Genomic DNA, 55,356 nt, shown 5'->3' with positions numbered 1-55,356 from the left:
CGCCGGCTTGCGTCGCCGCCGGTCGCGGCTTGCGCCGCTCCTACCCGGGGGTGGGCGTGGGCCACGCCTTTCCCCTGTGTCGCCGTTCATGCGGTCCGGGTATCGTGCGCGCATCGCCCACGGAACTTGTCGATGTCCGCCCGAGCCCGCCTCCGCCCCACTCTAGTGCGCTCCCTGCTGCTGGCCGCCGCGCTGCTGACGTTGGCGGCCTGCTCCACGCTCAATGCGGTCAGCGCCTACCTCGGCAACGAGGTCGCGTTCACCGCGCCGCAACTGCAGCAGTCCCTGAACCGCAATTTCCCCAAGCGCTACGAGAAGCTGGGCGGCCTGGTGGCGGTGACCCTGATGAATCCGCGCCTGTCGATTCCCGACGACGGCGACCGCCTGCGCCTGGACTTCGACATCGGCCTGGCCGCGCTCGGCAGCGGCTCCTCGCAGCGCCCGTCCGGGCGTTTCACCCTGACCAGCGCCCTGCGCTACGACGCCGCCACCCAGGGCCTGCACCTGCGCGACCCGCGCATCGACTACGTCGACGTGCCGCAGCTGGGCGGCGTGATGACCGGCGCCTCGCGCGAACTGCTCAACGCCTGGCTCGGCGACTACGCGCGCCAGGAACCCGTCTACCGCTTCGACAACAGCCTGCTCGACAAGCTGGGTTCGCGCCGCATCGGCAGCACCCAGATCGAACACGGCCGCGTCGTCGTCCACCTCGATCGCTGACATGCGCGCATCCCGCCACCACCGCCTGCTCGCCGCCTGCCTGCTCGTATTCGCGCTAGGCGCCTGCGGCAAGCACGACGATCCCCAGGCCGGCACCGCCAACGGCGAGGCCGGCGAGCTGTTGCCGGCGCCGCAGGGCGCCAGCGGCGGCGTCACCGGCATGCCCTCGCAGCCGGGACCGGGCCAGGTCGGCCCGCCCAGCGCCGCCATCGTCGAGGAGCCGGTGCTGGACGAGAACGGCAACCCGATCCTGCCGGCCACGCCCGAAGACGGCAGCCTGCCGATCGCCGACGACGGCACGCCGCTGGTCGAGGACGGCACCGCCGTGCCCGGCGAACCCACACCGCAGGACGCGGTCGCCGTGGTGCGCGACTACTACGCCGCGATCAACGCACGCAGTTACGCCCGCGCCTATGCGCTGTGGTCCGATGGCGGCCGCGCCAGCGGCCAGTCGCCGCAGCAGTTCGCCGACGGTTTCGCCGACACCACCGGCGTATCGGTCGAGATCCTGCCGCCGGGCCGTGTCGATGCCGCCGCCGGCTCGCGGTATCTGGAAGTGCCGGTGGCGCTGACCGCGAGCCAGCGCGACGGCAGCCAGCGCAAGTATGTCGGCGCCTATGTACTGCGCCGCGCCGTGGTCGACGGCGCGGGCCCGGAGCAACGCGCCTGGCGCATCGGCAGCGCCGATCTGAGGGAAGTGAAGCCATGAAGCTGCGCACCTTGCTGGTCCCGTCCTTGCTGCTGGTGGCGCTGAGCGCTTGCGAGCGTGCCGCGCCGACCGCGAACGCGCCCGCGGCGCAGGCCGACGCGAAGCTCGCGCCGGCCGCGGCCGCGCCCGCGAGCGGACAAGCCGCGAGCGCAGCGGCCGACAGCGCCACCGCCGCCGACTTCGTGCTGCCCGGCGATTTCGCGCCCGACACCGGCCCCGACGAACTGCGCAAGCGCTATGGCGCCGCCAATGTGCGCCTGGGCAAGGTGCCCGGCGCCGAGGGCGAGGAATTCTCCGGCGTGATCCTGTTCCCCGACGATCCGACCCGTCGCGCCTATCTGTACTTCCAGAACGAGCAGAGCCTGCAGGGCCTGTCGCTGGTGCGTGTGTTCGGTCCGCAATCGAAGTGGACGCTGGACAACGGCCTGCGCGTGGGCATGCCGCTGCCCGAGATGGTCGCCCTCAACGGCAAACCGATTTCGTTCTACGGGCTGGAGTGGGACTACGGCGGCACCATCGTCGATTACCACGGCGGCAAGCTCGATGCGCGCAAGGACGAACAGGTCGGGCGCAGCGCCAGCCTGGGCTTGCGCGACAACGGCGATCAGGGTGTGCCGCAGGGCAAGACGCCGGTCGGCGAAGGCACGTATTCCAGCGACGATCCCAAGTACCCCGAGCAGGGCCAGTGGATCGTGATCTCGGAACTGTCGGTCTCGTTCCCGGGCGAAGACGATCTGTAAGCGGTGGCGCTCGCGATGACGACGCCGCGACCGCGGCTGGTGTTGGACACCAACGTCTGCCTCGATCTGTTCGTGTTCCGCGACCCGCACGCGGCCGCGCTCGCCGACGCGCTCGCCAGCGGCCGCGTCGAGGCGGTCAGCGACGCCGACTGCCGCGACGAATGGCAGCGCGTGCTCGCCTATCCGCAGCTCGGCCTGGAAGCGCAAACGCAGGCGCAGGCCTTGCGCGCCTACGACGCCGTGGTGCGCGTTCTGGCCGACAGCGAGCGACGCCCTCCGCCCGAGCGCGCGCTGCCGCGCTGCGCCGACCCCGACGATCAGAAATTCCTCGAACTGGCCCACGCCGCCGATGCCAGCTGCCTGCTCAGCCGCGACCATGCGCTGACCGTGCTCGGCCGCCGCAACGCGCGCGCCGGCCTGTTCGAGATCATGACGCCGCAGGCTTGGGCCGGGGTGGACGCGTTCCGCAGCGCACGCGCCTAGCTGGGCGGCGCCGCCGCGACGGCGCATGCGATACTCGCCCCATGCAAGGCGTACCCGAGCAATTCGTCCACGCCCACGACGCCGCCGAATTCCGGCAGCCCGCGCATCGCCGCGGCATCGAGCTGTACCGCGCCCACATCGTCCGTCACGCCTTCGAGCCGCATACCCACGAAGCCTACGGCCTGGGCGCGATCGAGTCGGGCGTGGAGCGTTTCCGCTACCGCGGCAGCGATCACCTGGCGCCGCCGGATTCGCTGGTGCTGATGAACCCCGACGTGCTGCACACCGGCCGCGCCGAAACCGAAGGCGGCTGGCGCTACCGCATGGCCTACATCGACCCCGACCTGGCCGCGGAGGTCACCGGCGAGAGCGGCTGGTGGTTCGACGAGGCGGTGCGCCACGACCCCGCCCGCGCGCGCCGCATCGGCGCGCGCCTGGACGCGTTATGGCAGGCGCGCGAGCCGCTGGCCTTCGACAGCCAGCTGGCGGCCCTGCTGGACGAGTTCCGCGTGCACGCGCGGGTGCCGCAACGCGAGCGCGCCGAGGCCGCGCCGCGTTTCGCGCCGGTGCTGGATTACCTGCGCTGCCATCTGGCCGAACGCCTGAGCCTGGAACAACTGGCCGCCGTCGCCGGCCTCAGCCCCTTCCACTTCCTGCGCCGCTTCCGCGACCACTACCACGTCACCCCGCAGCAGATGCTGATGGCGCTGCGCCTGCACCAGGCCAAGCGCCGGCTCGCCGACAATATCGCGCCGGCCCAGGTCGCCGCCGAAACCGGTCTGGCCGACCAGGCCCATCTGACCCGCGCCTTCGTGCGCCGCTACGGCATCACTCCGGCGCGCTATCGCAGGCAACTGCGCGGCTGAGCGCGGCCGCAATCTCGTACAAGAATCGCCGGCCCGCTCGCGCCATGCTGCGGCCATGCTGATCGGAACCCTCTACGCGCTGTTGGCCGGCCTGATCTGGGGCCTGGTCTTCGTCGGCCCGCTGCTGCTGCCGGAGTATCCGGCCGCCCTGCAGTCGGTCGGCCGCTATCTGGCCTTCGGCCTGATCGCCCTGCCGCTGGCCTGGTTCGACCGCGCCGCCCTGCGTCAGCTCGGCCGCGCCGACTGGATCGAGGCGCTCAAGCTGTGCGCGGTCGGCAACCTGCTCTACTACCTGTGCCTGGCCAGCGCGATCCAGCGCGCGGGCGGCCCCTTGCCGACCATGATCATCGGCACCTTGCCGGTGGTGATCGCGATCGCCGCCAATCGCCGCAACGCGCAACGCGACGGCCGCCTGCCGTGGGCGCGGCTGGCGCCTTCGCTGCTGCTGATCGGCGCCGGCATCGCCTGCGTCAACCAGGTCGAACTCGACGCACTGCTCAACGATGCGGACGCCGATCTCACGCGCTATCTCAGCGGCGGCCTGCTCGCGATCGGCGCGCTGATCTGCTGGACCTGGTACCCGCTGCGCAACGCCGACTGGCTGCGCGCGCATCCGGGCCGCAACCCTCGCACCTGGGCGACCGCGCAGGGCCTGGCGACCCTGCCCCTGGCCTTGCTGGGGTACGCCGCGCTGTGGGGCGGCAGCGCGGCGCTCGGCAGCGACTTCGCGATGCCGTTCGGCCCGCGGCCGGCGTTCTTCATCGGCCTGATGATCGCGATCGGTTTGCTCGCGTCCTGGGTCGGCACCTTGTGCTGGAACGAAGCCAGCCAACGCCTGCCGACCGCGCTGGCCGGGCAGCTGATCGTGTTCGAAACCCTGTTCGCGCTGGCCTACGCCTTCATCCTGCGCGGCGCGATGCCGCGCCCGCTGACCCTGGCGGGCATCGGCCTGTTGATCGCCGGCGTGCTGTGGGCTTTGCGGGTGAAGCCCGTGCCGGCCGCACCCGCGCCCTGAGGACGGGGCCTCAGATCTCGAAGCGGTACGACAGCTTGATCAGCAACTGCTCGCTGTCGCGCAGGTCGAAGGCGTCGCCGAACTCGCTGCCGGCGCTGCCCTGCAGATTCAGGCCTTCCTCGAACAGATCGCCGCCGCGCACGTAGGCGATGTACAGGTGCGACAGCGGCGCCAGCTCGTAGCGGTAGCGGATCTGGAAGCCCAGATTGCGCAGGTTGAAGTTCGGAATCGACTCGTTGACCTTGAGCGGGCGCCCGTCGGCGGCGACGCGATAGGCCTGGCGGCTGTGCGCGTCCAGGCCGATCGCCTCCAGGCGCACGCGCAGTTCCTGCTTGTCGTCGATCAGCCACACCGAACCGGCGTTCAGCGAAATCATGTCGGAGCGGAAGCTGCCGAGCAGATTGCCGCCGCGCCACAGCAGCCAGTCCGGGTTGTGCGAGATCTCCATGCCGCTGAAGAAGCTCAGGCGATCGTTGACGTGATAGCGCGGCTCGAAGTACAGCCGCGACTTGCCCTCGTCCATGCCGCCCAGGCCCTCGGCCGCGTATTGGGCTTCGCCGTAGAAGGCCCAGCGCCCGTCGTTCTGACGCGGGCGGAAGCGTTCGAAGTACAGGTACAGCTTGGAGGGCACGTCGACCACGCCGTTGCCGCGCGTGATCAGGTCGTCGTGACCGGCGCTCCAGGCCGCGATCTCGACGAACTGGTTGCCGCCGTCGCGCAGATCGCTGCGGCGGTTGATCGCGCCGGCGTCGGCGATGTGCACGCCCTGGTCGTTGTAGCGGCGCGAGACCGCGTAGTGCCAGTCGTGGCCGGCGTACGGCGACGAGGCCGGCAGGTCGGTCACGCGCCGGCCGAGGTCGTAGCGCAGGTAGTTGAAGTTGTTGCGCTCGAGATAGCCGAAGTCGTTGAGCTGCAGGTCGCGCCCCAGGTGCACCATGTACAGCTGGTGGCGCCAGCTATTGCCCATGTCGTAATCCATGCGCAACTGGGCGCCGCTGTCGCGCACGCCGACGCCGCCCTGATCGACGTTGGAACCGACCAGGGTGCTGCGGATCGACCACTGCGAATTCGGGGTCCAGCGGTGGTCGAACTCGTACACCGTCGCTTCGCGGTCCAGGAAGGGCCGGTTCACGCGCGTGACCATCGCGCCCACGCCTTGTTCGGCGAAGTCGCGGGTGGCGCGCACCGCATAGAAGTCGCGTCCGACCTCGTCGGCCTCGTTGGCCGCGAACACGCCGTAGTTGAAGCCGCCGGCGCTGCCGTTGACCTTGATCGCGGCGGTAACGTCGCCGGAACCGACGCCGTCGTCGTTGCGGCCGCCGACGCGACGGGTGTAGATCAGACGGCTGTTGTTGTTGAGCGAACCGAAGGGCACGTCGAAGAAGCCCTGGTTCTCGGTGAAGAACGGGCGCTTGTCGCTGAAGAAGGTCTCGGTGGCGCTGAAGTTGACCGTAAGCTCGTCGCTCTCGACCTGGCCGAAGTCGGGATTGAGCGTGGCGCTGAGCTGGAAGCGGCCGTTGGGCTTCCAGAACAGGTCGACACCGCCGTCGAAGTCGTTGTCCTTGCCGACCGCGTCGTAGACGCCGGACACGTAGGGCGTGATCGCGAGCAGGGACTGGCTGTAGGCCGGCACCTCGACGCGCTCGAACGCGCTCAGGAAGCGGCTTTCGGTGTAGCCCACCGCCGGCCACGAGGCGCGCTCGCCGGTGGCGCCGATCACGCGGTCCAGCGACACGCCGATCGTGCGCTTGCCGTCGCTGGCCGCACGCATCGGCGCGATATGCCAGGGGATCAGCATCTCGGCGTACCAGCCCTGTTCGTCCTCGCTGGTGGCGTGGCGCCAGTCGCCGTCCCAGTCGTCGTTGAACTGGTTCTCGTTGGTGAGGGTGGTGTCGATGATGCTGTTGGACAGCAGCACGGTGAAGTTGTAGCCGTTGCGGCCGTCGCCGTCGAAATCGACGTACAGGTTGACCCGGTCCATCGGCCCGCCCTGGTCGCGCTGGGCGAACTGGCGCCGGCGCGGAATGCTGCTGGGCTGGGTGTTGCGGAAGCCGATCGCCAGGCCCTCGGGCGTGGCCAGCAGCAGCGCTTCGGTCGGCTGCGGCGCGGGCGCGCGCGACAAGGGCTGGGTCAGGCGGAAGTCGGTGATGCGCTGCGCGCCCTCCCACTCGGCGGGATCGAGGCGGCCGTCGATTTCGACCGCCTGCGCCAGCGGCGCGGCGCCGGCGAGCGCGGCGAGGATGGCCAGGGTCAGGGGTGCGCGCATGGCGGATGCCTCGATACTGATGGGGTTGGCCGCCGCAAACCGCAGCGCGGGCGTCGGGCATCGATGGGATGCGAACGCCTGCCGAAAGGTTGCGTGTGGTGCTGGCCCTGGCGGTTGCGCAGCCCGAGCGTGGCGAAGCCTAGACGGCGTGCGCCGGGTTACCGCATGGCAAAAGTCATGGCAACCATCGGCAGGGTTTGCGCATCCGTGGTTGGCACGGATCCTGCCTCGTCGCGGTGCGCGCGAGCGCGGGCGCTTGTTTCAAGGCGCGGTGGCGTCGTGGGATACGAACGCGACCTCGCCGGTCGGCAGTTCCAGCCATTCCGGATGCGCCAAGGCACGCGCGATGTCGGCTTGACCAGACAGCCAGTGTTCACGCATCGCGACCCGGCCGAACTGATAGTCCTTGAAGTGGCCGATGCGCGCGCGTTCGCGATAGATCAGATGGATCACGCTGTAGCGGCGGTCGCAGGCCAGTTCGGCCGCGTACAGCGCCCAAGGGTTGCGGCGGCGCACGTCCTCGGGGATCTCCTCCAGCAGCTCGCGCAATAGCCGGCGGTAATGCTGCTGCACGCGTTGGATGTCGGTGATCAGGCGGGTACGGCTGGAGTACTGGATCTCCTTCTGCCGCTCGGCCACGTCCAGCAGGGTCTGCGGCAGCTCGCCCTGCGCGCTCCACAGGTCGACCTGGAACACCAGGGTGTCGCGGCGCGGCTCGCTGGCCAGCACCTGCGACAGCGGCGTGTTCGAGACCAGGCCGCCGTCCCAGTAGTACTCGCCGTCGATCTCCACCGCCGGAAACGCCGGCGGCAGCGCGCCTGAGGCCAGGATGTGCCGCGCGTCCAGGCGCATCTGGGTGTTGTCGAAGTACTCCAGGTTGCCGGTGCGCACGTTGACCGCGCCCACCGACACCCGGATGCCGCCGTCGTTGAGACGGTCGAAATCGACCATGCGCTCCAGCGTCGCGATCATCGGCGCGGTGTCGTACCAACTGGCCGTGGCCGGACCCGACGCCGCCAGCGGATCCCAGCCGCGCGGCCGGTAGAAGCCGCGCTGGCCTTCGACCAGCGCGCGCCAGGCTTCCCAGGTGTCCAGCCAAGCGCGCAGGTCGTCGCCGAGACCGGCGTAACGCGCTTCCTGCCCTAGCGTGGTCGCCGGCAGCAGGGTCGGCTGCGAGATCGTGTCCCAGAACTCGCGCAGCGCCTGGACCCGGCGCCCGGGCGGATTGCCGGCCACGATCGCGGTGTTGAAGGCGCCGATCGAGATGCCGGCCAGCCAGTCCGGCGCGATGCCGGCCTCGTCCAGGCCCTGATAGACCCCGGCCTGGTAGGCGCCCAAGGCGCCGCCGCCCTGCAGCACCAGAGCGGTGCGTTCGGGGCGGCGTTGCGGCGGCGGCAGCCCGGCCGGCTTTGCCGCGCGCTTGCGCGACGCCGGCTTGCGCGACGCCGAAGAGGAACGCTTGCCCGGGGTGCTCGCCATCGGGCGACCTTACTGCATGTACCAGCCGTGGCTGACCACGATGCTCTGCCCGGTCAGGGCCGCGCTCGGGAACTCGGACAGGAAGCGCACGGTCTTGGCCACGTCCTCGACGGTGGTGAACACGCCGTCGACGGTGTTGCCCAGCATCACCTTGCGGATCACCTCGTCCTCGCTGATGCCCAGCTCCTTGGCCTGCTCCGGGATCTGCTTGTCGACCAGCGGAGTGCGCACGAAGCCGGGGCAGACCACGTGGCTGCGCACGCCGTGCTTGGCGCCTTCCTTGGCCAGCACCCGCGCCAGCCCCAGCAGGCCGTGCTTGGCGGTGACGTAGGCAGACTTCAGCGGCGAGGCCTCGTGCGAATGCACCGAACCCATGTAGATCACAGTGCCGCCTTTATTGCCCTGATACATGTGCGGCAGCACCGCCTTGGTGGTCAGGAAGGCGCCGTCCAGGTGGATCGCCAGCATCTTCTTCCAGTCGCCGAAGGCGTAGTTCTCGATCGGATTGACGATCTGGATGCCGGCGTTGGAAATCAGGATATCGACGCCGCCCAGTCCGGCGACCACGCGCGCGATGCCGGCGTCGACCGCGGCCTCGTCGGTGACGTCCATGGCCACGCCGATCGCGCGGCCGCCGGCGGCGACGATCTCGTCGGCCACGGCCTGGGCGCCGGCCTGGTTGAGGTCGGCGATCGCGATCGCGGCGCCGGCGCGGGCCAGCTCATGGGCGATTTCCTTGCCGATGCCGCTGGCGGCTCCGGTGACGACGGCGACCTGGCCTTGGATCGAACTCATGACGACTCCTGGGAATGCGGATGGGGCGCGCCGGCGGCGGACGCGAAAGCGGCCATTGTCGCCGCCCTGCGTTATCGCGGCGTTGCGGCGCGGGACCGCAGTGTCCCGCGAGCGCGGCGCGGGCGGCCATCGGCCATTGGTACCAGCCGGCCGGCCCCGCGCCGCGGACGTGTCCGGCGCAGGAACGAGGCCCGCTTTCTACAGGAGCGGCGCCAGGCGAACGCGCTTCCTGTGGGAGCGGCGCCAGGCGAGCGCGCTTCCTGTGGGAGCGGCGTGAGCCGCGATCGCGACACCGCGAACGCGTCACAGGCATGGGTGCCGGCGCGACATCGCGCCTTCGTCGCTGGTCAGGAGGCGCGGTCGCGGCTCATGACCGAAGGAAATCCCTGTGGGACGCCGCTCCTACCCCAAAGCAGGCAAGACCGGCTGACGCGCGCGCCACTCAATCCTTCTTGGACTTCTTCTTGTCCTTCTTTTTCTTCTTGTCCTTGTCCTTCTTCTTTTTCTTCTTGTCTTTCTTGTCCTTCTTCGGCTGCAGCATCGTGCCGGTGCAGTTCTCCGAGCCGCAGCGGCACTCCCAGATCTGCTTCAGGCGCTTGGTGTGCTTCTCGGCCAGGGTGATGCCGTAGTTGTAGGACAGCTCCTCGCCCGGCGCGATCGCGCGGATGGCCTCGATGAAGACCCGGTCCTGGCGGCGGTCGTCGCCCTCGTCCTCGTCCAGCACGGCTTCGCAGTTGGGCGCGCAGCTGTGGTTGATCCAGCGCGCGCTGTTGCCTTCGAAGTTGGCGTCGATCACGTACTCGTCGTTGAGCGTGAACAGAAAGGTGTGGCCGGAGTCGGTGTCGCCGGAATCGCCCGCGTCGACCTCCTCGTGGGTGCGGCGGCGGCCTTTGTATTCGATTACGCGTTCGCCCTTGGCGATCGGGGTGACGGCGAATACGCCGTTGCCGTGGATGGCGGAACGACGGGCGGCGATCTTGCGCGGCATGCGGTAATCCAGAAGAGACGTCCGCGCATTTTGACCGCAAACGCGCGTCCGCGGCCATCGTGGTCGCGGACGCGTGCGCGAACGCGACGCGAGCCGCATTGCGCGGCCCCGTGGAGTCGCCTCCCGCGCGGGACGCCGCGTCGCATCGACCAGGTCGATATCCCCAAGGCCGCCGCAAGCCCCGGCTGCGCCGCCTCGACGCGCGCTTGCCGCCCTACCTGGCGCGAACGGATCTCCGTCCCAGCGCCGCTCCATCGCCCCTCGCCCCGCCACGTCCCGCCCCGCTGCAACCCGCCCAAACCGGTCTGCCCGCCCGGAGCGCCCCAACGCCCCGTCCGGCAAGGGGCGCGCCCCCGCCCCTGAACCGCCTGAATGCGGGCGCTGGCCCCGTCGGGCCGGAAACCGTACAATTCCGGTACGGATTAAACCGACACCCACGCCGATGCTCCGCGTCACCAAGCTCACCGACTACGCGACGGTCGTTCTGACCGTGCTCGCCGCCCAATTGGACGGCGTGCCCGATGCCGTGCTCAGCGCTTCCGAGCTGGCCGAGCGCGCCGGCCTGGAGACGCCGACGGTGAGCAAGCTGCTCAAGCCGCTGGCCCAGGCCGGCCTGGTCGAAGGCTTCCGCGGCGCCAACGGCGGCTACCGCCTGGCCCGCCCGGCCGAGCAGATCGGCCTGATCGAAATCGTCGAGGCCATGGAAGGTCCGCTCGGCATGACCGAGTGCAGTGTCCACGCCGGCAATTGCGGCATCGAACAGCAGTGCGGCGTGCGCGCCAACTGGCGCCGCATCAACGACGTCGTGGTCGAGGCCCTGCGCAGCGTGACCCTGGCGCAGATGCTGGCCCCGCCCGTGCCCCCGCCCGAACCCGACACCAGGCGCATCGCTTTGCGCCTGGCCAACGCATAGACAGTAGGCAGCCCCCATGGCCACCGACATCATCGAAACCACCTCCGTCGCGCCCGCCGCAGCGGATCTCGCCAACCGCGAGATCCACGAGCAGCTGGGCCGCCGCTACGAGGCCGGTTTCGTCACCGACATCGAGTCCGACAGCCTGCCGCCGGGCCTGAACGAGGACATCATCCGCGCGCTTTCGGCCAAGAAGGACGAACCGGAGTGGATGACCGAATGGCGCCTGGCCGCGTACCGGCATTGGCTGACCATGCCGATGCCGCACTGGGCCAAGCTCAACATCGCCCCGATCGACTTCCAGGGCGTGAGCTACTACTCCGCGCCCAAGGCCAAGTACGCCTCGCTGGACGAGGTGCCGCAGGAGCTGATCGACACCTACGACAAGCTCGGCGTGCCGCTGCACGAGCGCGCCAAGCTGGCCGGCGTCGCGGTGGACGCGGTGTTCGACTCGGTCTCGGTCGGCACCACCTACCGCAAGGAACTGGCCGACAAGGGCATCGTGTTCTGCTCGATGTCCGAAGCCATCCGCGAGTACCCGGACCTGGTCCGCAAGTACCTGGGCAGCGTGGTCCCCACCCACGACAACTATTTCGCCGCGCTCAACTCGGCGGTGTTCTCCGACGGCAGCTTCGTGTTCATCCCCAAGGGCGTGCGCTGCCCGATGGAACTGAGCACCTACTTCCGCATCAACGCCATGGGCACCGGCCAGTTCGAGCGCACCCTGATCGTGGCCGAGGACAAGAGCTACGTCAGCTACCTGGAAGGCTGCACCGCGCCGATGCGCGACGAGAACCAGCTGCACGCGGCGGTGGTCGAGCTGGTCGCGCTGGAAGACGCCGAGATCAAGTATTCCACGGTGCAGAACTGGTACCCGGGCGACGAGAACGGCGTCGGCGGCATCTACAACTTCGTCACCAAGCGCGGCGAATGCCGCGGCGCGCGCAGCAAGATCAGCTGGACCCAGGTCGAGACCGGTTCGGCGATTACCTGGAAGTACCCCTCCTGCGTGCTGCTGGGCGACGACTCCAGCGGCGAGTTCTATTCGGTCGCGCTGACCCACCACCGCCAGCAGGCCGACACCGGCACCAAGATGATCCACGTCGGCAAGCGCACCAAGTCCAAGATCGTCAGCAAGGGCATCAGCGCCGGCCGCGGCCAGAACACCTACCGCGGCCTGGTCAAGGTAGAGCGCAGCGCCGAGGGCGCGCGCAACCACACCCAATGCGACAGCCTGCTGATCGGCAAGAAGTGCGGCGCGCACACCTTCCCCTACATCGAGGTGCGCCACCCCAACGCCACCGTCGAGCATGAGGCCACCACCTCCAAGATCAGCGACGACCAGTTGTTCTATTGCCGCAGCCGCGGCATCGGCGAGGAAGACGCTGTCTCGATGATCGTCGACGGCTTCTGCAAGTCGGTGTTCAAGGAACTGCCGATGGAGTTCGCGGTGGAGGCCAAGAAGTTGTTGGAAGTGTCGCTGGAAGGGTCCGTGGGATGAAATCGTCGATGCTGGCGATCGCACTGCTCGTCTGGCCCGCTATTTCAACGGCGACGATTCCCGTTGCCCGATACCAGGAATGCCGAATCCAGGACCTCGTCGGAATCCAGCCAATACGTTTTCCTGCCGAGATAGCGGCAAAGGACGTCAAACCCAGCAAGGCGCTTCCCGCCACCTTCGGAATCAAATTCGATGGCGATGGAAACTTGTTGGAGCTGACCGTGCTGCAGTCATCGTCAGACCGATCTCTGGACAGAGCAGCGATGCACGCCATCCGATTCTCTCGTCTGACCGGCGACTGCCTAACGAAATCCCGAGGCTTGATCATCGCCAAGTACGAGTTCAACGCAAGACCGCTCCCCTCATATCCGCGTATCTTGCGGCGCCTTTGAATAGCTGCCACGCACCAATCACGAGTTCTACTATGCTGAAGATCGAAAACCTCCACGTCCGCGTCGCCGGCAAGGACATCCTCAAGGGCCTCTCGCTGGAATTGCAGCCGGGCCAGGTGCATGCGGTCATGGGGCCCAACGGCGCCGGCAAGTCGACCCTGGGCAACGTCATCGCCGGGCGCGAGGGCTACGAGGTGGTCGAGGGCTCGGTCACCTTCCAGGGCCGCGACCTGCTGGCGCTGGAGCCGGAGGAGCGCGCCGCCGCAGGCGTGTTCCTGGCGTTCCAGTACCCGGTCGAGATCGCCGGCGTCAACAACACCTATTTCCTGCGCGCCGCGCTCAACGCCCAGCGCAAGGCGCGCGGCGAGACCGAGCTGGACTCGATCCAGTTCCTCAAGCTGGTGCGCCAGAAGCTGGCCGTGCTGCACCTGAAGGACGAACTGCTCAACCGCGGCGTCAACGAAGGCTTCAGCGGCGGCGAGAAGAAGCGCAACGAGATCTTCCAGATGGCGGTGCTGGAGCCCAAGCTGGCGATCCTGGACGAAACCGACTCCGGCCTGGACATCGACGCCCTCAAGAACGTGGCCGAGGGCGTCAACGCCCTGCGCGCGCCCGACCGCGCCTTCCTGGTGATCACCCACTACCAGCGCCTGTTGGACTACATCAAGCCCGACGTGGTGCATGTGCTCGCCGACGGCCGCATCGTCGAGAGCGGCGGGCCGGAGCTGGCGCTGGAGCTGGAGGCGCACGGCTACGCCTGGCTCAAGGACCGCATCGCGCCGACCGCGGTGGCCTGACATGAGCGCCCTGCTCGACTCCTTCTCCGACGCTCTGACGCCGCTGCTGGCGCGCCAGCAGTACCACGGCCTGCGCCGCGTGCAGGCGATGGAAGCCGCGCTCCAGGCCGGCCTGCCGCATGCGCGCAGCGAAGCCTGGAAGTACACCCCGCTGCGCAACCTGGAGCGCCGTCGCTATGCCGCACCGCAGCCCGGCGTCTTCGATGCCGCCCTGCTGGCGACGATTCCGGCGCCGCGCCTGGTGTTCAACAACGGCCGCTACGACGCCGCGCTGTCCGACCTGAGCGGTCTGGCCGCCGGGGTCTCGCTGCAGCCGCTGTCGCAATTGCTCGCGGACGAGGACGCGCGCGCTTCCAACATTCTTGAACGCCGCTACGAACGTCCGGAAGAAGTCTTCGCCCGCGTGAATGCCGCACTGGCCGAAGACGGCGCCGTGCTCAAGGTCGCTAGCGGTGCGCAAGGCGGCACGGTACGGCTGGTCTTCGTGGGCGCGCCGGCGCAAGGCGGCGACGCGGCCTGGCATCTGCGCAACTTGATCGAACTGCAGGAAGGCGCTTCGCTGAGCGTGATCGAGCATCAGCTCGGCGGCGGCGAGCATAGCCACCTGGGCAACAGCCTCAGTCACGTGCATCTGTCGCCGCGCGCGACGCTCGCGCATGCGCGGGTGCAGGACGAAGCCATTGGCGCCGTGTCGATCGCGCGCACCGACGCCGTGCTCTCGCGCGAGTCGGTCTATCGCCGCCTCGATCTGGAGCTGGGCGCGGCGCTGTCGCGTCACGAACTCAACGTCGCCCTGCACGGCGAAGCCGCGCAGCTGCATGCCAACGGCGTGCTGCTGGCGACCGGCAAGCGTCACCTCGATACCCGCCTGGGCATCGATCACGTCGGCCGCGACAGCCGCTGCGACCTGGTCTGGCGCGGCATGGCCGCCGGCCGTTCGCGCGCCGCCTTCCACGGCGGCATCCTGATCCGCGAAGGCGCCGACGGCACCGCCGCGATGCTGTCGAACAAGAACCTGCTGCTGTCCGAAGGCGCCGAGATCGACACCCAGCCGGTGCTGGAGATCCATGCCGACGAGGTCCAGGCCGCGCACGGCGCGACCGTCGGCCAGCTCGACGCCAACGCCCTGTTCTATCTGCGCTCGCGCGGCCTGCCCGCCGAGCAGGCGCGCTCCCTGCTGACGGCGGCGTTCTGTCGCGAAACCCTGTCCGTGTTCGACGACGCCGAGCTACGCGCCGCCCTGGAAACGCGTCTGGACGCGGCCTTGAACGGCCTGGACGAGGGCGCTGGCGCATGAACGCCCCCGCCGTCGCCATCGACTGGAACGCCGTACGCGCCGACTTCCCGCTGCTCACGCGCGAAGTCCACGGCAAGCCGTTGATCTACCTCGACTCGGCCAACACCGGCCAGAAACCGGAAGCGGTGATCGCGGCGGTCGACGACTTCTACCGCCGCCACAACGCCAACGTCAGCCGCGCCGTGCACGCGCTGGGCACCGAGGCCACCGAGGCCTACGAGGGCGCGCGCACCAAGCTGGCCAAGTTCCTCAACGTGCGCGCCGACGAGCTGGTGCTGTGCAGCGGCACCACCTTCGCGCTGAACCTGGTCGCCTATTCCTGGGCACTGCCGCGGCTGCGGCCCGGCGACGCGATCGTGCTCACGCGCATGGAGCACCACGCCAACATCGTGCCCTGGCAGTTGGTCGCCCAGCGCACCGGCGCCACCATCAAGGTCGCCGAGATCGACGAGCTGGGCCAGCTCGATCTGCCCCAGCTGTATTCGCTGCTGACTCCGGAAGTGAAGCTGCTGGCCCTGACCCACGTCTCCAACGTGCTGGGCACGGTCAATCCGGTGCGCGAGATCTGCCGCGAGGCGCGCAAGCGCGGCATCGTCAGCGTGATCGACGGCTCGCAGGCCGCGCCGCACCGCGCGCTCGACATCGCCGCGATCGGCTGCGATTTCTACGCGATCACCGGTCACAAGATGAACGGCCCCACCGGCACCGGCGCGCTGTGGGCGCGCCGCGAGCACCTGGCACAGATGCCGCCCTTCCTCGGCGGCGGCGAGATGATCAAGGAAGTGCGCTTCGAAGGCACGGTGTTCAACGATGCGCCTCACAAGTTCGAGGCCGGCACCCCCAACATCGCCGGCTTCGTCGGCCTGGGCGCGGCGGTGGACTACCTGTCGGCGCTGGGCATGAACCACATCGAAGCGCGCGAGCAGGCCCTGCTCGACTACGCCACCCGCGCGCTGTCGGAGGTGCCCGGCCTGCGCATTTTCGGCCGCGCGCCGGAGAAGGCGGCGGTGATCAGTTTCCTGGTCGAGGGCGCGCACGCGCACGACCTGGCCACCCTGCTCGACCTGGAAGGCGTGGCGATCCGTTCCGGCCACCACTGCGCCCACCCGCTGATGCATCATCTCGGGGTGCCGGCGACCTGCCGCGCCTCGCTGGCTTACTACAATACGTTCGACGAGGTCGACGCCTTCGTCGCCGCTTTGAACAAGGTACGCACGCTGCTCGCATGAACGACACGCCCCTGAGTTTCCGCCCCGCCACTCATGCCGATACCGACGCCCTGATCGCGCTGGTCGAGTCCGCCTACCGCGGCGACAGCAGCCGGGTCGGCTGGACCACCGAGGCCGACCTGCTCGGCGGCCGCCGCACCGGCGCCGACGACATCTCCGAGTGCATCGACCGCGCGCACAGCGTGCTGCTGATCGCCGAGCGCGCCAGCGCCGACGGCGGCGCGCCGGAGCTGCTGGCTTGCGCGCATGTCGCGGTCGAGGACGGCGCCGGCTACTTCGGCCTGTTCTCGGTGCGCCCGAACCTGCAGGGCGGCGGCATCGGCAAGATCGTCCTAAACGAGGCCGAGCGCATCGCGCGCGAGGACTGGAAGCTGCCGGCGATGCGCATGACCGTGATCGACGCCCGCGAGGAACTGATCGCGTACTACGTGCGCCGCGGTTACCGCCGCACCGGCATCATCAAGCCGTTCCCCTACGGCGACGCGCGCTTCGGCTTGCCCAAGCGCGACGATCTGCGTTTCGAAGTTCTGGAAAAATTGTTTTAAGAACTGGGGTTTTGGATTGGGGATTAGAGATTCGCAAGAGCCGCTCTTTCCAATCCCGAATCCCGAATCCCGAATCCCCAATCTCGGATTTGAAACCATGGGCGACTGGGTCTTCGTTTGCGCCACCTCGCAGTTGCTGCCGGGCGAATCCACCGTGGCCTGGGACGGCGACACGCCTATCCTGGTCTGCAACTACGACGGCGATTACTACGCGCTGGAAGACAAGTGCTCGCACGAGGACTTCGAGCTCTCGGCCGGCAACTACGACGACGAGGAAGCCACGGTCGAGTGCGTGCTGCACGGGGCCAAGTTCGACATCCGCGACGGCCGCCCGCTGTGCGCGCCCGCCTACAGCCCGGTGACCAAGTTCCCGGTCAAGGTCGAGAACGACGGGGTCTGGACCCGCGACGACCGCGCCTGAGGCGGCGTAGGGCGCTTTCCTCGCCCTGAGCAGCGCGCCAATCCCCTGTCCAACGGCCGCCCGCGCGGCCTCGCGCGAGAGCGACCGATCCCCGACGGCCCCAAGGCCCGCCTGCGGTCGTCCCGCCGCGCCCGCTGCGCCGTTCCCGTCCAGCGCACACGCAAATTGCGAACGCCGCATTCACTTTTCGTTGCAAATGCGAATCGCTCTCATTAATATTCCCGGTTAACGCGGACCTGCTTGATCCGCTCCCCCATCGTCAGCCCTGGACCCCCCATGTCGACCACGAAGTTCGTCGTGTCGCCGCTCGCCGGTGCACTTGCCCTCGCCCTCAGCGTTCCCGCCATCGCGGCGCCGGCGCCGGATCCCCAAGCCAAGGATCTGGACGGCGTCGAAGTCCGTGGCGTGAAGGTGCTCAAGGCCAGCTCGGGCAAGTACACCGCGCCGCTGCGCGACACCCCGCAGACGATCACCGTGATCGACCGCAGCACCATCGACGGCCAGAACCTGCTGTCGCTGCAGGACATCCTCGCGACCCTGCCCGGCATCACCTTCGGCGCCGGCGAAGGCGGCGGCGGCTTCGGCGACAAGATCAACCTGCGCGGCTTCGACGCCAGCAACGACATCACCGTCGACGGCGTGCGCGACAGCGGTCTGTACAGCCGCACCGATCCGTTCAACCTGGAATCGGTGGAAGTCATCAACGGCGCCAACTCGGTCTACTCGGGCGCGGGCTCGGTGGCCGGCACCATCAACCTGGTCAGCAAGTCCGCCGGCGCGACCGAATTCAACCGCGCCAGCATCGCCGCCGGCACCGACGACTACGCCCGCGTCACCGCCGACAGCAACTTCCTGCTGGGCGAAAGCAGCGCGTTCCGCATCAACGTGATGGCGCACCAGAACGACATCCCGGGCCGCGACGTCGAGCGCAACGAGCGTTGGGGCATCGCGCCCTCGCTGAGCTTCGGCCTGGGCAGCGACACCACCTGGACCTTGAACTACGTCCACCAGGAAGACGACAACATCCCCGAATACGGCGTGCCGTTCTTCAACGGCGGTCCGTTGCCGGGCATCGATCCGTCGACCTACTACGGCTACAAGAACATCGACCAGCAGGAAATCGAGTACGACTCGCTGACCTCGATCCTGGAGCACCGCTTCAGCGACACCATGAAGGTGCGCAACCTGACGCGCTGGCAGCAGGTCGACCAGTTCTCGCTGGTGGACGCGGTGCAGGGCACCTGGTGCATGCCCAACGGCCTGACTCCGCTCGGCGTCGCCTGCCCGGCCGGCGTGGCCCCGGGCCGCTACCTGCCCAGCGGCCCGCGCGGTTTCGGCCGCGACACCCGCAATACCACCCTGTACACCCAGACCGACCTGACCACCGAGTTCAACACCGGTTCGGTGCAGCACACCCTGGTCGCGGGCTTCTCGGTGATGCACGAGAGCTTCGACCTCGACACCACCAGCGATTTCCGCAACGCCGACGGCACGAACCCGTACATCAACGGCCTGCCGACGATGGACATGTTCCATCCGGACAACGTCTACCGCGGCCCGATCAACCGCACCCTGACCGGTCGCACCGAAGGCGAACTCGACAACCAGGCCGTCTACGTCTTCGATACGATCAAGTTCAGCGAGCAGTGGCTGCTGAGCCTGGGCGCGCGCTACGAGCACAACGAAGGCAAGACCAACACCGCCACCGTGGTGCTGGCGCCGACCACCGTGGGCGCGCCGCTGCCGGCGCAGCCGATCGGCACTGTCACCGGCTACGGCGTGCCGGCCAAGAACACCGACGACCTGTTCTCCTACCGCGCCGGCCTGGTCTACAAGCCGGTCGAAAACGTCAGCGTGTACGCCGCCTACGGCAACTCCAAGACGCCGTCCAAGGCCTCGGTCAACGGTTCCTGCACCCTGACCAGCACCACCGGCACCGCCAACTGCACGGTCGATCCGGAAACCGCGGTCAACTACGAAATCGGCGCCAAGTGGGATCTGTTCGAGGGTCGTCTGGCGCTGACCGGTTCGCTGTTCCGCAACGATCGTAAGAACTATCGCGTCAACGATCCGGTCAACCCGTTGAATCCCACCGGCCAACAGGCCCTCGACGGCCGCGCTCGCGTCGATGGTCTGATGCTGGGGCTGTCCGGCCTCATCACCGACCATTGGGCGGTCTATGCGAACTACGCCTACCTGGACAGCGAAGTGCTGCGCGGCGTTTCGCAGTTCTGCCTGGGCACCCCCGGCCCCGCTAACGGCTGCGCCAACTCGGCTGCCGTGCGCGATCCAACCCGCGGCGACCGCCTGTTGAACGTGCCGGAGCACTCCTTCAGCCTGTGGACCACCTACGACCTGTCGCCGAAGTGGCAGATCGGCTACGGCGCGACCTACCAGGGCAAGATCTGGCTGACCCAGCACAGCGCGACCAACCTCAACGGCCCACTGGTGACCGCCGACAGCTATTGGACCCACCGTGCGATGGTCAATTACAAGATCAACCGCAACGCCGCCCTCCAGCTCAACGTCAGCAATCTGGCCGACGAGGAGTACTACACCCGCATCCGCAACAACGGCTGGGCGACGCCGGGCGAGGCGCGCCAGGTGGTATTGAGCGCCAACTTCACGTTCTAATCCGGACTTCCATAGTCCGCGCGCGCCGCCCGGGACCTCCCGGGCGGCCGCATTGAGGAAGACCATGCTGCTGCACGTGCCCAAAGTCCTCAGCCCCGAACAGGTCGCGCACTGCCGCGAGCGGCTGGCGCAGGCCGGCTGGGCCGACGGCCGCATCACCGCCGGCTACCAGTCGGCCAAGGCCAAGGACAACGCGCAGCTGCCTGAGAACGACCCGGTCGCGCGCGAGCTGGGCGCGATCATCCTCGACGCCCTGGCCAAGAACCCGACCTTCTTTTCCGCGGCCCTGCCGCAGCGGGTGTTCCCACCACTGTTCAACCGCTACGAAGGCGGCCAGGCCTTCGGCTTCCACGTCGACAACGCCATCCGCTACGACCGCAGCCGCGGCGGCATGGACACCGTGCGCACCGATCTGTCGGCGACCCTGTTCCTGAGCGCGCCGGAGGAATACGACGGCGGCGAGCTGGTGATCGAGGACACCTACGGCAGCCACAGCATCAAGCTGGCGGCCGGCGATCTGGTGCTCTACCCCGGCACCAGCCTGCACAAGGTCACCCCGGTCACGCGCGGCGCGCGCCTGGCCTCGTTCTTCTGGATCCAGAGCCTGCTGCGCGAGGACGCGCAACGCCGGCTGATGTTCGAACTCGACGTCTCGATCCGCCGCCTCACCGCCGACGTGCCCGAGCATCCGGCGCTGGTGCAGCTGACCGGCGTGTACCACAACCTGCTGCGTCGCTGGAGCGAGCCTTGAGCGCCAACGACGCCGCCGCGCGCGCGCGCGACTCCAAGGCCAAGGCCGGCGATCCGAACCGGCGCGCGTATTGGCTCAAGACCCTGCACCGTTGGCACTGGATCAGCGCGGCGCTGAGCCTGTTCGCGCTGCTGATCTTCGCGGCCACCGGCATCACCCTCAACCATGCCGCCCAGATCGAGGCCGAGCCGCAGGTGGTCACGGTCAAGGACACTCTGCCGGCCAGCGCCCTGCGCGGCCTGCAAGGCGAGCGCGCGGTCGACGCGCCGCTGCCGGCCGGCGCGCGCGACTGGATCGAGGCGCAGCTGGGCGTGAATACCGAAGGCCGCAGCGTGGAATGGTCGGACGGCGAGGTCTACGTCTCGCTGCCGCGTCCCGGCGGCGACGCCTGGCTCAGCATCGACCGCGAAAGCGGCGCGATCGAATACGAAGTCACTCGCCGCGGCTGGATCGCCTGGCTCAACGACCTGCACAAGGGCCGCAACACCGGCGCGGTCTGGCGCTGGTTCATCGATCTGTTCGCGGTCGCCTGCCTGCTGTTCGCGCTCACCGGCCTGTGGCTGCTGCAGCTGCATGCGCGCCAGCGCGGCAAGACCTGGCCGCTGGTCGCCGCGGGCGTGGCGATACCGGCGCTGCTGATCGTCCTTTTCATGCATTGAACCCCTGGAGACCGCGATGAAGTTGTTGCCCCGCACCGCACTGATCGTCGCCCTGGCGATGCCGGTGTCGGCGTTCGCCGCCGACCTCGACCTCAGCATCGAAATCCCGCGCCTGAAGGTCGCCGAGTACCACCGTCCCTACGTCGCGGCCTGGATCGAACGTCCCGACAACAGCGTCGCCGCCGATCTGGCGGTCTGGTACGACGTGGACATGAAGAACGGCGAAGGCACCAAGTGGCTGAAGGACATCCGCCAGTGGTGGCGGCGCAGCGGCCGCAGCCTGAAGATGCCGGTCGACGGCGTCAGCGGCGCGACCCGCGCGGTCGGTCAGCACACCCTGAACTTCAAGGGCGGCAGCAAGCCCTTGGCCGGTCTCGCGCCGGGCCAGTACACCCTGGTGGTCGAAGCCGCACGCGAAGTCGGCGGCCGCGAACTGCTGAGCATTCCGTTCCAGTGGCCGGCCAAGGGCGGCGCGCAGAACCTGTCGGCGCAGGGCAAGACCGAGCTGGGCGCGGTGCGTCTGGCGGTTAAGCCTTGAGATTCGGGATTCGAGATTCGGGATTCGTGTAAGCGCTAAATCGCGCTCCCGGTTTCGACCCGCATTCCACGCCATCGCTGTTACGAATCCCGAATCCCCAATCTCCAATCCCGGATTTCAACCATGAAAATCAAACTCATCGCCGCCGCCGCGATTGCCGCGCTCGGTTTCGCCACCTCGGCGCAGGCGCATAAGGCCTGGCTGCAGCCGTCGCAGACCGTGTTCTCCGACAAGGGCGCCTGGCTCACGGTCGACGCGGCCGTGTCCAACGACCTGTTTTACTTCAACCACGTGCCGCTGCCGCTGGAACGTCTGCGCATCACCGCGCCGGACGGCAGCGCGGTGCAGGCGCAGAACGCGTCCACCGGCAAGCTGCGCAGCGTGTTCGACGTCGAGCTGGCGCAGGAAGGCACCTACAAGATCGCGATGGTCAACGAGGGCATGTTCGCCAGCTACAAGCTCGGCGGCGAGGCCAAGCGCTGGCGCGGCAAGGCCGAGGACTACAAAGCCGGCATCCCGGCCGGCGCGACCGAAATCAGCGCCTCGGAAAGCCTGGGCCGGGTCGAGACCTTCGCCACCGTCGGCTCGCCGACCACCACCGTGTTCAAGGCCAGCGGCAAGGGCATCGAGCTGGTGCCGGTGACCCACCCCAACGATTTGTTCGCCGGCGAGAAGGCCACCTTCCAGCTGCTCGTCGACGGCAAGCCGGCGGCGGGCCTGAAGATCGAAGTGGTGCCGGGCGCGACCCGCTACCGCGATCAGCAGAACGAGATCCACCTGACCAGCGGCGCCGACGGCAAGTTCGAAGTGAACTGGCCACAGGCCGGCATGTACTGGCTGGAGACCGCCAGCGAGGACGCCAAGACCACGCTGCCGGACGCCAAGCAGCGCCGTCTGAGCTACGTCGCCGTGTTCGAAGTGCTGTCGCAGTAAATCGGCCGACGTGCAACCGCCTGAGATCCGCATGAGCTGGAGCGGCACGAGCTGGGGCGGCAGCGCGCCGGCCGCGCGCGCCGTGCACGCGCTCGCGGGCCACAGCATGGGCACGCAATGGTCGGTGAAGCTGGTGGCCGATGCCGCCGCGCTGCCGGAACTGGAGCGCGGCATCCAGGCCTGTCTGGACGAAGTCGTGGCCCAGATGAGCACCTGGGAAGCGGACTCGGACGTCAGCCGCTACAACCGCGCCGAGGCCGGCACCGTGCAGACCCTGCCCGACGGTTTCCACGCGGTGCTGGACGCGGCGCTGAAACTCGCCGCCGACAGCGGCGGCGCCTACGACCCCACGATCGGGCCGCTGGTCAATCTGTGGGGCTTCGGCCCCGACGGCGCGCGCGAGTCGGCGCCGTCGGACGCGCAGATCGCCCAGGCGCAGGCGCGCGTGGGCTGGCAGCGGGTCGGTTTCGATCCGCACGCGCGCACCGCCACCCAGGCCGGCGGCAGCTATCTGGATTTCTCTTCGATCGCCAAGGGCTACGGCGTCGATCGCGTGGCGCAGTGGCTGGGCGAGCGCGGCATCGACGCGTTTCTGGTCGAGGTCGGCGGCGAACTCTACGGCCGCGGCCGCAAACCCGACGGCAGCGCCTGGCGGATCGCGGTCGAACGCCCCGGCGACGACGCCGGCGACGAGGGCGCCGCTGTGTTGGCGCTGGACGGTTTCGCGATTGCGACCTCGGGCGATTATCGGCGCTACTTCGATCACGATGGCCGTCGTTACTCGCACACCGTCGATCCGCGCAGCGGCCGGCCGGTGACGCATGCGCTGGCCTCGGTCAGTGTGTTGCATCCGCAGTGCATGCAGGCCGACGGCCTGGCCACCGTGCTCGCGGTGCTGGGCCCGCAGGCCGGCATGGCCTACGCCAACCGTCGCCAGCTCGCGGCGATGTTCGTGCTGCACGACGGCGACGGTTTCCTGACCCGGATGACGCCGGCCTTCATCGCGCGCCAGCGCGCGGCTTGAGCGCGCACGAATCGCCTATGTCTGTTTCCGAATCCTCGTCCACCGCAAGGCGTATCGACGCCAGCACCGTCGGCAATGCGCTGGTGCTGCTGGCCCTGATCGTGCTGGCTTATCTGCTGCTGCGCTGGCAGGCCGAGCCGGTGCGTTGGCTCGCGCCGGAGCGCACGCGTCTGCTGTGGGCGGCGGGATTGGCGACGGCCTATGCCGCCTTCGTCGGTGGCGTCGCCTGGGCGCGCGCGCGTCGCGCGCGTGCGCAAGCGCTGCCGCAGGCCTCCGCGCACGCCGCCCATGAGTGGTTGATCGCCTTCGCCAGCCAGACCGGCCATGCCGAATTCCTGGCGCGCCGCAGTTGGCAGACCCTGGCCGACAGCGGCGTCGGCGCCGATATCCGCATGCTGGGCGGCTTGGATGCGGCCGCGCTCGCGCGCTACCGCCAGGTCTTGTTCGTGGTCAGCACCACCGGCGAAGGCGACGCGCCGGACACCGCCGCGCGCTTCGTACGCCTCGTGCTGGGCACCCCCGCCGCCCTGACAGGCCTGCGCTACGGCGTGCTGGCGCTGGGCGACCGTCAGTACGAGCAGTTCTGCAGCTTCGGCCACCGCCTCGACCATTGGCTGCGCCATGCCGGCGCCGAGCCGATGTTCGATCTGGTCGAAGTCGACGACGGCGACCCCGGCGCGCTGCGTCATTGGCAGCATCATCTGGGCCTGCTCGCGGGGCATACCGAACTGCCGGACTGGAGCGCGCCCGCCTACCGGCCGTGGCGACTGAGCGCACGCACGCAGCTCAATCCCGGCAGCCTCGGCGGGCCCGCTTTCCATCTCGCGCTCACGCCGGAACACGCCGCCGATCTGCGATGGCAGGCCGGCGATATCGCCGAGATCGGTCCGCGCAACGGCGAGGCCGATGTGGCCGCGTGGCTGCTCGCCGCAAATCAGGACGGCACGGTCACGGTCGACGCGGACGGCGAAGCCGACACGCTGGCCGCGCTGTTGCGGCGCTCGCGCTTGCCGGACGCGATCGCGATGCAGGCGCTGGCGCCGCAGGCCGTCGCTGACGCGCTGCAGGCCTTGCCGCATCGCGAGTATTCGATCGCCTCGCTGCCCGCCGACGGCAGCCTGCAGTTGCTAGTGCGGCAGATGCGCCAGCCCGACGGACGCCTGGGCAGCGGCAGCGGCTGGCTGACCGCCCACGCAGGCATCGACGAACGTATCGACCTACGCATCCGCGCCAATCCCTCCTTCCACGCGCCGGCCGATGCGCGGCCGCTGATGCTGATCGGCAACGGCACCGGCATCGCCGGCCTGCGCGCGCTGCTGAAGGCCCGCGTCGCCGCCGGGCATACGCGCAACTGGCTGCTGTTCGGCGAACGCAGCGCGGCGCACGACTACCACTACCGCGACGAGCTCGAAGCCTGGCTGCGCGATGGCGCCATCGAACGCATCGACCTGGCGTTCTCGCGCGACGGCAGCGAACGCGTGTACGTGCAGCAGCGCCTGCGCGAGCACAGCGCGCGCGCGCGCGAATGGCTGGACGGCGGGGCGGCGGTTTACGTCTGCGGCAGCCTGGAAGGCATGGCGCCGGCGGTGGACGCGGTGCTGCGCGAGATCGTGGGATTGGAGGCGTTGGAAGCGATGGCGCTGGATGGGCGTTACAGGCGCGACGTGTACTGAGTCGCTCAGGCGCCTAGCCCGGTGGAGTGGCGCGTCGGTTGTTGGCTACTGGGGTCGCGCGGTTCGCGCGGGTCGTCGGCCATGGTTCGACTAGTTCACCACCAACGGCTAGTGACGTTGCGCCACTCGTGTCGTTGCATGGCTCGCCTCACTACGCCGCCCCACGTTTCCTCCCCCTTTGGAAAAGGGGGATTGAGGGGGATTTGCTCTTAAGACCGCGCAGCTTCGCCACTCACGGCTCGACTAGCTCATCACGAACAGCTCAGGCAGCGCACCAAGCGGACGCATCACTCGACAACCCGCGCCACCCGCACCAGCAACACCTCGCCACCGCCCTCCAGCACCGCGCGCAAACGCGCAGCGCCCGCCGCCAGCACCGCGGTATCGCCCGCCGCCAGCGGCGGCAGGCCGGTGTCGTCGGCGAAGCGGGCTTGCCCCGCGATCAGGTGCACGGCCCAGGTCTGGCCGGGCTCGGCGAAGATCACCATCGGCCCGACCAGCGGGCGATGCCAGAGCTGCGCCTGCACGCGCTCGCGCCGCCACATCAGGTTGAAATCGTGGGTGGTGCCGTCGATCAGTTCGCCGTGCACGACGCGCTCCCCGGCGAAGCGCAGCTTGTCGTGCGGCGGCAGCAGTTCGTGCAGCTCGCCGTCGTCGAAGCGCAGGCGCAGGCCGTTGCCGCTGAGCAGCACCAGTTCGCGGTCGATGCCCGGAAACGCCGAGAACGCGGCGTCGCGCTCGATTTCGGCGATCGACAGCCGCCAATCCCAGTCCTCGCCGTCCGCCGGGCGCGCCGCCGCATCCAGGCGCAGGATTTCGCGGGTCCAGCCGAGTTGGTTGCGCCAGCGTTCGCGCCGGTATTCGTTGGCCGGGATCGCCCAACAACGCCCGCCCTGGGCGGTATCCGCTTCGTCTGTCATCGCCATCGCTGTGGTCGGCCTGGATGGCGCAGAGTCTAACCAGCACGGCGACCGCGCGCGGGCCGCGGCAGACCCTGTCGACGATTTCGAGCGTGAGCCGGCACCGCGACCGGGCCGCTCACGGCGCGCCACCGCGGCGGCACGCCACAAATAGCGCCGCCGCCCACGGATCCTTCCGTGGACGGGCGGCTCACATCCTTGTCCAGGGCTCTCCCCCTGCATTCGTCGGGCGTCCTGCCCGTGCGTTGTCAGCCACCGCATCCATGCGGGACCGACGGTTCCTCAGCGGCGGTTGGCCGCGCGCTGCGCGCTGCCGCCGCCGACGGCCGGCGCAGCGGGCTTGCGCGCCGGTGCTGCCTCGCCGATGACGATGCGGTCGCGATTCTTTTCCACGGTCTTCAGGCCGATGCCCTTGACCAGGGCCAGCTGTTCGGGGCTGCGGAAGGCGCCGTTGGCCTTGCGGTAGGCGACGATGGCCTCGGCCTTGGAGGCGCCGACATTGAGCAGGACGCGGTCCAAGGTGGCGACGTCGGCGCTGTTGATATTGACCTGTTCGGCGGCCAGGGCGCTGCCGGCGAACAGCAGCGACAGCAGCAGCGCACGGAGGGCGAGCGCGAGGACGTTCATCTTGTTCAGCTCCATGGAGTGGATTCCGTTCCGATACCGGGCGGTGGGAGGGTCCGCCGGGGGATTCGGTCTCCGCGACTCGATGGGGTCAGCGTATCGCCGCGGCCTTGCGGAAAAAGCCAGCGGATGCCGCGTCGCAGGGTAGGAAAAGTCCTACAGGGCCGGGAGGCGTAAACTTGCGGGTCTTACCCCCACGAGGCCCTTCGATGGACGCCAGCAAGGTCGACCGCTACGTCGGCGAAAAATGGGACGACGAAATCGTCCCGCAACTGGTTGAATACATTCGTATTCCCAACAAATCGCCGATGTTCGATGCGGACTGGGTCCAGCACGGCTACATGGACGACGCGGTCAAGCTGATGGAGTCCTGGGCGCGCGCCCAGACCATCCCGGGCATGCAGGTCGAGGTGGTGCGCCTGGAAGGCCGCACCCCGCTGATCTTCATCGACATCCCGGCCGCGCACGGCGGCAGCGACGAGGATTGCGTGCTGCTGTACGGCCACCTCGACAAGCAGCCGGAGATGACCGGCTGGGACGCCGACCTCGGCCCCTGGACCCCGGTCATCAAGGGCGACCGCCTGTACGGCCGCGGCGGCGCCGACGACGGCTACGCGATCTTCGGCTCGTTGGCCGCGATCATGGCCCTGCAGGAACAGCAGCTGCCGCACGCGCGCTGCGTGATCCTGATCGAGGCCTGCGAGGAATCCGGCAGCTACGACCTGCCGGCCTACGTCGATCACCTCGCCGAGCGCATCGGCAAGCCGTCGCTGGTGGTGTGCCTGGATTCGGGCTGCGGCAACTACGAGCAGCTGTGGTGCACGACCTCGCTGCGCGGCCTGGCCGGCGGCAACTTCACGGTCAAGGTGCTCAGCGAAGGCGTGCACTCCGGCGACGCCTCCGGCATCGTGCCCTCGAGCTTCCGCCTGCTGCGTCAACTGCTGTCGCGCCTGGAAGACGAGACCAGCGGCAAGATCCTGGTCGAAGGCCTGTACGTGGACGTGCCCGAGGAACGCCTGGAGCAGGCGCGCCAGGCCGCCAAGGTGCTGGGCAACGCGGTCTACGACAAGTTCCCGTTCCTGCCCGGCATGCAGCCGATGGCCAGCGAACTGTCGGAGCTGGTGCTCAACCGCACCTGGCGCCCGGCGCTGTCGGTGACCGGCGTGGACGGCATGCCGCCGCTGTCGTCGGCCGGCAACGTGCTGCGCCCGCACACCTCGGTCAAGCTCAGCCTGCGCCTGCCGCCGACCCTGGACGGCAAGCGCGCGGGCGAGCTGCTGAAGGAAGTGCTGGAGCGCGACCCGCCCAACGGCGCGCAGGTGACGATGGAACTGGAGAAGGCTTCGACCGGTTGGAACGCGCCGGCGCAGTCGCCCTGGCTGACCCGCGCGATCGACGCCTCCAGCCGCGATTTCTTCGGCCAGCCGGCGATGTACATGGGCGAAGGCGGCACGATTCCGTTCATGGGCATGCTCGGCGAGAAGTTCCCCGGCGCGCAGTTCATGATCACCGGCGTGCTCGGCCCGCATTCCAATGCGCACGGTCCGAACGAGTTTCTGCACATCCCGATGGGCAAGCGCGTGACCGCCTGTGTCGCGCGCGTGGTGGCCGAACATCACGCCGCCAGTCAGCGCGGCGAAACCAGCGGCGTGGCCGCAGTCGCCGGCGGCGAGCAGCACGGCGATCACGGCTGCTGCTGATCGCGCAGGTCACGGGCCGGATCTCGACGATCCGGCCCGTCGTACACGGACCACGGACGCAGCGCACGACGCCATCGTCATGCTTGGCGCCGCGCGCTGCGACCGGCCGGATCCCGACAGCGTCTTGCGTGCCTGGCCGCGTGGCCGCCGCCGCTCCCGGCCCTAGGCAATATCGTCCGGCCCCTCCGCAGCGCCCCTGCTGCGCCGCGACACGGCGCTCACCGCCACGACTGCTAGGATTCCCGGGCGTCACCACGACCCTGAGGAGGGGAACGCTATGGGCGGTATCGTTTATACGATCATCATCGGTGCGGTCATCGGTGTGCTGGCTCGTTTCTTCAAACCGGGTGCCGATCCGATGGGGTGGATCCTGACCATCCTGCTGGGCATCGCCGGCGCCTACGTCGGCAGCCTGCTGTACGTGGGCGGCGGCATGATCGGCTTCATCGTCTCGATCATCTGCGCCATCGTGCTGTTGTTCCTCTACGAGATCATCCGCAGCAAGACGGCGAAACGCTGATCCGGCGTCGGTCGTGCGAGAGGACGCCCCGGCTTCGGCTGGGGCGTTTGCGTTTGGGGGATGAGGAGGGTCTCGTGGCAAAAATCGAGCGCCCAGATCCTTGACGTCGCTGCTCGCGCTTGCGGCGACCGAAGGAAGCGCGATGCCGAGTAGGTGCCCGCGGGACGGATGAGGGCAGCGGGATCAAGTGGGAGTGGCGCGGCCCTCACCCCAACCCCTCTCCCGCAGGCGGGAGAGGGGCTTAAGCGTGGAAGGCCGATGGCCGGGAAGCGCTGCGCGTCAGCCCAAAGTGCAACGCCGNCCAACCCCTCTCCCGCAGGCGGGAGAGGGGCTTAAGCGTGGAAGGCCGATGGCCGGGAAGCGCTGCGCGTCAGCCCAAAGTGCAACGCCGAGTAGGTGCCCGCAGCGCAAATGAGGGCAACAGGATCAAGTGGGAGTGGCGCGGCTGCCCTCACCCCAACCCCTCTCCCGCAGGCGGGAGAGGGGCTTAAGCGTGGAAGGCCGATGGCCGGGAAGCGCTGCGCGTCAGCCCAAAGTGCAACGCCGAGTAGGTGNCTACCGCTTCGCGGCGGCGATGGGCGGCTGCCCTCACCCCAACCCCTCTCCCGCAGGCGGGAGAGGGGCTTAAGCGTGGAAGGCCGATGGCCGGGAAGCGCTGCGCGTCAGCCCAAAGTGCAACGCCGAGTAGGTGTCCGCAGCGCGATGAGGGCAGCGGGATCAAGTGGGAGTCGTGCGGCCCTCACCCCAACTCCTCTCCCGCATGCGGGAGAGGGGCTTAGGCGTGAAAGGCCGATGGCCGGCAAGCGCTGCGCGTCAGCCCAACAAGCGATCGATCACCCGCTGCGCCAGGTCCCCGGCGTCCTGCTCCACCGTGTTTAGCACCAGCTCCGGCGCTTCCGGCGCCTCGTAGGGCGAATCGATGCCGGTGAAGTTGGGGATCTTGCCCGCGCGGGCCTTGGCGTACAGCCCCTTCACGTCGCGCCCCTCCGCCACCGCCAGCGGCGTGTCGACGTAGACCTCGACGAACTCGTCCGGCCCGAACAATTCGCGCGCCATGCGGCGTTCGGCGCGGAACGGCGAGATGAAGCTGACCAGCACGATCAGGCCGGCGTCGGTCATCAGGCGCGCGACTTCGGCGACGCGGCGGATGTTCTCGACGCGGTCCTCGTCGGTGAAGCCCAGGTCCTTGTTGAGGCCGTGGCGCACGTTGTCGCCGTCGAGGATGTAGGTGTGATGGCCGAGTGCGTGCAGGCGCTTCTCGACCAGATTGGCGATGGTCGATTTGCCCGAACCCGACAAGCCGGTGAACCACACGCAGCGCGGCGTCTGCGCCTTGCTGCGCGCGCGCGCGGCCTTGTCGACATCGACGTGCTGCCAATGGATGTTGCCGGCGCGGCGCAGGGCGAAATCGAGGGTGCCGGCGGCGACGGTGGCGTTGTCCTCGCGGTCGATCAGGATGAAACCGCCGAGCGCGCGATTGTCGCGGTAGGCCTCGAACGCGACCGGCTGATCGAGGTTGAGGTTGCAGTAGGCGACCTCGTTGAGTTCCAGATGCTTGGCGGCGAGCTGGGCCTGGGTGTTCACGTCGATCTTGTGTTTGATCTCGGTGACGGTGGCGCTGACCGTGCGCGTGCCGATCTTGAGCCAGTACGGACGGCCCGGCAGCAGCGGGCTCTCGCCCATCCACAGCAGGTGGGCGGCGAACTGGTCGGCGACCTGGGCTGGCGCGTCCGCGGAGGCGATCACGTCGCCGCGACTGATGTCGAGCTCGTCGTCCAAGGTCAGCGTGACCGCCTGGCCGACGCCGGCGACCTCGAGATCGCCACCGGCCGTGACGATGCGCGCGACCCTGGAACGCCGGCCCGAGGGCAGCGCCGCGATCTCGTCGCCGGGCCGCACCACGCCCGCGGCCACGGTGCCGGCGAAGCCGCGGAAGTTCTGATTCGGGCGATTCACCCATTGCACCGGCAGACGGAAGCCGACCTCGACCTCGTCGCGCGCGACGTCCACGGTTTCCAGATGCTCGAGCACGCTGACGCCGTCGTACCAGGGCATGGCCTGCGAGCGCTGCAGCAGGTTGTCGCCACGCAGCGCCGACAGCGGAATCGCCGTGACCTGGGCGATGCCGCGTTGCGCCGCGAGTTCGCGGTACTCGGCGACGATGGCCTCGAACACCGCCTGGTCGTAGCCGACCAGGTCCATTTTGTTGACCGCCAGCAGCACGTGACGGATACCAAGCAGCGCGGCGATGTAGGTGTGGCGACGGGTCTGGGTCAGCAGGCCCTTGCGCGCGTCCACCAGCACCACGGCCAGGTCGGCGGTGGAAGCGCCGGTGGCCATGTTGCGGGTGTACTGCTCGTGGCCCGGGCAGTCGGCGACGATGAACTTGCGCCGCTCGGTGCCGAAATAGCGGTAGGCGACGTCGATGGTGATGCCCTGCTCGCGCTCGGCGGCCAGGCCGTCGACCAGCAGCGCGTAATCGATCTCGCCGTTCTGGGTGCCGTGGCGGCGGCTGTCGGCGTTGAGCGCGGCCAACTGGTCGTCGAACAGCAGGCGGGTATCGTGCAGCAGGCGCCCGATCAGGGTGCTCTTGCCGTCGTCGACGCTGCCGCAGGTGATGAACCGCAGCAGGCCCTTGGATTCGTGCAGGCGCAGGTACTCGACGACTTTGTCGCCGACGGGGTTGGGGATTCGGGATTGGGGATTCGCAACAGCGGTCCCCGCATCCGAACCTGCTCCAGCCTTCCCGAATCCCGAATCCCGAATCTCGAATCCCGGCCTCATCAGAAATAGCCCTCCTGCTTCTTCTTCTCCATCGAGGCGGAGGGGTCGTGGTCGATCACCCGGCCCTGACGCTCGGAGGTGGTCGCCACCAGCATCTCGGCGATGATCTGCTCCAGGGTCTCGGCCTCGGACTCGATCGCGCCGGTCAGCGGATAGCAGCCCAGGGTGCGAAAGCGCACCTTGCGCAGCTGCGGGGTTTCGCCCGGCCGCAGCGGCAGACGCTCGTCGTCGACCAGGATCAGGGCGCCGTCGCGCTCCACCACCGGACGTTCGGCGGCGAAGTACAGCGACGGCACCGGGATCTTCTCGCGGTAGATGTAGAGCCAGACGTCCAGTTCGGTCCAGTTCGAGATCGGAAACACGCGCACGCTCTCGCCGCTGCGGATGCGGGTGTTGTAGAGATTCCACAGCTCGGGACGCTGGTTCTTGGGGTCCCAGCGGTGCTGTTCGTTGCGGAACGAGAAGATGCGCTCCTTGGCACGCGACTTCTCCTCGTCGCGGCGCGCGCCGCCGATCGCGGCGTCGTGGCGCGCCGCATCCAGCGCCTGCTTCAGGCCCTGGGTCTTCATCACATCGGTGTGCACGCTGGCGCCGTGGCTGATCGGACCGATCCCACGCGCCAGGCCGTCGGGGTTGGTGTGCACGCGCAGGTCGATGCCGGTCTCGGCGGCGCGGCGGTCGCGGAAGGCGATCATCTCGCGGAACTTCCAGCCGGTGTCCACGTGCAGCAGCGGGATCGGCGGGCGTGCCGGATGGAAGGCCTTGAGCAGCAGGTGCAGCAGCACCGAGCTGTCCTTGCCCACCGAGTACAGCATCACCGGGTTACGGAATTCGGCCGCTACTTCCCGAAGGATATGAATGCTTTCGGCTTCGAGGCGGTCTAGGTGGCTCAGGTCCAAGGTCGGGCTCGTGGCTGCGGGGCGTGCGTAGGCGCCGCGCCGGGGCCCGGCGCGACCGGGACTATCTGACCACAGAAGGGAATCGGGAGACATGCCAGCGGCGACGCACCTGCGAACGGGCCGCCATTAGGCCGCCCCGGCCGGCGTGCCCGGAAATGAGCGCAGGGCATGAACGCATAACGCAGCATCCTTTCCGCGCGTCTCGCGCGGGGCCTAGCCTGCAGGCTCCGAACCTTGCCGTTCCCTGCCCCGAGCCCGCCCTCCGCCATGCCCGCGCCCGCGCTACTTGCCACGCCGCTCACCGAGGACCGGCTGTCCGCGCTGCTGCGTCTGACCGACGACCTCGACCGCGACGGTCTGTGGTGGCTGTCCGGCTACGCCGCCGGACTGGCCGCGCGCACCGCCGGCGGCGCCCTGGCGCCGGTCCCGCTGGCGCCCGAGGCGCGCAGCGGCGAACGCCTGACCGTGGTCTACGGCAGCCAGACCGGCAACGCCAAGCGCCTGGCCGAGCAGCTCGCGGCCCAGGCCGAGCAGGCCGGCCTGGCGGTGCGCCTGCTGCGCGCCGACGCCTACCCGACCCGTGAGCTCAAGAACGAACGCCACCTCTACCTGGTGGTGAGCACCCAGGGCGACGGCGACCCGCCCGACGACGCCCGCGGCCTGGTCGAGTTCATCGCCGGCAAGCGCGCGCCCGAGCTCAAGCAGCTGCACTACGCCGTGCTCGGCCTGGGCGACTCCAGCTATCCGCAGTTCTGCGCGATCGGCGCCAAGCTCGACGAGCGCCTGGCCGAACTCGGCGCGACCCGCCTGCTCGCGCGCGGCGACGCCGATCTGGACTTCGAAACGGTATCCACGCCCTGGCTGCAGCAGGCCCTGAGCGCGGCCAAGGACGCGCTCAAGCCGAGCGCGCCGCTGGCCACCGTCACCCCGCTGCGTCCGCTGCCGACCGCGCCGGCCTACACCCGCGAATCCCCGTTCGCGGCCGAGCTGCTGGTCAACCAGCGCCTGACCGTGGGCGGCAGCGACAAGGATGTGCGCCATATCGAACTGTCTCTGGAAGGCTCGGGCCTGAGCTACGCGCCCGGCGATGCGCTGGGCCTGTGGCCGCGCAACCCGCCGGCCCTGGTCGAGGCGGTACTGCGCACGCTGGAACTGGACGGCGACAGCGACGTCGAACACGGCGGCCAACGCCTGCCGCTGCGGCAGTGGCTGGGCGAGAAGCGCGAGCTGACCAAGCTGGCGCGCCCGTTCGTGGCCAGCCACGCCGCGCATGCGCGCAGCGACGAACTCAACCGCCTGCTGGCGCCGGACAACGCGGCCGCGTTCGCCCGCCTGCTCGCCGACACCCAGGTCATCGACCTGCTGCAGCGCTACGACGGCGCCTGGTCGGGCGAGGAGCTGGTGGCGGCGCTGCGCCCGCTCACGCCGCGCCTGTACTCGATCGCCTCCAGCCAGAAGCTGGTCGGCGACGAGGTCCACCTGACCGTGGCCCACGTCGAATACGCCAGCGCCGGCGGCACGCGCTGGGGCGCGGCCTCGCACCTGCTCGCGCGCACCGAGGAAGGCGCGCGCCTGCCGGTGTTCGTCGAACACAACGAGCGCTTCCGCCTGCCGCGCGACGGCGCCCGCGACGTGATCATGATCGGCCCCGGCACCGGCGTCGCGCCGTTCCGCGGCTTCGTCCAGGAGCGCGCCGCCGACGGCGCCAGCGGCCGCAACTGGCTGCTGTTCGGCAATCCGCATTTCCGCAGCGACTTCCTCTACCAGACCGAATGGCAGGCGGCGCTGAAGTCGGGTCAGCTGCAGCGCCTGGACCTGGCGTTCTCGCGCGACCAGGCCCACAAGATCTATGTGCAGGACCGCCTGCGTCAGGCCGGCCGCGATCTCTACGACTGGCTCGAAGGCGGCGCCCATCTGTACGTCTGCGGCGACGCCACCCGCATGGCGCGCGATGTGCACGCCGCCTTGCTGGCGGCGATCGCCGAACACGGCGGCAAGAGCGCCGAGGACGCCGAGGACTACCTCAACGCGCTGCAGCAGCAGGGCCGCTACGCCCGGGACGTGTACTGATGGCCGCGCTCGACCACAACGGGTTTGCCCCGGCGGATCGGATGCAGCGCGCGTATCGCCATGGACGCGCCGCAGAGCGCGCGATGGCGGTGACAGCGCGCGCTGCATTCGGCCTGCTCGCGGAGGCGCGGGCATGAGCGCGCATTCGGTCGAAGACATCAAGCGCTCCAGCGCGCGCCTGCGCGGCAGCCTGCTGGAGAGCCTGGCCGACCCTGTCACCGGCAGCCTGCGCGAGGACGATCAGACCCTGATCAAGTACCACGGCAGCTACCAGCAGGACGATCGCGACATCCGCGACGAGCGCCGCCTGGCCAAGCTGGAGCCGGCCTACAGCTTCATGATCCGCACCCGCACCCCGGGCGGCGTGGTCACCCCGGCGCAGTGGCTGAAGCTGGATGCGATCGCCACCACCTACGCCGAGCGTGGCCTGCGCATCACCACCCGCCAGGCGTTCCAGTTCCACGGCGTGATCAAGACCGAACTCAAGCCGACCATGCAGGCGATCAACGCCACGCTGATCGACACCCTGGCCGCCTGCGGCGACGTCAACCGCAACGTCGCGGTGGCCGCCAACCCGCTGCGCTCGCACACGCACGCGGCCGTGTACGCCCAGGCCGCGGCGCTGTCCGAACACCTGCTGCCCAACACCCGCGCCTACTACGAGATCTGGCTGGACGAAGAACGCGTGGCCGGCAGCGGCGGCGAAGAAGAGCCGATCTACGGCAACGTCTACCTGCCGCGCAAGTTCAAGATCGGCTTCGCGGTGCCGCCCTACAACGACGTCGACGTGTTCGCCCAGGACCTGGGCTACATCGCCGTGCTCGACCAAGCCGGCGAACTGCTGGGCTACAACGTCAGCGTCGGCGGCGGCATGGGCGCGACCCATGGCGATCCCGAGACCTACCCACGCCTGGGCAACGTGATCGGCTTCGTCACGCCCGAGCAGGTGATCGCGGTCGGCGAGGCGGTGGTCACCGCCCAGCGCGACCACGGCAACCGCGCCGTGCGCAAGCGCGCGCGCCTGAAGTACACCATCGACGACCATGGGCTGGACTGGTTCCAGGCCGAAGTCGAACGCCGCGCCGGGTTCCCTCTCCTCCCGGCGCGGCCGTTCGCCTTCGCCCACAACGGCGACCGCTTCGGTTGGGTCGAGGGCGAGGACGGGCGCGCGCATCTGACCCTGCGCATTCCGGCCGGCCGCATCGTCGATGGCGAGTCCGCCGACGGTTCGCAGGTGCGCCACCTCAGCGGGCTGCGCGAGCTCGCGCAGTTGCTGAGCGCGCAGCAAGACGGCGCGGGCGCGGAATTCCGCATGACCCCGAACCAGAACCTGACCGTGGCCGGCATCGCGCCGGCGCTGCGCGCGCGCGTCGATGCGCTGATCGCGGAATACGGCCTGGACGGCTACCGCGACGCCAGCCCGCTGCGCCGCAACGCCCTGGCCTGCGTGGCCCTGCCGACCTGCGGCCTGGCCATGGCCGAGGCCGAACGCTATCTGCCGGAACTGATCGGCAAGGTCGAAGGCCTGCTTCAGAACCACGGCATCGGCGATGCCCCGATCCACCTGCGTATCAGCGGCTGCCCGAACGGCTGCTCGCGCCCCTACCTGGGCGAAATCGCCTTGGTCGGCAAGGCGCCCGGCCGCTACAACCTGATGCTGGGCGCCGATCACCGCGGCCAGCGCCTCAACACCCTGTACCGCGAAAACATCGCCGAACCCGAGATCCTGGCTGCGCTGGATCCGTTGTTCGCCGACTACGCCGCGCAGCGCCAGGCCGAGGAAGGCTTCGGCGACTACCTGCTGCGCAGCGAAACCGTCGCCATTCCGCCCCACGCCATCCGTCCCAGCATTCCGATCGCCGTCGTCGCCACCGAGGTCCGCGCATGAGCCCGCCCGATCCCATCACCGCCGCCGAATCGCCGCGCGCGCTGGCCGATCTCAACCGCTGGCTGGAAGGTCTGAGCGCACAGGATCGTGTGGCCTGGGCCTTGGAGAACACCGCCGGCGAACACGCGCTGTCGTCCAGCTTCGGCGCGCAGGCCGCGGTCTCGCTGCACATGGTCACGCGCCAGGCGCCGAAAATTCCGGTGGTCCTGATCGACACCGGCTATCTGTTCCCGGAGACCTACCGCTTCATCGACGAGATGAGCACGCGCCTGGACCTCAACCTCAAGGTCTATCGGCCGCAGATCGGCATCGCCTGGATGGAAGCGCGCATGGGCAAGATCTGGGAACAGGGCGTGGACGGGATCGAACGCTACAACCGCCTGCGCAAGGTCGAGCCGATGCAGCGCGCCTTGAACGAACTCGGCGTGCGCACCTGGATCGCCGGCCTGCGCCGCAGCCAGTCCAGTACCCGCGCCAATCTCGACTTCCTGAGCCTGCGCGACGGCCGCTGGAAACTGCATCCGCTGGCCGATTGGAACGACCGCGACGTCTGGCAGTACCTGCAGGCGCACGACCTGCCCTATCACCCGCTGTGGCACGACGGCTATGTGTCGATCGGCGACGTCCACACCACCAGCAAACTCGAGGACGGCATGCGCGAGGAAGACACGCGCTTCTTCGGGCTCAAGCGCGAGTGCGGGCTGCACTTCGACGATGAAGGCGCGGCCGAGCAGGCGGCTTGAGGCGCGCTTGCGCAGAAGCAAATCCCCCCTACCCCCCTTTTTCAAAGGGGGAACTCCGACGGAAGGAAGGGGGGAACTTCGATGGAAGGACACCGTAATTCCACGCTTGCATGCACGCTGCCTCCCCCTTTGAAAAAGGGGGATTGAGGGGGATTTTCTTTTCGCTCCATTCGTCCGAACGAAGCCGATGCACAGCGCCTGCGACGATCTCGCGAGCCAGCCCGAACGCTGCGCTCAGACCGCAGCCGTACGCATCAACTCTTCCCAACTGGGCGCGCGCGGCCATTGCGCCTCGAGGTTGCCCTCCAGCACGCGCCGCAGATCGCGGCGGTCGATCTGCGGGGCCAGGCCGTGCAGCAGTTCCAGCGCGTAGTCGCGCAGCACGCGCGCGCGCGGGATCACCGCCCAGGTCACGCATTCGGGCAGCGCATCGGGCGCGGTCAGCGCCTTGAGGTCTTCGTCGCGGCCGGTCACCGCCATTTCGGCGAGCACGCCCACGCCGAGGCCGGCGCGGACATAGGTCTTGATCAGGTCGGCGTCGCGCGCGGTCATCGCCAGCTGCGGCTCGACCCCGCCGGCGGCGAAGGCGCGGCGCAGCGAGGATTCCGGACGCGTCGAGGACTCGTAGCTGATCAGCGGATGCGCGGCCAGTTCGGCCAGCGTGGGCGCGCGCTTGAGCGAGGCCAGCGCATGCGTGCGCGGCACCAGCACCACCCGGCGCCAGCGGAACAGCGGCACCGCCAAGCCGCCTTCGGGCGCGGCGCCGGCGGTGCTGATCACCGCCAGGTCGGCATTGCCGTGCGACAGGTGCTCCAGCACCTCGCCGTCGGCGGTCGCCTGCAGATGCACGCTGACCTGCGGGAAACCGCGCTTCACGTTCGCGATCACCGGCGGCAGCACGTAGCGCGCCTGGGTGTGGGTGGTGGCCAGGACCAGGCGGCCGGCGTGCTGGCCGCGCTCGTTGGCGGCGTAGGCGCGGATGTTGCCGGCCTCGTCGAGGATGCGGCGCGCATGCGCGAGCACGCGCTCGCCGGCCGGCGCGATCGCTTCCAGGCTGCGGCCCTTGCGCACGAACAACTGGAAGCCCAGTTCGTCCTCCAGCTGTTTGAGCTGCTTGGACAAACCGGGCTGAGTGGCGTGCACGCGCTCGGCGGCCAGGGTGATGTTGAGGCCGGAGTCGGCGATCGCGACGAGGTAGCGCAACTGGGTGAGAGTCATAACGGCGGAATCCGGAACAGGGAGACGAGAGGACGGCGGCAGGCGACGGCGCGGCAACACCCGGGCATCCGGCACGACATCGTGTCCACGTTTATCTCTCTATACGGATAGAAGGATTTATAGCCTAAGCCGGCCCGCGGCCGCTGTCCAGTAGTGTCCGCCCGGCGGCGGCCCCGCGCTCATGCCGTTAGGGCATGGGCACAGGCGGGGGCGTCATTTCCCCCGCCGGGCCGGGGTTTGTAGGTTCGCCTCAACGTCTTCGGCCCTGCGCGCCCCGCCACTGAACATGAGTACCGGTCTTTTCCCCCTGTTCGCCGCCCTGCGCGGCCGCGCCGTTCTCGTGGTGGGCGGCGGCGCGGTCGCGCAGCGCAAGGTCGAGGCCTTGCTGGAGGCCGGGGCGCAGGTCCGGGTCGGCGCGCCCGCGTTGCAGCCTTCGCTGGTCCAGTTGGCCGAACAGGGCCGCATCCGCCATCTGCGCGGCGAGTTCGCCGACCGCTGGCTGGACGAGGTCTGGCTGGCGATCGCGGCCACCGACGATGCGCAGGTCAACCGCGCCGTCGCCGCCGCCGGCGAAGCGCGGCGGGTCTGGGTCAACGTCGTCGACGATGCCGAGGCGTCCAGCTTCCACGTGCCCGCGCGCATCGAGCGCGGCCCGTTGCAGATCGCGATCTCCAGCGGCGGCGGCGCGCCCATGCTGGCGCGCCATCTGCGCGAACGCCTGGAAACCCAGCTCGATCCCTCGCTGGGCGAACTGGCCGAATTATTGGGGCGCGAACGCCTGCGCATCCGCGCGCATTACCCCGACCTGGGCGCGCGGCGGCGCTTCTTCGACCGTCTGCTCGACGGCCCACTGCCGGCGCTGCTGCGCCAACGCCGCCATCGCGCCGCCGAACGCGCGTTCGCGCAAGCCCTGGAAACGCGTGAACCGCGCACCCCGCGCGGCTCGGTGGTGCTGGTCGGCGCGGGCCCCGGCGATCCGGGCCTGCTGACCCTGCGCGGCCTGCGCGCGCTCAACGAAGCCGACGTGATCCTGCACGACCGCCTGGTCAGCGCCGAGGTGCTGCGACTGGCGCGGCGCGACGCCGAACGCATCGAAGTCGGCAAGCAGGCCGGCGACCATCACACCACCCAGGACCGCATCCACGAGTTGATGCTGGAACATGCGCGCGCCGGCAAGCGCGTGGTCCGGCTCAAGGGCGGCGACCCGTTCGTGTTCGGGCGTGGCGGCGAGGAAATCGAAGTGCTGCGCGCGCACGGCATCGCCTTTGAAGTGGTGCCCGGCATCACCGCCGCCCTGGCCTGCGCGGCCTACGCCGGCGTGCCGCTCACCCATCGCGAGCACGCCCAGTCGGTGCGCCTGGTGACCGCGCACTGCAAGGACTCCGAGGACGAACTGGACTGGGCCGCGTTGGCGCAGGAACGCCAGACTTTGGCGGTGTACATGGGCGTGGCCGGGTTGGAGCGCCTGCGCGATCGTCTGATCGCCCACGGCCGCGCTCCGGGCACGCCGTTCGCGCTGATCGAGAACGGCTCGCGCGCGAACCAGCGCACCGTGGTCGGCACCCTGGCCGAACTGCCCGACGCCGCGCTCGCGCACGACGTGCGCTCGCCGGCGCTGCTGATCCTGGGCGAAGTCGCGGGCCTGGCCGAACGCCTGCACTGGTACGGCGCGGCGCCGCTGCGCCACGCGCCGGCGCTGGCGGCCGCGGCCTGAGTCCGCCCCTCCCTCTTTCCCGAATCAGGACCCGCCATGGCTCTCTACGACAGCATCCTCGACACCATCGGCAACACGCCCATCGTCAAACTGCACCGGATCGCGCCGGCGCATGTCTCGCTGTACGCCAAGGTCGAGTCCTTCAACCCGGGCGGCTCGGTCAAGGACCGCCTGGCCCTGGCGATCGTGCTGGACGCCGAACGCAGCGGCGCGCTCCAGCCCGGCCAGACCATCGTCGAGGCGACCTCCGGCAACACCGGCATCGCCCTGGCCATGGTCGCGGCCGCGCGCGGCTATCCCTTCGTGGCGGTGATGACCGAAACCTTCTCGGTCGAGCGCCGCAAGCTGATGCGCGCCTACGGCGCCAAGGTGATCCTGACCCCGGCCGCCGAGCGCGGCAGCGGCATGGTGCGCAAGGCCGCCGAACTCGCCGCGCAGCACGGCTGGTTCCTGGCCCGCCAGTTCGAGAACCCGGCCAACCCGGCCTACCACCGCAGCACCACCGGCCCGGAAATCCTGCGCGATTTCGCCGGCAAGCGCCTGGACTACTTCGTGACCGGCTGGGGCACCGGCGGCACGCTCAGCGGCGCCGGCCAGGTGCTCAAGCTCGCGCGTCCGGATCTGAGGATCATCGCCTCCGAACCCGCCGGCGCTTCGCTGCTGAGCGGCAAGGACTGGCAGCCGCACAAGATCCAGGGCTGGACCCCGGACTTCGTGCCGGCGGTGCTGGACCGCGGCGTGGCCGACGAGATCCGTCCGGTCGACGACGTGCTCGCGCGCGACACCGCGCGCCGCCTGGCCGCCGAGGAGGGCGTGTTCGTCGGCATCTCCGCCGGCGCCACCGTCGCCGCCGCGCTCCAGGTCGCCGAGCAAGCGCCGGCCGGCAGCGTGCTGCTGGCGATGCTGCCCGACACCGGCGAGCGCTACCTCTCCACCTTCCTGTTCGAAGGCGTGGCCGAAGGCTCCGACGACGAATGGCTGGCCGCGCTGGCGCAGGAAGACAGCGTGGCGGCCTGAGCCCCGCTGCCTGTGGGAGCGGCGTGAGCCGCGATCGCCTTACTCGCGCCTTCCCACAGCGCTCCCCGCGCCCAATCCGCGACCCGCCATTCACCGCGCGCACCGGGGCGTTTACCCTGTGCGCTCGCGGCCCCCTTGGCCGCGCGGAGATCGCATGACCCAGCTTCACGCCGACGAGCGCGCCGACCAGCGCCTCGCCTGGGCCCGCCGCGCCACCGGCGACAGCCGCCTGCAACTGCAGCGCGCCTCGGTCGACGCCGGCTTCCGCAGCTATTGGCGCGCCGCGCCCGACGCGGCCGGCATGCCCGCCAGCGCCATCGTCATGGACTCGCCGCCGACGCTGGAGGACGTACGTCCCTGGCTGCGCATGCGCGCGTTGCTCGAAGACGGCGGCGTACGCGTGCCGCGCGTGCTGGTCGAGGACACCGAACACGGCTTCCTGCTGCTGGAAGACCTGGGCGGCCCGACCCTGGCCCAGATCATCGACGCCGACAGCGCCGACGCGTATTTCGACGCCGCGATCGAACAATTGTTGAAGCTGCAGGCGATCGCGCCGCCCGAGGGCATGGGCGAGTTCGGCGAGGCCCTGCTGCAGCGCGACGCCGGCCTGTTCGAGGAGTGGTTCCTGCGCCGTCATCTGGGCCTGGAACTCGACTGCGACGACAGCGACCGTCTGGAGCTGGTGCAGCGTCGCCTGATGGACAACGCGCTCGCGCAGCGGCAGGTGCTCACCCATCGCGATTTCATGCCGCGCAATCTGATGCCAGTGCAGCCGGGCCCGGCGGTGCTGGACTTCCAGGACTGCGTGCGCGGCCCGGTCGCCTACGACGCGATCAGTCTGTTCAAGGACGCGTTCCTGAGCTGGCCGCTGGACCGCGTCGACGCCTGGCTGGCGCGCTACCACCAGCGCGCCGTCGCCGCGGGCGTGCCGGTGCCGGCGCTGGCGCGCTTCCGTCGCGACGCCGACTGGTTGGGCGTGCAGCGCCACCTCAAGATCCTGGGCATCTTCGCGCGCCTGCATTACCGCGACGGCAAGACCAAGTACCTGCCCGATGCGCCGCGCTTCATCGCCTATCTGGATGAAGTACTGCCGCGCTATCCCGAATTGCAGGCGCTGACGGAGCTGCTGGACACGCGCATCCGTCCGGCGCTGGCGAGGCTCGCGGCATGAAGGCGCTGATCTTCGCGGCGGGACTGGGCGAGCGCATGCGCCCGCTCACCGACACCACGCCCAAACCCTTGCTCGCCGTCGCCGGCAAGCCGCTGATCGAATGGCATCTGGAAAAGCTGGCGGCGTGCGGGGTGTGCGAGGTGGTGGTGAATACCTCCTGGCTGGCCGAGCAGTTCCCGCGCACACTCGGCGACGGCGCACGCTGGGGCCTGCGCATCGTCTATTCCTACGAAGGCACCACGCCGCTGGAAACCGGTGGCGGCATGCTGCATGCCCTGCCCCTGCTCGGCGACGCGCCCTTCCTGCTGGTCAACGGCGACGTCTGGACCGACTTCGACTTCGCGCGCCTGCCGCGCGAGCCCGAGGGACTGGCGCATCTGGTGATGGTCGATCGGCCGCCGCAGGCCACCCAGGGCGATTTCGCGCTGGACGAGGACGGACTGGTGCGCAGCGACGGCGCGCACCGCCTCACTTACGCCGGCCTCGGCGTGTATCGCCCGCAATTGCTGGACGGGTGGCGTGCGCACAGCCGCGATGCCGGCGCCGACGACACTCCGCCGCGCTTCCGTCTGGCGCCGATCCTGCGCGCGCACATGGCCGAGGGCCGCATCCATGGCGAACACCACCGCGGCCGCTGGACCGACGTGGGCACGCCGCAGCGGCTGGCCGAACTGGACGCGGCCCTGCCGGGCTGAGCGCCAGGCATCGTCCGACGAACTGCTAGCATGCGCGGCGATATGACCGACCGACACAAGCCGCTCAGCAAATTCCTCAGCCTGATCCTGCGCCATGAACCCGAGGCCATCGGCCTGCAACTGGACGCGGAAGGCTGGGCCGACGTGGACGAACTCATCGCCAAGGCCGCCGCGCACGGCAAACGCTACGACCGCGAGCTGCTGCGCGAGTTGGTGCGCGACAACGACAAGCAGCGTTTCAAGCTCAGCGACGACGGCGATCGCATACGCGCCAATCAGGGCCATTCGATCGACATCGACCTGGCCCTGACCCCGATCGAGCCGCCGGCCCGGCTGTTCCACGGCACCGCCACTCGCCACGCTGAGGCGATCCGCGCCGAAGGCCTGCGCAAGCAGAGCCGCCAGCACGTGCACCTGTCCGCCGACCGCGATACCGCACTCAAGGTCGGCAGTCGCCACGGACGGCCGGTAGTGCTGCAGGTGCGCGCCGGCGAGATGCACGCACAAGGCGCCGCTTTCTTCCGCGCCGACAACGGCGTGTGGCTGACCGACGCGGTCCCGGCGGAATTCATCGAATGGCCGGCGCAGACATGAGGCCGACGCCCGCAACGCGACGCCACCACAGGAGCATGGGCGCATGAGCGCCGGGCACCGTTTCTCCGACGCTGAACGCGGCGGCGTCTACCGCGCCATCTTCGAGCGCCGCGACGTGCGTTCGCAGTTCTTGCCCGACCCGATTCCCGCGGACGTGCTTGAGCGCCTGCTACGCGCCGCGCACCATGCGCCGTCGGTGGGATTCATGCAGCCCTGGGACTTCATCGTCGTCGAGGATCCGGCGGTCAAGCACGAAGTGAGGGCTCTGCACGCGCAAGCCAATGCGCAGGCCGCGCACAACTACCGCGACGAACGCGCCGAACTTTATCGGCAGCTCAAGCTGGAAGGGATCGTCGAAAGCCCGATCAATCTGTGCATCACCTGCGACCGCGGCCGCGGCGGCGAACATGTGTTGGGTCGCAACACCATGCTGGACGCGGACCTGTTCAGCGCCTGCCTGGCGGTGCAGAACTTGTGGCTGGCCGCGCGCGCGGAGGGCATCGGCGTGGGCTGGGTCAGCATCCTGGAACCCCGCGAACTGGCGCGCGTGCTCGGTCTGCCCGAGGGCGTCGAACCGCTCGCTTACCTGTGTCTGGGCTATGTCAGCCAGTTCCTGGAGCGACCGGAGCTGGAAACGCGCGGTTGGCGCTCGCGCCTGCCGCTGCAGGATCTGGTGCATGCCAATGCCTGGGGCGGTGAGGTGCAGGACCCCGCGCTGCGCAGCGCGCTGCTGGCCGGCGAGCCCGATCGGGACCCGGCTCGCGGCGGTTAGGAGGAGTCCGCCCGCCCCTGCGTCCGCGGGCATCGTTCATTGGGAGCGGATCATGCGTGGAGTCGCCACCGCCTGCCTGCATGTCTTGCTGCTATGCGGCGCCCTCGCAAGCGCTCGAGCGGCCGAAGCCCGAGCCGGGGCGCTGTACGTACTACCTGGGCGACGTGCTGTTCGACGACGACCCGCGCCTGACCGCCGCGCGCCGCGCGCGCCAGCAGCTGGCCTACGGCGGCAACGGCATAGCCCATCCGCAAGGCCGCGCGCGCACGGGCTGGCGCGTGCAGCGCGACATCGTGCTGGGCTTGAACGTGCCGGGGTATGCGCGCTGCGGGCGTTGAGCCATTCGCTCGACGCCCCGTCTTGGGGCTTTGGGGTAGGAGCGGCGTAAGCCGCGACCGCGCCACTGCGACAACGACGCAGGCCGCGACCACCACTTGGTACCCCACTCACGACGCAAGCGAGTCCCGCGATCGCGGCTTACGTCGCTCCCACAGTGGTGGGTGCGTCGCTACGGCGAAACTTTCGATGACCACAACCACAATCGTGCACACAGGCGCGCGCAGCCCTGCTTCCTGTGGGAGCGGCGTGAGCCGCGATTGCGTTAGCGCGGCGACATACACATTCGACGCAAGCCGGTGTCGCGGTCGCGGCTCGCGCCGCTCCTACAGGAAGCAAACCGTGCAGACCTTGCCAGGTGGAGCGCCGTTTCCTGTTATCGCCTTAAGAAATCCAGGCACCCATGTACAGGGCAATAAAGGACGGCGCGGTCGCAACGACCGCGGTCGCGATGCCGGGACGGGTTATGTGGCGCCAGATGCCAACCACGCATGCGCTGACCGCGATGCACGCGATCACTGCCCAGGTTTCATAGCCAATCAGACAGATCGGGCTCACTCGCCCTACGGTCAAAGAAGGTTTGACGATAGCCAGTGCGGTCGACGCGATCAGCAACGCGACTCCAACAGTTGCGAACACAGCCCAGGATTTGCGAGCTGCCACGGTCAAGCCCGCCGACACCAACGCCGGGATATATCCGACAAAGCTCCAGAATTCATACGACACGCAAAGCTCCCGAAACAGGTCGCTCGCCGCCCGATCATCTCGCATGATCGATGCACGTGTTCAAGCCCTGTCCTAAGCATCGCCCATCCGACCGACGTCCGGACAGGTCTGGGTGCTATCCGCGCCTCAACGCTGCTCCAGCGTCTGCTTCAGGAACGGCACCGTGATGCGGCGCTGCGCGGCCAGGGAGGCGCGGTCGAGGCGGTCCAGCAGCGCGGTCAGGCCGGCCAGGTCGCGGTCGACGCGCTTGAGCATCCAATCCAGCGCGGCCTCTTCCAGGACCAGACCGCGGCGTTGCGCGCGCTGGCGCAGCACGTCGGCGCGGCCGTCGTCGTCCAGCGGCGACAGCGCGATGCGCGCGCATTGCGACAGGCGCGAGCGCAGGTCGGGCAGGCTCAGGGCGAGCCCGTCGGGGGCTTCGCGCGCGGCGTAGATCACCGCCGCGCCGGCGGCGCGCGCGCGGTTGTGGGCGTCGAACAGGGCGATCTCGTCCTCGCGCGTGCCGGCGATGACGTCCAGGCCGTCCAGTGCCAGCAGGTCGTTGCCTTCCAGCGCTTCTAGCGCGTCGCGCAGGCGCCCGGCGGCCGCGACCAGCGGCAGGTAGGCGGCGCGGCGTCCGGCGGCTTCGGCGGCGGCGCAGGCGGCGAGCAGCAGGTGGGTCTTGCCGACGCCGGCGGGGCCGGCCAGGTACAGCCAATCGCCGCCGGCCTGCTCGGCCAAGGCGCGCAATTGCGCGATCGCTCCTGCCGGCGCGGCGACGAAGGTGTCGAGTCGCTGGTCCGGCGGGTAGCGCAGCGCCAAAGGCAGCTGCGGCACGCTCATCGCTGCAGGTTCATCGCGGCAGACTCATCGCGGATCGCAGCCGGCTCACTCGGGTTCGCGTTCGGCCGACGCCGGCACGACGAGCGGGCCCGGCTCCAGCAGGATCGACGACGGCGTGCCCGCGTACAAACGGCTGCGGGTGTAGCGCTCCTGCGCGTAACGCAGCAGCACGTTGGCCACCGCCGCCACCGGCAGCGCCAGCAACATGCCCAGGAAACCGAACAACTGGCCGCCGGCGAGCACGGCGAAGATCACCGCGACCGGATGCAGGCCGATGCGGTCGCCGACCAGCTTGGGCGTGAGCCAATAGCCTTCGATCAGTTGGCCGATGCCGAACACGGTGAGTACGCCGGCGACGTACTTCCAGTCGCCGTACTGCACCAGCGCGGCGATGGTGCCCAGGACGATGCCGCTGGCCGGGCCCAGGTAGGGCACGAAGGTCAGCAGGCCGGCGATCAGGCCGATCAGGATGCCCAGGTCCAGGCCCACCGCCCACAGGCCCAGGCCGTACATCACGCCCAGGATCAGCATCACCAGGAACTGGCCGCGCAGGAAGGCGCCGAGCACGTCGCTGGACTCGCGCGCGAGGCGGCCGACGGTGCTCAGGTGGTTGCGCGGCACCAGCGAGGCCACGCGCGCGACCATCAGGTCCCAATCGCGCAGGAAGAAGAAGGTGATGACCGGCAGCAGCGCGATATTGGCGGCCATGCCGACCAGGGCGAAGCCCGAGCGCGACAGATAGCCCAACAGGGTGCTGGCGACGCCGCCGGCGCGCTCCCAGTTGCTGCGCACCAGCTGACTGATGTGCTCCAGATCCAGCCAGGTGGTGATCTCGAATCCGGTACGCATTTCCACCCACGGCAGCGCGGTGTTCATGAACCAGTCGCGGTAGCTGGGCAGCGAGGCGATCAGGGTGGAGATCTGGCGCTCGATCAGCGGCACCAGGATCACCAGCACCAGCAGCACCAGCAAGGCCATGGCGGTGAACACCAGGGTCACGGCGACGTTGCGCGAGCGCCCGGCGCGTTCCAGGCGGTCGACCAGCGGGTCGCCCAGCCAGCCCAGCAGGGCGGCGACCACGAACGGGGTCAGGATCGGCGCCAGCAGCCACAGCAGCCAGCACGCGCCCAGGCCGAGCGCGGCCCATTGCAGGCGGCGCAGGAATTGGGCGATGTCGTGCAGGGGGGTGGTTTCCATCCGCGGATCCTATGGGTTGCGAGCGGGCGGCGCGCCGGTGAACGGCGCGTCGCCATGAGGGCCCAGCCTAGCCGGTCAGCGCAGGCGGTAGACCGGCGGCTGGCCTTCCAGGCCTTCCTGCGCCTCGAGCACGTCGTCGCCCTCGGTCATGCGCTTGAAGCCCTGCAGGCCGGAGATCAGCTCCAGCTCGAACTCGACCCCGCTGGGGCTGGCGCGTACCGGGGTGATCCGGCGCACCACGGCCAGCCGCTGCAGGTAGCCGGACAGGCGGATGAAATCGTCGCTGCTGGTGATGCCGGTGAAGGTCACGCGGTAGTTGCCGGGCGGACCGGCGGCGGTGCCGCGCTTGGCGTAGCGGCGCATCAGGGCGTCGGCGGCGCCGTCCGCACCGCCGGACAAGGCGCGGCGGGCGTCGGCCTCTTCGCTGGTCCAGGTCGACAGCACCTTGCCGCTGTCGACGAAGATCCAGTCGGCCTTCCAGCCGGCCTTGGAGCGGTAGAGCTTGCCGATCAGCTGCATCGGCGGGCTGTAGCGGGCCGAGGCGCGCGCGACCGCGGCGCTGTCGCCGCGCCAGATCGCGCCGACCGCGGCCTGTTCAGCCGCGTTGCCGGTGGGCAGGCCGAGGCGGTAGCCGCGCTCGATCGCGCGGTTCAGGGTCGAGCGAGCGGCGTTGGCCTGGGCCAGGCCGACCAGGCGCGGGCCGCTGCCGTCGTCGATGGCCAGCCACAGCACCGGCTTGGGGCGCGGGGTCGGCCAGACCGGCAAACCCAGCACCGAGGCCAGGCTGTCGACCTGGGATTGGTCGAAATTGACCACCAGGGTGGTGCGGTAGCTGGGCGCCCCGGTCGGGCCCACGCCCTCGTCCTGGCGGTAGTCGTAGCCGGCCACGTAGTCCTTGGCGCGGCGCAGTTCCTGGCCCACGCCCGGGCGCGCGGCCGCGCCGCGGTCGCCGGACAGCTTGCCCAGCACCTGCGCCAGCGCGCGCGCGAAGCCCGCGTTGCGCTCGGCCTCGCCCTGGCCGTTGACCGGCACTTCGGCCGCGTAAACGCCCTCGGCCTTGGCACGATCGCCTTCGACACGCTGCGCCCAGGCGGCAGAGCTCGCCAGCAGCAGGGTCGCGACCAGTAAAACGCGGATTGCCCGAACCATCGCTGTCCCTAGATAGGTGCGTAATGGATGAAATGGTGCCGTAGTGGGGCCGGAACGTCCATTCGCGCGCTCCGCGACTGGTAAAATATCGGGCTTGTCCTCTTACTCGCGCCCGCCGGAGCCGCCGTGACCGCTTCCATCCCCGACGCTCCCACTCCCCTGACCTACCGCGATGCCGGCGTCGATATCGACGCGGGCAATGCCCTGGTCGAACGCATCAAGCCGATGGTCAAGCGCAGCTTCCGTCCCGAAGTCATGGGCGGGCTGGGCGGTTTCGGCGCGCTGTTCGATCTGTCGGGCAAGTACCGCGAGCCGGTGCTGGTCTCGGGCACCGACGGCGTGGGCACCAAGCTCAAGCTGGCCCAGCAGCTCGGCCGCCACGACAGCATCGGCATCGATCTGGTCGGCATGTGCGTGAACGACGTGCTGGTGCAGGGCGCCGAGCCGTTGTTCTTCCTCGACTACTTCGCCACCGGCAAGCTCGACGTGGACACCGCCGCGGCCGTGGTCAGCGGCATCGCCACCGGCTGCGAGCAGTCCGGCTGCGCCCTGATCGGCGGCGAGACCGCCGAGATGCCCGACATGTACCCGCCGGGCGAATACGACCTAGCCGGCTTCACCGTCGGCGCGGTCGAGAAGTCGCAGTTGCTCGACGGCAGCCGCGTGCGCGAGGGCGATCTGCTGATCGGCCTGGCCTCCAGCGGCCCGCATTCCAACGGCTATTCGCTGATCCGTCGCATCTACGACCGCGCCGGCCGTCCGGCCGACACCGACCTGGGCGGGGTCAAGCTGATCGATGCGCTGATGGCGCCGACCCGCCTGTACGTGAAGCCGGTGCTGGAGCTGCTGCGCGCCAACGACGGCGCCCACAAGATCCACGCCATGGCCCACGTCACCGGCGGCGGCCTGACCGAGAACATCATTCGGGTGGTGCCCGACGGCCTAGGCCTGGACATCGACGCCGCGTCCTGGGAACTGCCGCCGGTGTTCCAGTGGCTGCAGCGCGAAGGCGCGGTGACCCAGGAAGAAATGTGGCGCACCTTCAACTGCGGCATCGGCTTCGTGCTGATCGTGGCGCCGGAAGACGCCGCCGAGATCGAAGCCGAGCTGGAGCGCATGGCGCTGGCGAACTGGCGCATCGGCCGGGTGGTCGCGCACGCCGACGGCGAACGCGTGCATATCGGTTGAAGCAGGAGTGAGCTTAGAGGAGAGAGAAGTGAGTAGGAGCAATACCCCTGCGACGCGGGCGCTTTCGCTCGCTGCTCACTACTCCACGCTCACTTCTTGCTCCAAGCCATGAACGCCATCAAGAAGGCGGCGCTGGCCGTGGTCCTGGCCGTGTTCGCGATCAGCTGGATCGCGCCGACCAGCCCTTTCGAGCAGGGCATGCACAGTGTGCTGACCGTGGTCGGCCTGGTCTGGCTGTGGCTGCACAACCGGCGTTGGCCGATGCGCGATAGCCACTTCATCGCGATCTGCGTGTTCATGATCGCCCACTGCGTGGCCGCGCGCTGGCTGTACTCCTACGTGCCCTACGACCGCTGGATCCAGTGGTTGACCGGCGGTTGGTCGCTGGATCGCGCGCTGGGCTTCGAACGCAATCACTTCGACCGCTTGATCCATTTCCTCTACGGCGTGTGCTTCGCGCCGGCGGTGCGCGAGTATTTCCGCCAACGCTGGCCGGCGCTGAGCGCGCGCCAGGCCTTCGTGCTCGCGGTGGCCGCGATCATGTGCACCAGCCTGATCTACGAATGGATCGAATGGGCGATCGCGCTGGGCATGTCGCCGGAAGCGGCCGAGTCCTATAACGGCCAGCAGGGCGATGTCTGGGACGCGCACACCGACATGTTCCTGGCCACCCTGGGCTCGCTTGCGGCCTGGCCGCGCCGCCGCGCCCGCGCATGAACGCCGTCGCGCTGCCGCCGGCCCTGCAGGACTTCGAGCGCCGCGTCGCCGCGGTCGATTGGGATGCCTACGAGCGCCCGCAGTGGAGCGACGCCGCGCAGGTACGCGCGGCGCTGGCCGACGCCCTGCACGCGCACGACCGCGCCAGCAGCGAGCGCGCCTATCACGCCGTGCTGTACGCGGTGGGCAACAACCACGCCGGCACCTACCACGCGATCGCGCTGGCGGTGCTGCCGTTTCTGGGCGAACTGATGCGCCACGGCCAGGGCTGGGCGCGCAGCACGGCGCTGGAGGCCTTCTTCGACCTGGCGCTGTCGTTCGAGCCCGACCGCGACCAGCAGGCGCTGGCGCCCGAGCTGGCGCGCCAGGCGCGCGCCCTGCGCCCGGTGCTGGAAGCCATCGCCGCGCAAGGCGGCGCCGACGCCGTCACCGCCCACGAAGCCCTGCTGGCGCTGGAGCCCGGCGCGGACTGAAAGCGCCGAGAACGCGCGCCACCCCAGGTTTCTTGCGACACTGCGCGCTCGCAGGCGGCTTGGCCGCGCCCGCGCCGACTCACCCACACGGCGTTCGGCCCGCCGTCACGGAGGACGCATGGGCGCTTGGGGCATCGGTTCGTTCGACAACGACCACGCCAGCGATTGGCTGCTGGACCTGATCGAAGGCGAGGATCTCGCGCCGATGCGCGCGGCGATCGCGCAGGTGCTGGCGGAGGACGACTACCTGGATTCGGACCTGGCCGTGGAAGCGCTGGCCGCGATCGAAGTGCTGGCCGCGACCCTGGGCCGGCCCACCGCCGCGATCCAGGACGAGGCCGAATTCCAGGCCTGGCTGGCGCGGCTGCAGTTGCAGGGCGACCCCAGCCTGGTGCCGGAGGCGCTGCGCGCGCTCGAGCGCATCCTGGCCCCGGATTCGGAACTGCGCGAGCTTTGGGAAGAGACCGAGGACTACGAGGACTGGTGCGCGGACGTCGCGCGCCTGCGCTCACACGTGGGCGCCTGAGCGCGACCGTCGCGAGACAGCGCAATCGCGGCCCGAACCGCGCCCAGCGCAGCGGATCGCCTAAAATGCGGGCCCGCTCCCGAATCCCGCCCGCATGCCCCAGCTTCCCCGCATCGCCGTCCTCGCCTCGGGACGCGGCAGCAACCTGCAGGCGGTGCTGGACGCGATCGCCGACGGCCGGCTCGCCGCCGAGGTGGTCGGGGTGTGTTCCGACAAGCCTGGGGCGGCGGCACTGCAACGGGTGCCGGCCGCGCTGCGCTGGAGCGACGATCCGCGCGGCTATGCCTCGCGCGAGGCCTTCGATGCCGCGCTAGGCGACGCGGTCGCGGCCAGCCGGCCGGACTGGGTGCTGTGCGCGGGTTATCTGCGCATCCTCGGCGCCGATTTCGTCCAACGCTTCCGCGGCCGCCTGCTCAACATCCACCCCTCGCTGCTGCCGCTTCATCGCGGCCTGCGCACGCATGCGCGCGCGATCGAGGCCGGCGACCGCGAACACGGCGCCAGCGTGCACTTCGTGATCCCCGAACTCGACGCCGGCGCGGTGATCGCGCAGGCGGTGGTGCCGATCGCCGACGGCGACGACCCCGAGACCCTGGCCGCGCGCGTACTTTCGGTGGAACACCCGCTGCTGCTGGCCACGCTGCAGCTGGCGGTCGCGGGCCGGATTGCTGAACAGGGCGCAACCGTGACCCTGGATGGTCATCCGCTATTTACCCCCCTGCGTTTAGATTCCGCCGGACACACGCTGCAGCCCTGAACCCCGAGCGCGTACGCCCGGTCCAATACGCATACGCGCCCTCCGCCCTACTCGTCCGTCGACGCCCTCGCGCCCCAAGGACCCCGCTCCCGCCATGAAGTCATCGCTGCCCCTGCTCGCCGCCGTCCTGTTCGGCGCGCTGCTCCCCGGACGCGCCTGCGCGCTGGAGCCGTTCGTGGCCGATTACCAGGTCTACAACAGCGGCAAGGTGCTGGGCGACGCGACCATGCAGGTGGTGCCCTCCGGCAGCCATTGGCGCATCGACCTGGATATCCGCGCCGAGCACGGCATGATGGGCCTGGCCGGCGCGGCCGCGCAGCAGAGCACGGTGTTCGACCTGGTCGGCGACACCTACCGCCCGCTCAGCCAGGCGCTGGTGCGCAAGGTGGTGTTCTCCAAGCGCCAGGTGATCGGCATCTACGACTGGAACAAGCGCAGCGCGCGTTGGACCGGCGACGTCAAGGAAAGCCGGCAGAAGCCCATCGCGCTGCAGGACGGCGACATGAGCGGCCTGCTGATCAATCTGGCCGTGATCCGCGACGCCCAGCCCGGCAAGACCCTGGCCTACCGCTTCGTCGATGGCGGCCGCGTGCGCCCGCATCAGTACGTGGTCGCGCAGGAACTGGAAAGCGTGTCGGTCGCCGACATGGGCTACAACGCCATGCGCGTGAACCGGGTCCAAAGCGGCAACGAAGAGACCGTGATCTGGGTCGTGGAAGGCGTTCCGACCCCCGTTCGCATTCTTCAACGCGAAAACGGTCAAGATACCTACGACCTGCGTCTGGTCGAATACCGAGGAGTGAACTGATGGCCCTTACCCCCAAGGTCCCGTCGCCGCGTCCGTCGCCCTGGCTGCTGGCCGGCGCGCTGGCGCTGACCAGCCTGCCCGCGCTCGCGATCAAGCCCTTCAGCGCCGACTACACGGCCAGCTACATGGGCATGCAGGGCAACGGCCGCATGACCCTGGCCGCGGCCGGCCCCGGCCGCTGGAAGTACAGCCTGGAAGTCAGCAGCCCGCTGGCCAACCTCAGCCAGTCGACCGTGTTCGAGGAAAAGGGCGGCCAGTGGCGCCCGATCTCGGGCAGCGACTCGAGCAAGGTGCTGACCCGCAAGCAGGTCAAGAACGCGAACTACGACTGGAACCGCGGCGTGGCCACCTGGACCGGCGACGTCAAGGAGAACCGCGCCGGCCCGATCCCGCTGCTCGCCGGCGACATGGACGCGCTACTGATCAACCTGGCCCTGGTGCGCGACGCCGGCGCCGGCAAGCCCATCAGCTACCGCATGGTCGAGGACGGCCGCGTCAAGCAACTGACCTACACCGTGGCCGGCAAGGAAAGCATCGACATCGGCGGCAAGAGCCAGACCGCGACCAAGCTGATCAGCAGCAACGGCGACAAGCAGACCATCGCCTGGGTCGTCGACGGCATGCCGGTGCCCGCGCGCATCCTGCAGCGCGACAAGGGCCAGGACGCGATCGATCTGCGCGTGCGCGGCGTGCGCTGAGGCGAGCCTGGCTTCACAAAAAAGCCCCGCTTCTGCGGGGCTTTTTTATGCAGGATCGGCCAGTGGAACGATCGATCCCGCACAGGAACACTCGACGCACGCAGCGCTGCACGCAGCGCTGCACGCAATGAAACGTGCCGGCGTGGCTAAGCGGGATTAGCAAAGAGCGGGCCGGTGTCATAGGGCCCTAGCATCTCGGATCTGTCCTGCCTGCGCAGCCAGAAAAATCTGAATCGGATGTCAGGCTAGTGTGGAATTGTGGGTACCCTCAACCTCTATCCTCAACCTCTATCCCTTACTGGAGGGGGCATCGAGCTTCGAGGACATTATTTGCGCTCGCATTCCCAGGTTATGTAACGCCAACTGCCACCGGAGTCCAAGCAACCATCACCCACAAAGAATGAAGCCGCAATAAAAGCAGTTGCTCCAACCATGACAACAACTGTAAGCATTATGAGCCTTCTTTTTGGTTGAGCCATACGCGTTGCCTTCCGTCAATAGGGGTCCGGCAGCCCATACGGCCGGTAATCTTTGCAAACATAGGTACAGGGTATACCCGTGGCCGATTTTGCATTCCTTCTCCCATAGTCATTGGCTAACTGATCGGCCCGAATAGCGGCATCACTATCGCCTTTCCGCTCTTTGTCGTCCTCTTCTCTCCGATCACTTATTTCGCAGGCACGCTGCTCGCCGCACTTCCCACAGCGAGTCGCTTCGCAATTCGCTTTGCAATGGAAATACTTATCGGAATATTTCCAGTTCAACCAGCGCATTTCGAGATAAGCTCTTGCCATTGCAATGGCCGCGCAATTCCGGGCCTGATTGCATTTCTGCTGTTCATGGTAGTCGGGAGGAAACGTCCAAGGGCCGATGCCTTCTAATCCATAAGGATCAATTCGGAGCATTGGATTTGATGACACGTAAGCGTAGGTACTAGTTCCACCCTTCAAACCTATAGGGTCACTCTGCGAATAACGTCCAGTAGCCGGATCGTAATCTCTGAAGTAGTTATAGTTGAGTCCGCTGGTCGCGTCATACCGCTGCCCCGGGAACCGCAAATCGAACACGAAGGCGGTGCCGTTGTTGTCGGGGTCCTGATTCGGCGCGCGGTCGCCGAATACCTCGTTACCTAGCTGCCACGCCCAGACGGATTTCTCCGCCACCGGATCGATCACATTGCGCGGCGTGCCCAGATGGTCGGCTTGGACGTAATGCAGATTGTTCGTGTCGATCACACCAACCGGCAGACCGCCCAGCCAGAT

General features: G+C 69.0%; 54 protein-coding genes and 1 pseudogene. 41 read left to right on the top strand and 14 right to left on the bottom strand.

Annotated elements, in window-relative coordinates; all coding sequences use genetic code 11:
- Positions 1–132: 132 nt before the first annotated feature.
- From ASE43_RS06545 to ASE43_RS06520, 6 genes are read left to right on the top strand one after another with little or no spacing between them, the layout of a single operon-like run.
- Positions 133–720 carry a DUF1439 domain-containing protein gene (locus tag ASE43_RS06545; RefSeq protein ID WP_056182974.1) on the top strand — a complete coding sequence of 196 codons (588 nt, stop codon included), beginning with the start codon at positions 133–135 and terminating at the stop codon, positions 718–720.
- 1 nt (position 721) lies between these two features.
- Complete coding sequence (locus ASE43_RS06540) at positions 722–1,429, top strand: hypothetical protein (RefSeq protein ID WP_056182969.1); 708 nt, start codon at positions 722–724, stop codon at positions 1,427–1,429.
- Complete coding sequence (locus tag ASE43_RS06535) at positions 1,426–2,169, top strand: hypothetical protein (RefSeq protein ID WP_057159938.1); 744 nt, start codon at positions 1,426–1,428, stop codon at positions 2,167–2,169. Before ASE43_RS06540 ends, ASE43_RS06535 begins: the two co-directional genes overlap by 4 nt.
- Positions 2,170–2,184: 15 nt before the next feature.
- A complete protein-coding gene (locus tag ASE43_RS06530; RefSeq protein ID WP_157499694.1) occupies positions 2,185–2,652 on the top strand; it encodes a putative toxin-antitoxin system toxin component, PIN family in 468 nt (155 codons plus the stop codon).
- A gap of 41 nt (positions 2,653–2,693) precedes the next feature.
- Complete coding sequence (locus tag ASE43_RS06525; protein WP_057159936.1) at positions 2,694–3,518, top strand: AraC family transcriptional regulator; 825 nt, start codon at positions 2,694–2,696, stop codon at positions 3,516–3,518.
- 55 nt (positions 3,519–3,573) lie between these two features.
- Positions 3,574–4,533: a DMT family transporter gene (locus tag ASE43_RS06520; RefSeq protein WP_057159935.1), complete on the top strand. Its 960-nt coding sequence runs from the start codon at positions 3,574–3,576 to the stop codon at positions 4,531–4,533.
- Between the two features lie 10 nt (positions 4,534–4,543).
- On the opposite strand, the gene ASE43_RS06515 is transcribed toward ASE43_RS06520, so the two are convergent.
- The 4 genes and pseudogenes from ASE43_RS06515 to ASE43_RS06500 all read right to left on the bottom strand — a co-directional run.
- Positions 4,544–6,799, bottom strand: coding sequence for a DUF5916 domain-containing protein (locus ASE43_RS06515; RefSeq protein WP_057159934.1), 2,256 nt, complete (start codon positions 6,797–6,799; stop codon positions 4,544–4,546).
- Between the two features lie 261 nt (positions 6,800–7,060).
- The gene (locus ASE43_RS06510) at positions 7,061–8,278 is read right to left on the bottom strand and encodes a patatin-like phospholipase family protein (protein WP_057159933.1); all 1,218 of its coding nucleotides are present in this window, start codon (positions 8,276–8,278) and stop codon (positions 7,061–7,063) included.
- 9 nt (positions 8,279–8,287) lie between these two features.
- A complete protein-coding gene (locus tag ASE43_RS06505) occupies positions 8,288–9,073 on the bottom strand; it encodes a 3-hydroxybutyrate dehydrogenase (RefSeq protein WP_057159932.1) in 786 nt (261 codons plus the stop codon).
- 523 nt (positions 9,074–9,596) lie between these two features.
- Positions 9,597–10,061: pseudogene (locus ASE43_RS06500) on the bottom strand (SET domain-containing protein-lysine N-methyltransferase); the annotation flags it as partial.
- 442 nt (positions 10,062–10,503) lie between these two features.
- Between ASE43_RS06500 and ASE43_RS06495 the strand changes: the two are divergent.
- The 15 genes from ASE43_RS06495 (at position 10,504) to ASE43_RS06425 (ending at position 25,368) form a co-directional block, all read left to right on the top strand.
- The gene (locus tag ASE43_RS06495; RefSeq protein ID WP_056182946.1) at positions 10,504–10,974 is read left to right on the top strand and encodes an SUF system Fe-S cluster assembly regulator; all 471 of its coding nucleotides are present in this window, start codon (positions 10,504–10,506) and stop codon (positions 10,972–10,974) included.
- A 16-nt stretch (positions 10,975–10,990) separates the two neighbouring features.
- Positions 10,991–12,475, top strand: coding sequence for a Fe-S cluster assembly protein SufB (sufB, locus tag ASE43_RS06490; protein ID WP_057159931.1), 1,485 nt, complete (start codon positions 10,991–10,993; stop codon positions 12,473–12,475).
- Complete coding sequence (locus ASE43_RS06485) at positions 12,472–12,867, top strand: energy transducer TonB (RefSeq protein ID WP_157499693.1); 396 nt, start codon at positions 12,472–12,474, stop codon at positions 12,865–12,867. Before sufB ends, ASE43_RS06485 begins: the two co-directional genes overlap by 4 nt.
- 32 nt (positions 12,868–12,899) lie before the next feature.
- Complete coding sequence (gene sufC, locus ASE43_RS06480) at positions 12,900–13,664, top strand: Fe-S cluster assembly ATPase SufC (RefSeq protein WP_056182938.1); 765 nt, start codon at positions 12,900–12,902, stop codon at positions 13,662–13,664.
- An 88-nt stretch (positions 13,665–13,752) separates the two neighbouring features.
- Positions 13,753–14,961: a Fe-S cluster assembly protein SufD gene (gene sufD, locus ASE43_RS06475; protein WP_235568662.1), complete on the top strand. Its 1,209-nt coding sequence runs from the start codon at positions 13,753–13,755 to the stop codon at positions 14,959–14,961.
- Positions 14,958–16,190, top strand: coding sequence for a cysteine desulfurase (locus ASE43_RS06470; RefSeq protein WP_057159928.1), 1,233 nt, complete (start codon positions 14,958–14,960; stop codon positions 16,188–16,190). The genes sufD and ASE43_RS06470 overlap by 4 nt, the downstream gene beginning before the upstream one ends.
- Positions 16,187–16,735, top strand: coding sequence for a GNAT family N-acetyltransferase (locus ASE43_RS06465; RefSeq protein WP_057159927.1), 549 nt, complete (start codon positions 16,187–16,189; stop codon positions 16,733–16,735). Before ASE43_RS06470 ends, ASE43_RS06465 begins: the two co-directional genes overlap by 4 nt.
- Before the next feature lie 97 nt (positions 16,736–16,832).
- Positions 16,833–17,156, top strand: a complete 324-nt coding sequence (locus ASE43_RS06460; RefSeq protein ID WP_057159926.1) for a non-heme iron oxygenase ferredoxin subunit — start codon at positions 16,833–16,835, stop codon at positions 17,154–17,156.
- A 276-nt stretch (positions 17,157–17,432) separates the two neighbouring features.
- Entirely contained in the window at positions 17,433–19,790 is a 2,358-nt protein-coding gene (locus ASE43_RS06455; protein ID WP_057159925.1) for a TonB-dependent receptor, read from the top strand.
- A gap of 64 nt (positions 19,791–19,854) precedes the next feature.
- The gene (locus ASE43_RS06450) at positions 19,855–20,541 is read left to right on the top strand and encodes a Fe2+-dependent dioxygenase (protein ID WP_056182921.1); all 687 of its coding nucleotides are present in this window, start codon (positions 19,855–19,857) and stop codon (positions 20,539–20,541) included.
- Entirely contained in the window at positions 20,538–21,200 is a 663-nt protein-coding gene (locus ASE43_RS06445; RefSeq protein ID WP_057159924.1) for a PepSY-associated TM helix domain-containing protein, read from the top strand. Before ASE43_RS06450 ends, ASE43_RS06445 begins: the two co-directional genes overlap by 4 nt.
- Positions 21,201–21,216: 16 nt before the next feature.
- Positions 21,217–21,738 carry a DUF2271 domain-containing protein gene (locus ASE43_RS06440; RefSeq protein ID WP_057159923.1) on the top strand — a complete coding sequence of 174 codons (522 nt, stop codon included), beginning with the start codon at positions 21,217–21,219 and terminating at the stop codon, positions 21,736–21,738.
- A 123-nt stretch (positions 21,739–21,861) separates the two neighbouring features.
- Positions 21,862–22,671: a DUF4198 domain-containing protein gene (locus ASE43_RS06435; RefSeq protein ID WP_056182916.1), complete on the top strand. Its 810-nt coding sequence runs from the start codon at positions 21,862–21,864 to the stop codon at positions 22,669–22,671.
- Positions 22,672–22,702: 31 nt separating this feature from the next.
- Complete coding sequence (locus ASE43_RS06430) at positions 22,703–23,695, top strand: FAD:protein FMN transferase (RefSeq protein ID WP_057159922.1); 993 nt, start codon at positions 22,703–22,705, stop codon at positions 23,693–23,695.
- A 17-nt stretch (positions 23,696–23,712) separates the two neighbouring features.
- Entirely contained in the window at positions 23,713–25,368 is a 1,656-nt protein-coding gene (locus ASE43_RS06425; RefSeq protein ID WP_057159921.1) for a sulfite reductase subunit alpha, read from the top strand.
- A 287-nt stretch (positions 25,369–25,655) separates the two neighbouring features.
- Here the strand turns inward: ASE43_RS06425 and ASE43_RS06420 are convergent, their stop codons facing one another.
- Positions 25,656–26,288: a HutD family protein gene (locus tag ASE43_RS06420; protein ID WP_057159956.1), complete on the bottom strand. Its 633-nt coding sequence runs from the start codon at positions 26,286–26,288 to the stop codon at positions 25,656–25,658.
- 282 nt (positions 26,289–26,570) lie between these two features.
- On the bottom strand, positions 26,571–26,930 hold the full coding sequence (locus ASE43_RS06415; protein WP_235567278.1) for a helix-hairpin-helix domain-containing protein: 360 nt from the start codon (positions 26,928–26,930) through the stop codon (positions 26,571–26,573).
- A 191-nt stretch (positions 26,931–27,121) separates the two neighbouring features.
- Between ASE43_RS06415 and ASE43_RS06410 the strand changes: the two genes are divergently transcribed.
- Both ASE43_RS06410 and ASE43_RS06405 read left to right on the top strand, forming a co-directional pair.
- Entirely contained in the window at positions 27,122–28,612 is a 1,491-nt protein-coding gene (locus ASE43_RS06410; protein ID WP_056182909.1) for a M20 family metallopeptidase, read from the top strand.
- A gap of 277 nt (positions 28,613–28,889) precedes the next feature.
- Positions 28,890–29,132, top strand: coding sequence for a GlsB/YeaQ/YmgE family stress response membrane protein (locus ASE43_RS06405; protein WP_056182905.1), 243 nt, complete (start codon positions 28,890–28,892; stop codon positions 29,130–29,132).
- Positions 29,133–29,945: 813 nt separating this feature from the next.
- Here the strand turns inward: ASE43_RS06405 and cysN are convergent.
- A complete protein-coding gene (cysN, locus tag ASE43_RS06400) occupies positions 29,946–31,916 on the bottom strand; it encodes a sulfate adenylyltransferase subunit CysN (protein WP_057159920.1) in 1,971 nt (656 codons plus the stop codon).
- Positions 31,916–32,908 carry a sulfate adenylyltransferase subunit CysD gene (gene cysD, locus ASE43_RS06395; RefSeq protein ID WP_082607143.1) on the bottom strand — a complete coding sequence of 331 codons (993 nt, stop codon included), beginning with the start codon at positions 32,906–32,908 and terminating at the stop codon, positions 31,916–31,918. The genes cysN and cysD overlap by 1 nt, the downstream gene beginning before the upstream one ends.
- A gap of 174 nt (positions 32,909–33,082) precedes the next feature.
- On the opposite strand from cysD, the gene ASE43_RS06390 reads away from it, so the two are divergent.
- The 4 genes from ASE43_RS06390 to ASE43_RS06380 are packed head-to-tail and all read left to right on the top strand — an operon-like array spanning position 33,083 to position 37,516.
- Complete coding sequence (locus ASE43_RS06390) at positions 33,083–34,885, top strand: assimilatory sulfite reductase (NADPH) flavoprotein subunit (protein ID WP_057159918.1); 1,803 nt, start codon at positions 33,083–33,085, stop codon at positions 34,883–34,885.
- Positions 34,885–35,022 carry a hypothetical protein gene (locus ASE43_RS21700; protein ID WP_157499692.1) on the top strand — a complete coding sequence of 46 codons (138 nt, stop codon included), beginning with the start codon at positions 34,885–34,887 and terminating at the stop codon, positions 35,020–35,022. Before ASE43_RS06390 ends, ASE43_RS21700 begins: the two co-directional genes overlap by 1 nt.
- On the top strand, positions 35,019–36,773 hold the full coding sequence (gene cysI / locus ASE43_RS06385) for an assimilatory sulfite reductase (NADPH) hemoprotein subunit (RefSeq protein WP_057159917.1): 1,755 nt from the start codon (positions 35,019–35,021) through the stop codon (positions 36,771–36,773). The genes ASE43_RS21700 and cysI overlap by 4 nt, the downstream gene beginning before the upstream one ends.
- Entirely contained in the window at positions 36,770–37,516 is a 747-nt protein-coding gene (locus ASE43_RS06380) for a phosphoadenylyl-sulfate reductase (RefSeq protein WP_056182894.1), read from the top strand. Before cysI ends, ASE43_RS06380 begins: the two co-directional genes overlap by 4 nt.
- A 234-nt stretch (positions 37,517–37,750) precedes the next feature.
- Here ASE43_RS06380 and ASE43_RS06375 read toward each other — a convergent pair whose 3' ends face one another.
- The gene (locus ASE43_RS06375) at positions 37,751–38,734 is read right to left on the bottom strand and encodes a LysR family transcriptional regulator (RefSeq protein WP_056182892.1); all 984 of its coding nucleotides are present in this window, start codon (positions 38,732–38,734) and stop codon (positions 37,751–37,753) included.
- 286 nt (positions 38,735–39,020) lie between these two features.
- On the opposite strand from ASE43_RS06375, the gene cysG reads away from it, so the two are divergent.
- From cysG to ASE43_RS06340, 7 genes are all read left to right on the top strand, one after another.
- Positions 39,021–40,448 (top strand): siroheme synthase CysG, encoded by a 1,428-nt coding sequence (gene cysG / locus ASE43_RS06370; protein ID WP_056182888.1) that lies wholly within the window; start codon positions 39,021–39,023, stop codon positions 40,446–40,448.
- A 36-nt stretch (positions 40,449–40,484) separates the two neighbouring features.
- A complete protein-coding gene (gene cysK / locus ASE43_RS06365) occupies positions 40,485–41,465 on the top strand; it encodes a cysteine synthase A (protein ID WP_057159916.1) in 981 nt (326 codons plus the stop codon).
- A gap of 154 nt (positions 41,466–41,619) precedes the next feature.
- Positions 41,620–42,636 (top strand): phosphotransferase, encoded by a 1,017-nt coding sequence (locus ASE43_RS06360; protein WP_057159915.1) that lies wholly within the window; start codon positions 41,620–41,622, stop codon positions 42,634–42,636.
- Positions 42,633–43,331, top strand: a complete 699-nt coding sequence (gene murU / locus ASE43_RS06355) for an N-acetylmuramate alpha-1-phosphate uridylyltransferase MurU (protein ID WP_056182876.1) — start codon at positions 42,633–42,635, stop codon at positions 43,329–43,331. The genes ASE43_RS06360 and murU overlap by 4 nt, the downstream gene beginning before the upstream one ends.
- Before the next feature lie 42 nt (positions 43,332–43,373).
- Positions 43,374–43,925: an RNA 2'-phosphotransferase gene (locus ASE43_RS06350; protein ID WP_057159955.1), complete on the top strand. Its 552-nt coding sequence runs from the start codon at positions 43,374–43,376 to the stop codon at positions 43,923–43,925.
- A 43-nt stretch (positions 43,926–43,968) separates the two neighbouring features.
- Complete coding sequence (gene bluB, locus ASE43_RS06345; RefSeq protein ID WP_057159914.1) at positions 43,969–44,697, top strand: 5,6-dimethylbenzimidazole synthase; 729 nt, start codon at positions 43,969–43,971, stop codon at positions 44,695–44,697.
- A gap of 80 nt (positions 44,698–44,777) precedes the next feature.
- A complete protein-coding gene (locus tag ASE43_RS06340) occupies positions 44,778–45,035 on the top strand; it encodes a hypothetical protein (protein WP_057159913.1) in 258 nt (85 codons plus the stop codon).
- A 382-nt stretch (positions 45,036–45,417) separates the two neighbouring features.
- Here the strand turns inward: ASE43_RS06340 and ASE43_RS06335 are convergent, their stop codons facing one another.
- The 4 genes from ASE43_RS06335 to ASE43_RS06320 all read right to left on the bottom strand — a co-directional run bounded on the left by ASE43_RS06335 (position 45,418) and on the right by ASE43_RS06320 (position 48,927).
- Complete coding sequence (locus ASE43_RS06335; RefSeq protein WP_157499691.1) at positions 45,418–45,759, bottom strand: hypothetical protein; 342 nt, start codon at positions 45,757–45,759, stop codon at positions 45,418–45,420.
- Between the two features lie 126 nt (positions 45,760–45,885).
- On the bottom strand, positions 45,886–46,581 hold the full coding sequence (gene hda / locus ASE43_RS06330; RefSeq protein ID WP_057159911.1) for a DnaA regulatory inactivator Hda: 696 nt from the start codon (positions 46,579–46,581) through the stop codon (positions 45,886–45,888).
- Between the two features lie 45 nt (positions 46,582–46,626).
- Positions 46,627–47,778 (bottom strand): AI-2E family transporter, encoded by a 1,152-nt coding sequence (locus ASE43_RS06325; RefSeq protein WP_057159909.1) that lies wholly within the window; start codon positions 47,776–47,778, stop codon positions 46,627–46,629.
- A 75-nt stretch (positions 47,779–47,853) separates the two neighbouring features.
- Positions 47,854–48,927, bottom strand: a complete 1,074-nt coding sequence (locus tag ASE43_RS06320) for a DUF2066 domain-containing protein (RefSeq protein WP_056182862.1) — start codon at positions 48,925–48,927, stop codon at positions 47,854–47,856.
- 159 nt (positions 48,928–49,086) lie between these two features.
- Between ASE43_RS06320 and purM the strand changes: the two genes are divergently transcribed.
- The 7 genes from purM to ASE43_RS06285 all read left to right on the top strand — a co-directional run bounded on the left by purM (position 49,087) and on the right by ASE43_RS06285 (position 54,094).
- On the top strand, positions 49,087–50,115 hold the full coding sequence (gene purM, locus ASE43_RS06315) for a phosphoribosylformylglycinamidine cyclo-ligase (RefSeq protein ID WP_200956239.1): 1,029 nt from the start codon (positions 49,087–49,089) through the stop codon (positions 50,113–50,115).
- A gap of 108 nt (positions 50,116–50,223) precedes the next feature.
- Positions 50,224–50,832 (top strand): DUF2238 domain-containing protein, encoded by a 609-nt coding sequence (locus ASE43_RS06310; RefSeq protein WP_057159905.1) that lies wholly within the window; start codon positions 50,224–50,226, stop codon positions 50,830–50,832.
- Entirely contained in the window at positions 50,829–51,305 is a 477-nt protein-coding gene (locus ASE43_RS06305; protein WP_057159903.1) for a hypothetical protein, read from the top strand. The genes ASE43_RS06310 and ASE43_RS06305 overlap by 4 nt, the downstream gene beginning before the upstream one ends.
- A gap of 118 nt (positions 51,306–51,423) precedes the next feature.
- Positions 51,424–51,831: a DUF4259 domain-containing protein gene (locus tag ASE43_RS06300; protein WP_057159902.1), complete on the top strand. Its 408-nt coding sequence runs from the start codon at positions 51,424–51,426 to the stop codon at positions 51,829–51,831.
- Between the two features lie 94 nt (positions 51,832–51,925).
- Positions 51,926–52,588, top strand: coding sequence for a phosphoribosylglycinamide formyltransferase (purN, locus tag ASE43_RS06295; protein WP_057159900.1), 663 nt, complete (start codon positions 51,926–51,928; stop codon positions 52,586–52,588).
- Between the two features lie 94 nt (positions 52,589–52,682).
- Positions 52,683–53,396, top strand: coding sequence for a DUF3108 domain-containing protein (locus ASE43_RS06290; RefSeq protein ID WP_157499690.1), 714 nt, complete (start codon positions 52,683–52,685; stop codon positions 53,394–53,396).
- Positions 53,396–54,094, top strand: coding sequence for a DUF3108 domain-containing protein (locus ASE43_RS06285; protein ID WP_057159898.1), 699 nt, complete (start codon positions 53,396–53,398; stop codon positions 54,092–54,094). Before ASE43_RS06290 ends, ASE43_RS06285 begins: the two co-directional genes overlap by 1 nt.
- 494 nt (positions 54,095–54,588) lie before the next feature.
- On the opposite strand, the gene ASE43_RS22105 is transcribed toward ASE43_RS06285, so the two are convergent.
- Positions 54,589–55,356 (bottom strand): RHS repeat-associated core domain-containing protein (locus ASE43_RS22105; protein ID WP_304438406.1); only part of this gene is annotated, 768 nt, incomplete at its 5' end.

It is taken from the genome of Lysobacter sp. Root983 (assembly GCF_001429345.1).
Lineage (GTDB): Bacteria > Pseudomonadota > Gammaproteobacteria > Xanthomonadales > Xanthomonadaceae > Lysobacter.
Note: the sequence above shows the minus strand (reverse complement) of the source record. Positions and strands in the feature narration are given on the sequence as shown.

Excerpts from the sequence above, each read along its gene's own strand:
- ASE43_RS06545 (WP_056182974.1), top strand. The coding sequence starts at position 133 with ATGTCCGCCCGAGCCCGCCTCCGCCCCACTCTAGTGCGCTCCCTGCTG.
- ASE43_RS06540 (WP_056182969.1), top strand. The coding sequence starts at position 722 with ATGCGCGCATCCCGCCACCACCGCCTGCTCGCCGCCTGCCTGCTCGTA.
- ASE43_RS06535 (WP_057159938.1), top strand. The coding sequence starts at position 1,426 with ATGAAGCTGCGCACCTTGCTGGTCCCGTCCTTGCTGCTGGTGGCGCTG.
- ASE43_RS06530 (WP_157499694.1), top strand. The coding sequence starts at position 2,185 with ATGACGACGCCGCGACCGCGGCTGGTGTTGGACACCAACGTCTGCCTC.
- ASE43_RS06525 (WP_057159936.1), top strand. The coding sequence starts at position 2,694 with ATGCAAGGCGTACCCGAGCAATTCGTCCACGCCCACGACGCCGCCGAA.
- ASE43_RS06520 (WP_057159935.1), top strand. The coding sequence starts at position 3,574 with ATGCTGATCGGAACCCTCTACGCGCTGTTGGCCGGCCTGATCTGGGGC.
- ASE43_RS06515 (WP_057159934.1), bottom strand. The coding sequence starts at position 6,799 with ATGCGCGCACCCCTGACCCTGGCCATCCTCGCCGCGCTCGCCGGCGCC.
- ASE43_RS06510 (WP_057159933.1), bottom strand. The coding sequence starts at position 8,278 with ATGGCGAGCACCCCGGGCAAGCGTTCCTCTTCGGCGTCGCGCAAGCCG.
- ASE43_RS06505 (WP_057159932.1), bottom strand. The coding sequence starts at position 9,073 with ATGAGTTCGATCCAAGGCCAGGTCGCCGTCGTCACCGGAGCCGCCAGC.
- ASE43_RS06495 (WP_056182946.1), top strand. The coding sequence starts at position 10,504 with ATGCTCCGCGTCACCAAGCTCACCGACTACGCGACGGTCGTTCTGACC.
- sufB (WP_057159931.1), top strand. The coding sequence starts at position 10,991 with ATGGCCACCGACATCATCGAAACCACCTCCGTCGCGCCCGCCGCAGCG.
- ASE43_RS06485 (WP_157499693.1), top strand. The coding sequence starts at position 12,472 with ATGAAATCGTCGATGCTGGCGATCGCACTGCTCGTCTGGCCCGCTATT.
- sufC (WP_056182938.1), top strand. The coding sequence starts at position 12,900 with ATGCTGAAGATCGAAAACCTCCACGTCCGCGTCGCCGGCAAGGACATC.
- sufD (WP_235568662.1), top strand. The coding sequence starts at position 13,753 with ATGGAAGCCGCGCTCCAGGCCGGCCTGCCGCATGCGCGCAGCGAAGCC.
- ASE43_RS06470 (WP_057159928.1), top strand. The coding sequence starts at position 14,958 with ATGAACGCCCCCGCCGTCGCCATCGACTGGAACGCCGTACGCGCCGAC.
- ASE43_RS06465 (WP_057159927.1), top strand. The coding sequence starts at position 16,187 with ATGAACGACACGCCCCTGAGTTTCCGCCCCGCCACTCATGCCGATACC.
- ASE43_RS06460 (WP_057159926.1), top strand. The coding sequence starts at position 16,833 with ATGGGCGACTGGGTCTTCGTTTGCGCCACCTCGCAGTTGCTGCCGGGC.
- ASE43_RS06455 (WP_057159925.1), top strand. The coding sequence starts at position 17,433 with ATGTCGACCACGAAGTTCGTCGTGTCGCCGCTCGCCGGTGCACTTGCC.
- ASE43_RS06450 (WP_056182921.1), top strand. The coding sequence starts at position 19,855 with ATGCTGCTGCACGTGCCCAAAGTCCTCAGCCCCGAACAGGTCGCGCAC.
- ASE43_RS06440 (WP_057159923.1), top strand. The coding sequence starts at position 21,217 with ATGAAGTTGTTGCCCCGCACCGCACTGATCGTCGCCCTGGCGATGCCG.
- ASE43_RS06435 (WP_056182916.1), top strand. The coding sequence starts at position 21,862 with ATGAAAATCAAACTCATCGCCGCCGCCGCGATTGCCGCGCTCGGTTTC.
- ASE43_RS06430 (WP_057159922.1), top strand. The coding sequence starts at position 22,703 with ATGAGCTGGAGCGGCACGAGCTGGGGCGGCAGCGCGCCGGCCGCGCGC.
- ASE43_RS06425 (WP_057159921.1), top strand. The coding sequence starts at position 23,713 with ATGTCTGTTTCCGAATCCTCGTCCACCGCAAGGCGTATCGACGCCAGC.
- ASE43_RS06420 (WP_057159956.1), bottom strand. The coding sequence starts at position 26,288 with ATGACAGACGAAGCGGATACCGCCCAGGGCGGGCGTTGTTGGGCGATC.
- ASE43_RS06415 (WP_235567278.1), bottom strand. The coding sequence starts at position 26,930 with ATGGAGCTGAACAAGATGAACGTCCTCGCGCTCGCCCTCCGTGCGCTG.
- ASE43_RS06410 (WP_056182909.1), top strand. The coding sequence starts at position 27,122 with ATGGACGCCAGCAAGGTCGACCGCTACGTCGGCGAAAAATGGGACGAC.
- ASE43_RS06405 (WP_056182905.1), top strand. The coding sequence starts at position 28,890 with ATGGGCGGTATCGTTTATACGATCATCATCGGTGCGGTCATCGGTGTG.
- cysN (WP_057159920.1), bottom strand. The coding sequence starts at position 31,916 with ATGAGGCCGGGATTCGAGATTCGGGATTCGGGATTCGGGAAGGCTGGA.
- cysD (WP_082607143.1), bottom strand. The coding sequence starts at position 32,908 with ATGTCTCCCGATTCCCTTCTGTGGTCAGATAGTCCCGGTCGCGCCGGG.
- ASE43_RS06390 (WP_057159918.1), top strand. The coding sequence starts at position 33,083 with ATGCCCGCGCCCGCGCTACTTGCCACGCCGCTCACCGAGGACCGGCTG.
- ASE43_RS21700 (WP_157499692.1), top strand. The coding sequence starts at position 34,885 with ATGGCCGCGCTCGACCACAACGGGTTTGCCCCGGCGGATCGGATGCAG.
- cysI (WP_057159917.1), top strand. The coding sequence starts at position 35,019 with ATGAGCGCGCATTCGGTCGAAGACATCAAGCGCTCCAGCGCGCGCCTG.
- ASE43_RS06380 (WP_056182894.1), top strand. The coding sequence starts at position 36,770 with ATGAGCCCGCCCGATCCCATCACCGCCGCCGAATCGCCGCGCGCGCTG.
- ASE43_RS06375 (WP_056182892.1), bottom strand. The coding sequence starts at position 38,734 with ATGACTCTCACCCAGTTGCGCTACCTCGTCGCGATCGCCGACTCCGGC.
- cysG (WP_056182888.1), top strand. The coding sequence starts at position 39,021 with ATGAGTACCGGTCTTTTCCCCCTGTTCGCCGCCCTGCGCGGCCGCGCC.
- cysK (WP_057159916.1), top strand. The coding sequence starts at position 40,485 with ATGGCTCTCTACGACAGCATCCTCGACACCATCGGCAACACGCCCATC.
- ASE43_RS06360 (WP_057159915.1), top strand. The coding sequence starts at position 41,620 with ATGACCCAGCTTCACGCCGACGAGCGCGCCGACCAGCGCCTCGCCTGG.
- murU (WP_056182876.1), top strand. The coding sequence starts at position 42,633 with ATGAAGGCGCTGATCTTCGCGGCGGGACTGGGCGAGCGCATGCGCCCG.
- ASE43_RS06350 (WP_057159955.1), top strand. The coding sequence starts at position 43,374 with ATGACCGACCGACACAAGCCGCTCAGCAAATTCCTCAGCCTGATCCTG.
- bluB (WP_057159914.1), top strand. The coding sequence starts at position 43,969 with ATGAGCGCCGGGCACCGTTTCTCCGACGCTGAACGCGGCGGCGTCTAC.
- ASE43_RS06340 (WP_057159913.1), top strand. The coding sequence starts at position 44,778 with ATGTCTTGCTGCTATGCGGCGCCCTCGCAAGCGCTCGAGCGGCCGAAG.
- hda (WP_057159911.1), bottom strand. The coding sequence starts at position 46,581 with ATGAGCGTGCCGCAGCTGCCTTTGGCGCTGCGCTACCCGCCGGACCAG.
- ASE43_RS06325 (WP_057159909.1), bottom strand. The coding sequence starts at position 47,778 with ATGGAAACCACCCCCCTGCACGACATCGCCCAATTCCTGCGCCGCCTG.
- ASE43_RS06320 (WP_056182862.1), bottom strand. The coding sequence starts at position 48,927 with ATGGTTCGGGCAATCCGCGTTTTACTGGTCGCGACCCTGCTGCTGGCG.
- ASE43_RS06310 (WP_057159905.1), top strand. The coding sequence starts at position 50,224 with ATGAACGCCATCAAGAAGGCGGCGCTGGCCGTGGTCCTGGCCGTGTTC.
- ASE43_RS06305 (WP_057159903.1), top strand. The coding sequence starts at position 50,829 with ATGAACGCCGTCGCGCTGCCGCCGGCCCTGCAGGACTTCGAGCGCCGC.
- ASE43_RS06300 (WP_057159902.1), top strand. The coding sequence starts at position 51,424 with ATGGGCGCTTGGGGCATCGGTTCGTTCGACAACGACCACGCCAGCGAT.
- purN (WP_057159900.1), top strand. The coding sequence starts at position 51,926 with ATGCCCCAGCTTCCCCGCATCGCCGTCCTCGCCTCGGGACGCGGCAGC.
- ASE43_RS06290 (WP_157499690.1), top strand. The coding sequence starts at position 52,683 with ATGAAGTCATCGCTGCCCCTGCTCGCCGCCGTCCTGTTCGGCGCGCTG.
- ASE43_RS06285 (WP_057159898.1), top strand. The coding sequence starts at position 53,396 with ATGGCCCTTACCCCCAAGGTCCCGTCGCCGCGTCCGTCGCCCTGGCTG.